The sequence below is a fragment of the Jeotgalibaca caeni genome, assembly GCF_028863945.1.
Classification (GTDB): Bacteria; Bacillota; Bacilli; order Lactobacillales; family Aerococcaceae; genus Jeotgalibaca; species Jeotgalibaca caeni.
The window spans coordinates 57,672-99,079 of the sequence record NZ_JARBEA010000001.1 but is presented as its reverse complement, the minus strand read 5'-3'; the positions used below and the strand labels follow the sequence as shown (position 1 = coordinate 99,079).

General features: G+C 42.1%; 29 protein-coding genes and 2 pseudogenes (1 of these 31 only partly in view). 26 read left to right on the top strand and 5 right to left on the bottom strand.

All coding sequences use genetic code 11. The annotated features are described in order from the left end of the window. Positions 1-175 precede the first annotated feature (175 nt). Entirely contained in the window at positions 176-766 is a 591-nt protein-coding gene (locus tag PVE40_RS00405; protein ID WP_274729905.1) for a superoxide dismutase family protein, read from the bottom strand. Positions 767-980: 214 nt separating this feature from the next. Here PVE40_RS00405 and allC point away from each other — a divergent pair, with 214 nt between their 5' ends. The 6 genes and pseudogenes from allC to allB form a co-directional block, all read left to right on the top strand. Further along, positions 981-2,207 carry an allantoate deiminase gene (gene allC / locus PVE40_RS00400; RefSeq protein ID WP_274729904.1) on the top strand — a complete coding sequence of 409 codons (1,227 nt, stop codon included), beginning with the start codon at positions 981-983 and terminating at the stop codon, positions 2,205-2,207. A gap of 29 nt (positions 2,208-2,236) precedes the next feature. Beyond that, positions 2,237-3,025 (top strand): (S)-ureidoglycine aminohydrolase, encoded by a 789-nt coding sequence (gene allE, locus PVE40_RS00395; protein WP_274729903.1) that lies wholly within the window; start codon positions 2,237-2,239, stop codon positions 3,023-3,025. Positions 3,026-3,040: 15 nt separating this feature from the next. Next, positions 3,041-4,108 (top strand): ureidoglycolate dehydrogenase, encoded by a 1,068-nt coding sequence (allD, locus tag PVE40_RS00390; RefSeq protein ID WP_274729902.1) that lies wholly within the window; start codon positions 3,041-3,043, stop codon positions 4,106-4,108. Between the two features lie 119 nt (positions 4,109-4,227). Beyond that, positions 4,228-5,433, top strand: a complete 1,206-nt coding sequence (locus PVE40_RS00385; protein ID WP_274729901.1) for a pyridoxal-phosphate-dependent aminotransferase family protein — start codon at positions 4,228-4,230, stop codon at positions 5,431-5,433. Positions 5,434-5,526: 93 nt separating this feature from the next. Further along, positions 5,527-6,981, top strand: a complete 1,455-nt coding sequence (gene allW, locus PVE40_RS00380; protein WP_274729900.1) for an allantoin permease — start codon at positions 5,527-5,529, stop codon at positions 6,979-6,981. A 3-nt stretch (positions 6,982-6,984) separates the two neighbouring features. After that, a pseudogene (gene allB / locus PVE40_RS00375) lies at positions 6,985-8,346 on the top strand (allantoinase AllB); the annotation flags it as partial. 110 nt (positions 8,347-8,456) lie between these two features. Here allB and PVE40_RS00370 read toward each other — a convergent pair. After that, on the bottom strand, positions 8,457-10,085 hold the full coding sequence (locus PVE40_RS00370) for a PucR family transcriptional regulator (RefSeq protein WP_274729899.1): 1,629 nt from the start codon (positions 10,083-10,085) through the stop codon (positions 8,457-8,459). 286 nt (positions 10,086-10,371) lie between these two features. On the opposite strand from PVE40_RS00370, the gene PVE40_RS00365 reads away from it, so the two are divergent. The 4 genes from PVE40_RS00365 (at position 10,372) to PVE40_RS00350 (ending at position 15,784) form a co-directional block, all read left to right on the top strand. Then, a complete protein-coding gene (locus PVE40_RS00365) occupies positions 10,372-11,631 on the top strand; it encodes an MFS transporter (protein WP_274729898.1) in 1,260 nt (419 codons plus the stop codon). Between the two features lie 110 nt (positions 11,632-11,741). Next, positions 11,742-12,959, top strand: a complete 1,218-nt coding sequence (locus PVE40_RS00360) for a dicarboxylate/amino acid:cation symporter (RefSeq protein WP_274729897.1) — start codon at positions 11,742-11,744, stop codon at positions 12,957-12,959. A gap of 210 nt (positions 12,960-13,169) precedes the next feature. Further along, the gene (locus PVE40_RS00355; protein ID WP_274729896.1) at positions 13,170-14,531 is read left to right on the top strand and encodes a citrate transporter; all 1,362 of its coding nucleotides are present in this window, start codon (positions 13,170-13,172) and stop codon (positions 14,529-14,531) included. A 23-nt stretch (positions 14,532-14,554) separates the two neighbouring features. Further along, complete coding sequence (locus PVE40_RS00350) at positions 14,555-15,784, top strand: amidohydrolase family protein (protein WP_274729895.1); 1,230 nt, start codon at positions 14,555-14,557, stop codon at positions 15,782-15,784. A 48-nt stretch (positions 15,785-15,832) separates the two neighbouring features. Here PVE40_RS00350 and PVE40_RS00345 read toward each other — a convergent pair whose 3' ends face one another. Both PVE40_RS00345 and PVE40_RS00340 read right to left on the bottom strand, forming a co-directional pair. Further along, complete coding sequence (locus PVE40_RS00345) at positions 15,833-16,681, bottom strand: alpha/beta hydrolase (RefSeq protein ID WP_274729894.1); 849 nt, start codon at positions 16,679-16,681, stop codon at positions 15,833-15,835. Continuing rightward, positions 16,671-18,335, bottom strand: a complete 1,665-nt coding sequence (locus tag PVE40_RS00340) for a PucR family transcriptional regulator (protein WP_274729893.1) — start codon at positions 18,333-18,335, stop codon at positions 16,671-16,673. The genes PVE40_RS00345 and PVE40_RS00340 overlap by 11 nt, the downstream gene beginning before the upstream one ends. A 160-nt stretch (positions 18,336-18,495) precedes the next feature. Here PVE40_RS00340 and PVE40_RS00335 point away from each other — a divergent pair, with 160 nt between their 5' ends. The 16 genes and pseudogenes from PVE40_RS00335 (at position 18,496) to yidD (ending at position 41,013) form a co-directional block, all read left to right on the top strand. Then, a complete protein-coding gene (locus PVE40_RS00335; RefSeq protein WP_274729892.1) occupies positions 18,496-21,501 on the top strand; it encodes a bifunctional FdrA/YlbE family protein in 3,006 nt (1,001 codons plus the stop codon). Then, complete coding sequence (locus PVE40_RS00330) at positions 21,502-22,359, top strand: oxamate carbamoyltransferase subunit AllH family protein (RefSeq protein WP_274729891.1); 858 nt, start codon at positions 21,502-21,504, stop codon at positions 22,357-22,359. Positions 22,360-22,362: 3 nt separating this feature from the next. After that, positions 22,363-23,304: a carbamate kinase gene (arcC, locus tag PVE40_RS00325; RefSeq protein ID WP_274729890.1), complete on the top strand. Its 942-nt coding sequence runs from the start codon at positions 22,363-22,365 to the stop codon at positions 23,302-23,304. 135 nt (positions 23,305-23,439) lie between these two features. After that, on the top strand, positions 23,440-24,663 hold the full coding sequence (locus PVE40_RS00320; RefSeq protein WP_274729889.1) for a dicarboxylate/amino acid:cation symporter: 1,224 nt from the start codon (positions 23,440-23,442) through the stop codon (positions 24,661-24,663). A 194-nt stretch (positions 24,664-24,857) separates the two neighbouring features. After that, positions 24,858-26,117, top strand: coding sequence for a sugar ABC transporter substrate-binding protein (locus tag PVE40_RS00315; protein WP_274729888.1), 1,260 nt, complete (start codon positions 24,858-24,860; stop codon positions 26,115-26,117). A gap of 122 nt (positions 26,118-26,239) precedes the next feature. Next, complete coding sequence (locus PVE40_RS00310) at positions 26,240-27,136, top strand: carbohydrate ABC transporter permease (RefSeq protein WP_274729887.1); 897 nt, start codon at positions 26,240-26,242, stop codon at positions 27,134-27,136. Between the two features lie 17 nt (positions 27,137-27,153). Further along, on the top strand, positions 27,154-27,975 hold the full coding sequence (locus tag PVE40_RS00305) for a carbohydrate ABC transporter permease (protein ID WP_274729886.1): 822 nt from the start codon (positions 27,154-27,156) through the stop codon (positions 27,973-27,975). Positions 27,976-28,002: 27 nt separating this feature from the next. Next, the gene (locus PVE40_RS00300) at positions 28,003-30,159 is read left to right on the top strand and encodes a glycoside hydrolase family 3 N-terminal domain-containing protein (RefSeq protein ID WP_274729885.1); all 2,157 of its coding nucleotides are present in this window, start codon (positions 28,003-28,005) and stop codon (positions 30,157-30,159) included. 18 nt (positions 30,160-30,177) lie between these two features. After that, positions 30,178-33,537: a GH36-type glycosyl hydrolase domain-containing protein gene (locus PVE40_RS00295; RefSeq protein ID WP_274729884.1), complete on the top strand. Its 3,360-nt coding sequence runs from the start codon at positions 30,178-30,180 to the stop codon at positions 33,535-33,537. A gap of 11 nt (positions 33,538-33,548) precedes the next feature. Beyond that, positions 33,549-34,505, top strand: coding sequence for a LacI family DNA-binding transcriptional regulator (locus PVE40_RS00290; protein ID WP_274729883.1), 957 nt, complete (start codon positions 33,549-33,551; stop codon positions 34,503-34,505). 113 nt (positions 34,506-34,618) lie between these two features. Beyond that, positions 34,619-36,379 (top strand): annotated as a pseudogene (locus PVE40_RS00285) (glycoside hydrolase family 3 protein). A gap of 340 nt (positions 36,380-36,719) precedes the next feature. Continuing rightward, entirely contained in the window at positions 36,720-37,214 is a 495-nt protein-coding gene (locus tag PVE40_RS00280) for an Lrp/AsnC family transcriptional regulator (RefSeq protein ID WP_274729882.1), read from the top strand. After that, entirely contained in the window at positions 37,211-38,377 is a 1,167-nt protein-coding gene (locus PVE40_RS00275; RefSeq protein WP_274729881.1) for an aminotransferase class I/II-fold pyridoxal phosphate-dependent enzyme, read from the top strand. The genes PVE40_RS00280 and PVE40_RS00275 overlap by 4 nt, the downstream gene beginning before the upstream one ends. A 132-nt stretch (positions 38,378-38,509) precedes the next feature. After that, positions 38,510-40,201, top strand: coding sequence for a Na/Pi cotransporter family protein (locus PVE40_RS00270; RefSeq protein ID WP_274729880.1), 1,692 nt, complete (start codon positions 38,510-38,512; stop codon positions 40,199-40,201). A 203-nt stretch (positions 40,202-40,404) separates the two neighbouring features. Then, a complete protein-coding gene (locus PVE40_RS12955) occupies positions 40,405-40,488 on the top strand; it encodes a putative holin-like toxin (protein WP_420828499.1) in 84 nt (27 codons plus the stop codon). A gap of 210 nt (positions 40,489-40,698) precedes the next feature. Further along, positions 40,699-41,013: a membrane protein insertion efficiency factor YidD gene (gene yidD / locus PVE40_RS00265; RefSeq protein WP_274729879.1), complete on the top strand. Its 315-nt coding sequence runs from the start codon at positions 40,699-40,701 to the stop codon at positions 41,011-41,013. Positions 41,014-41,185: 172 nt separating this feature from the next. Here the strand turns inward: yidD and PVE40_RS00260 are convergent, their stop codons facing one another. Further along, on the bottom strand, positions 41,186-41,408 hold the 3' portion of the coding sequence (locus tag PVE40_RS00260) for an ABC transporter permease (protein ID WP_274729878.1). It continues 1,040 nt past the right edge of the window; the window shows 223 of its 1,263 coding nt (coding positions 1,041-1,263); its start codon lies off the right edge, out of view — the gene reads right to left on this strand; it ends in the stop codon at positions 41,186-41,188.

Sequence of the window (41,408 nt, the reverse complement as noted above, 5' to 3'; positions counted from 1 at the left end):
CCTGACTGCGAGCCAATTTGAGCCGAAGGCACTCCATTACAAGGAGGAAAAGCGCCGACAAGAAGAAAAAGAAAAAGAAAAAGCGAGTTAGTCTTCGCTTTGACTTTCTTTTGGTCCACCAACACTATTTGACATAGAACCGTAATTTCTCATTAGGAAATTACTTGCTGTTTTTCTATTCGCTAGGTTCAAAAATAACACCAGCCGCAATACGGTCACCCGCATCACCGGATGGTTGGGATTCATAATCATCCGGGTTGGCGTGAATCACTAAAGAAGTTCCTGCTGGCTGAGCCAAGCTGTTTTCTACATCAGGGTTTAAGCTCACACCGGTCAAAATAAATTCTGCCTCGACCGTTCCATCTTCTTCTACTACTAAGTTCGGTATGTCGCCTAAGTGTGGGCCATTTTCGCTATTTTCACCATGTTCTGCATCGGTTGGATTGAAATGGTCTCCTGCTGATTCAAAGGAAGGCGGCTCAACGATCCCCTTTTCGTGAATATGGAAGCCATGTTCACCAGGAGGTAAGTCCGTTGCACTAATGGACAGAACAACTTGATCTTGTTCTTCTGTAAGCAGAGCTTCTCCAATTTTATCTCCATCTGCATTGATTAATTCTACTGTTACAGAGTCGGCTTCTTGAATGGTCGTCGTGTCGGTTGCAGCAGATTCAGAAGGAACATTTGGCGTCTGTGTGGTAGATCCGCAAGCGGTAAGTATCGAAAAGGAAGTCAATAAAAATAAAACCTTACTTTTTAACGTCATCCTAATCTCTCCTTTCTATGTGTTCAGTGTACTAAAAAGGGTGGGAGAACTCCAAAATAACGACTATCCTTTGAAAGGAAAAGAGCGCGACTATTCGAAGTGCACAAAAGAAAACAGGAATTTGTCAGATAGCGCAATAGCATATGGATTCAAAAACGCTTACAATTTGAAGTAGATAAAGAAACTCAATGTATATCATAGGAGGCACATAGAGATGGATTTAATGAAACAAGTTCAAGAAAATGTAGACCTATTATCACAAATTGGAAGCGATCCAACAGGCGGAATGACACGTCTCTTGTATTCTAAGTCATGGTTAGAGGCACAACAAGCAGTCAAAGCGAAGCTAGAAGAAATTGGCATGGAAACCCGCTTCGATGGGATCGGAAACTTATTCGGCCGTATCGAAGGGTCAGAACTGCCAGAAGAAACCATCTTGTCCGGTTCTCACATTGATACAGTAGTGAATGGCGGTACATTGGATGGTCAATTCGGCGTCATTGCTGCTTACTTAGCGGTTCAATACCTTGTGGAAAAGCACGGACAACCACGTCGCTCCTTAGAAGTTATTTCAATGGCGGAAGAGGAAGGCAGTCGTTTCCCTACTGTTTTCTGGGGCAGCAAGAACTTCGTAAATGAAGCCAAACCAGAAGATGTGAAAGACATTGCGGATTCGAAAGGCGTAAAATTTGTCGATGCCATGCGTGAGTGTGGGTTTGATTTCATTCCAGCTGAAGAACAAAAATTGCGTGACGACATCAAGGCATTTATCGAGATTCATATCGAACAAGGAAATGTATTGGAAAACGAAGGACTGCAAGTAGGTGTAGTGAATAGCATCGCTGGTCAGAGACGCTATACGATTACCTTGAGCGGTCAAGCAAACCATGCTGGAACCACGCCAATGGGTTATCGGAAAGATACCGTCTACTGCTTCAGTAAAATCTGTTCCGAAGCAATTGAACGAGCAAAAACCTTAGGCGACCCGCTCGTATTGACATTTGGGAAAGTGGAGCCGAAACCAAATACGGTTAACGTGGTTCCGGGAGAAACGCTATTCACCATCGATTGTCGTCATACAGATAATGAAACGTTGAAATCATTCACAACGGATTTGGAAGCATTCATGACAGACACGGCGAATGAGATGGGCATTGATATCAACATTGACTTGTGGATGGATGAAGAGCCTGTACCGATGGATGAAGAAATTGTTCAAACAATTGAAAAAGTAGTGAAAGAGCAAGGAATGAACTATCGTGTGATGCATAGTGGTGCTGGACATGATGCGCAAATCATTGCTCCTCACTATCCAACGGCAATGATCTTCACCCCAAGCATTAACGGAATCAGCCATAACCCTGCAGAAGAAACAAAACTAGAAGATTTGGTTGAAGGGGTAAAAGCACTGGCTGGTACCTTATACGAATTAGCATATTAATTATTTCAAAGAAAGAGTGGGATATCGAAATGGGATATAAAAATGGAAAAACAGGTTACAGGGATGGACTACTAGAATCACGTGCGGTCATTAAACGCGATAACTATGCCTTGCTTCCTCATGATGGTTTGGTGAAAAACGTTGTTCCGGGATTCGAGAATGTATCCTTGAGCATTCTGGGTTCACCGAAATTAGGCGCAACTTTTGTGGATTACATCATTACTTTCCATGAAGGCGGCCAAAACAAACGTGGTTTTGGTGAAGAAGGGGTTCAAACCTTCGTTTACGTGATTGAAGGAGCTCTAAACGTAAGTGATGGAGAAGAAACACATGAATTAACTTCTGGCGGATATGTATACTTGCCAGCTGGGGTAACCATGTACCTTGAAAATGCTCAAACAGAAGATACAGAAGTGTTCCTCTACAAGAAACGCTATGAGCCACTAGAAGGACACGAAGCACATAAAGTGGTCGGCAATATTAATGAACTGGAAGCTATTGAATACGAAGATATGCAAGATGTTCTATTATGGAATCTTCTTCCAACCGATGATTTAGGGTTTGATATGAATTTCCACATTTTATCCTTTGAAACAGGCGGGAGCCATGGTTATATCGAGACGCACGTGCAAGAACACGGTGCGTACATCATTTCCGGTCAAGGAATGTATAACCTGGACAACGAATGGATGCCGGTAGAAAAAGGGGACTACATCTTTATGGGAGCGTATTGTCCGCAAGCTGCTTATGCAGTAGGACGTGGCGAGCCGTTAAGTTATGTGTACTCCAAAGATTGCAACCGCGATCCGAAAATATAAAGTAGGTGATAGTAGATGACAGAAATCGTTACCGTGATGCCGGATGAATTGCATCGCTTAATTAAAAATAAACTAGAGTCAGCTGGACTTCGTTCCGAACAAGCTGAAGAAGTAGCGAAGCATTTAGTATATGCGGATGCATGTGGCATCCACTCGCATGGAGCAGTCCGAGTTGACTACTACGCAGAACGCATTGCAAAAGGCGGAATCACGATTGATCCGCAATTGAAATTTGAAAAAACAGGTCCTAGTTCAGCAATCTTCCATGGAGACAACGGGATGGGACATTACGTAAGTAAACTGGCGATTGAAGAAGCGATTCCTTTCGCAAAAGAAACAGGAGTAGCCGTAGTTGGTGTGTCTCGAATGGGTCACAGCGGTGTCCTTTCTTACTACGTGAAGAAGGCAGCAGAAAATGATTTGATTTGTATCGCAATGTGTCAATCAGATCCAATGGTCGTTCCTTTTGGTGGAGCAGAGAACTATTATGGTACGAATCCAATCGCTTTCTCTGCGCCGCGTAAGAATGGTCATCCATTTGTATTTGATATGGCGACCACGGTTCAAGCATGGGGGAAAATTCTTGATGCACGGTCTAAAAACCAAGAAATTCCAAATACATGGGCAGTAGATCAAGCGGGTGTTCCAACAACTGACCCTCATGATGTTGCAGGGCTCTTGCCAATTGCAGGTCCGAAGGGATATGGCTTGATGATGATGGTAGACATTCTTTCTGGAATGTTGATGGGACTTCCATTTGGGAAGCATGTTTCATCCATGTACGATAAAATGAATGAAGGCCGTGAACTCGGGCAATTATACATTTTAATTGATCCTTCACGCTTCACCAGCCTCGAGTTGTTCAAGGAAAATATGGAACAAACTTTCGAAGAATTGCATCAGATTAAGCCTGCTGAAGGGTTTGACCAAGTGTATGTGCCAGGGGAATTAGGCCAACAACGCTACGAGAAGTACAGTGTGGAAGGAATTCCAGTGGAACAAAACATTTATAACTATCTCGTGAGTGAGACGGTTCATTTTGATAAGTATGGCGGCCTCAATGCATTTGCTGAGAAAAGCTAGTTTGCTTGAAATAACCCCGATTGCTCTTTTTGGAGAGCAGTTGGGGTTATTCGTTCCTTATCCAGATGAAACAAGGTAAGATAGGGGCGAATAAAACGTTATGAAATGGGGCGAGTAGAATGTATCGAGAAATCAATATACCACAGCGGGTAATTATGACACCAGGACCTGTAGAAGTTTCTCCAGTCGTTCTTCGAGCGATGGCGACACCGATCCTCGGACAGTTTGACCCTGCTTTTTTACAGATTATGAATCAAGTAAGGGAAATGATAAAAGTTCCGTTTGGCACAAAAAACGAACATGCCTTTGCCATTGATGGGACATCACGTTCAGGTTTAGAAGCAGCACTGATTGCACTCATCGAGCCGGGGGACAAGGTGTTAATTCCCGTGTATGGTCGCTTCGCTTACTTACTAGGCGAAATTTGCGAACGGGCCCAAGCAGAAGTTACTTATCTGGAGAAAGACTGGGAAAGTGTCTTTGACCCAGAAGTGATAATAGAAGCAATTGAAATGCATCAACCAAAGATTGTGGCAATGGTGCATGGAGAAACGGCAAACGGACAAATGCAGCCACTAAGTGAGATTGGAAACTACTGTAGAGCAAACGACATCTTCTTCGTGGTAGACATGGTGGCGACCTATGGCGGAGTTCCCCTACACGTAGATGAGTGGGGCGTTGACATTGCAGTTGCCGGTACACAAAAGTGTTTGAGTGTTCCCTCTGGTCTTTCCTTGATTACCTATAATGAAAAAGTTCGGACGTTCATTGATTCACGCTACCAGCAAGAAAAAGGATTAGGTAACAATATCCGGAACGACCGACACATCAGCAGTAACTATTTAGACCTTAGTCAACTTCAAAGGTATTGGAATGAAGAGCGCATCAACCATCATACCGAAGCGACGAGTATGATTTATGCTCTGCACACTGGGTTGCGCATGCTGATTGAAGAAGGGATAGAGAATAGTTATCAACGACATGCTCAAAACGACGAAGCAATCCTCGCTGGAATTCAAGCAATGGGACTTTCTGTTTATGGAGAGCGTTCCAGTAAGATGCCAACGGTCACACCCGTCCTTATTCCAGAAGGGATAGACGGTGAAGAAGTAAGGAAAACCATGCTCCTTCATTTTGGAGTAGAGATTGCCTCTTCCTTCGGTGAGCTGGCAGGGAAAATTTGGCGGATTGGTAATATGGGCTACAGCAGTCGGAAGGAAAATGTTCTACATGTATTAGGGGCACTTGAGGGCGCTTTGCTGTATCATGGAGCGCAGATTCAACCAGGGAAAGCAGTGCCAGCAGCACTAGAAGTTTACCTGTAACGAGTGATTATATAAAGGAGGAGAATGGTTCCAAAATGTCTCCTCCTTCTCCTTTAACAAGAATGAGAGCCTTTTCAGTTAGGAGAGGAAGAAATGTCAACAAATGAAAGTACTGAGAAGACACTGGAGGAAATAAAGAAGCGCGGTTATAACGATGATGTTCTTCCAAAAACGAAAGAAAAAAGAGACATGAGTGCCGTAAACTATTTCACTTTATGGATGGGATCGGTTCATAATATTCCTAATTACGCTGCAGTAGGCGGATTCTTATTTTTAGGGTTGTCACCCTTCAATGTCATGCTTGCTTTAGTAATCAGTGCTGGTGCAGTTGCGGCGTTTATGGTTTTCAATGGGATGGCAGGATCCAAATATGGAATTCCTTTTTCCATGCATTTGCGTGCTACTTATGGGAATGCGGGGGCGAAACTGCCTGGCTTCCTACGCGGATGTGTAGCTGCGATTGCGTGGTTTGGTCTTCAAAACTACACGGGATCGCAAGCCATGCTGCTTCTGATCGGGAAAATTTGGCCAGAATTCTTGCAGATAGGCGGCGATTCTACCTTTTTCGGAATTCGTATACCGGGATTGATCGCCTTCACTATTTTCTGGGCCATCAATGTCTCGATTGGATTCGGCGGAGGGAAAGTCCTGAATAAGTTTACGGCTTTTCTGAATCCTTTAATTTATCTCGTATTTGGTGGGATGACCATCTGGGCGATTCGAGTCAGCGGTGGAATTGGAAGAATCCTAGCCTACGAGCCGACTGGAGGAGCAAGTCAAAGTCAGCCGTCTTTTCTAGTTTATCTTATGATCATCAACGCGGTGCTAGCTGTATGGGCAGCACCAGGAGCAAGCGTCTCGGATTTCACTCAAAATGCAAAAAGTACTCGCGCTCATGCAGTCGGACAAACTCTTAGTCTCTTGGTTGCTTATCTGATTTTTGCCGTATCGAGTGTGACCATCCTGATTGGCGGTTCTATTCATCTGGGTTATCAAGAGTGGAATATACTGGCCATCATTGAGCAGTGGGACAGCTTGCCTGCTATCGCGTTGGCGATGGTTGTGTTATTAATGACCACCATCTCGACAAACGCGACGGGAAATATTATTCCAGCTGCGTATCAATTGTCCGCTTTATTCCCGCGGCACATCAACTATAAAAAGGGTGTATTGCTTGCGTCAGTTATTAGTTTCCTGATTATGCCGTGGAAGCTGATGGAGAACGCAGATAGTATCTTTACATTCTTGAATATCATTGGGGCCATCTTGGGCCCAGTGGCGGGGGTTATGCTGGCACAATACTATTTTATTTTGAAGCAGAAAATAAACCTAGACCTTTTGTACATGGACTTGAAAGAGAAGAACAAAGACAATCCCTATTCAGGTATAAATGTGAATGCCTATATCGCTACAATCGTGGCTCTTGTTGTTTCACTGAGCGGACAATTCTTCACGTCGCTGGAATTAATATCTGATTTATCTTGGTTTGTCGGCGCTGGAATTTCTTTTGCACTCTATGTCTTGCTAGAAAATCGAAGAGGTGAATAGAATATGTATGATTTAATTATTAAAAATGGGACGGTAATTTTGGAAAACGGAGAAATCGAAACGGATGTAGCCGTTAAGGATGGAAAAATTGCTGCTATCGGAACCGGGATGGAACAAGCCAAAGAAGTAATTGATGCAAAAGGACTGATTGTAAGTCCCGGCATGATTGATGCTCATGTTCATATCACAGAGCCAGGCGGTGGTTACCGTGATGAGTGGGAAGGTTATGAAACGGGAACTCGCGCATGTGCGAAAGGTGGCGTAACGACGTTCATTGAGATGCCCTTAAACCAAGTGCCAGCTACTGTGGATGCAGAATCATTGCAGATAAAGTTGGAAGCCGGAAAAGGGAAAGTATGGGCAGATGTTGCTTCTTTTGGTGGACTTGTGCCGACTAATTTGGCTAGTGGAATTGAAGAATTAAGTGATGGCGGTGTAGTTGCTTATAAATGTTTCATGGCGACGTGCGGAGATCGTTCCATTGAAGGAGACTTCGAAAATGTGGACGATTACAGCCTATACGAAGGAATGAGACAGATTGCAAAGACTGGCAAGGTACTTGCAATTCATGCAGAAAATGCAGCAATCACAGACAAACTGGGGAAAATTGCGTACCAAAATGGAGAAACATCCATGGAAGCTTACGTAGCAACACGTCCCGTGTTCACAGAGTTAGAACCAATCCGGAAGGCCATTCTGTTTGCTAAAGAAACAGGATGCCGCATCCATATTTGTCACATTGCTTGTTGGGAAGGAGTCGTAGAAGTAGCGAAAGCCCGCGAAGAGGGCGTTGATGTAACGTGTGAAACGTGTACCCACTACCTATACTTCGATACAAGTGAACTGAACGAACTCGGTGCTGTAGCAAAATGTTCGCCTCCAATTCGCGAAAAAGAAAATCAAGAGCGGATGTGGGATCAGGTTCTGGCTGGAGAGATTAACTTTGTCACTTCAGACCATTCCCCGTGTACCCTAGATTTGAAAGACAAGGACAACGCCTTTGAAGCATGGGGCGGAATTGTCGGTGTGCAAAATAACGTAGATATTCTCTTCGATGAAGGTGTACAGAAGAGGGGAATGACGTTGGTACAATTCGCTAAGGTGATTGCGAGTAATCCTGCAGACCGCTTTGGGTTGCATCACAAAGGGCGGATTGCGATTGGAAAAGATGCAGACTTTGTCCTGATCAAACCAAACACAGCCTACACGTTGGCTGCGGAAGACTTGGAGTATCGAAATAAAATTAGTCCGTACATCGGCAGGACCATAAATGCTCAAATTGAGCGCACAATTCTCCGCGGTCAAACGATTTATACGAGCGAAGCCGGAGTAGTAGAGACGCCAAGCGGAACATTCTTGTTAAACAAGGGAAGTGCTTCGATTAAAACACGTCCCGTTCCAGAAGAAGATACTGAAATGAAGAAAGCACAAACAAATTAAAAATCAGGAATGAGTCCGCGACTCATTCCTGATTTCTACTCATTATTTTCTGACAGCTCTAGTGCGAGACGAATATTCAAACTCACATCAGATCCAGTAAGCTTAAGTCCAACAATTTCTTCGCACCGTTCAATTCTATATTTTACAGTGTTTCGATGGATGTATAACTCGTGAGCAGTCTTGGTTATTTCACATTGATTATCTAGATAGGTTTTAAGTGTTTTTCGTAATTCAATTAAGGAACTGTCATCTGGAAATGCTAACTCTTTTAATGTGGAAGTAACGAAGTAACTCACTTCGTTTTTGTCTAAGTTATTGAATAGCTGCAAAATACCTCTAGGACGATAATAATTAAACCGTTCTTTTTCTAACATCGACAATGAATTCTTATAGGCAAGTTTTGCTTGGGTATAGGAATCGCGTAGATGATGGAGCGTTTCGCTACTATGTCCAAAGGAAAAAGTAAGGAAAACGGGTATAAATTGTTCGACTCGTTCGGCTAGTGATTGGAGTTGCTCCTCAATATTAGGAATTTCTGATTGAAGGATTAATAAGGTTTCCTCGTTTTGTTTGATCCGTGCTAAGATCGCATTAGGAATTTGCTCTTCCAGTCTCTCTTTCAACCAATTGGTGACGATTTCATTTATTTCCATTTTGTATTTAATCTTTTGTTTAGCTTGATTCTTCACAGAAATATCAATGTAAATCATTTGATAGTGTTTGGAATCAATGATGCCAAATTTGTTGCTGATTTCTAAAAGATTCGAACGATTTTGTTGTACGGTTTGTTGGTCTAGCAGCAAGTTTAACAAAATATCACTTTGAATCGTAAGTTGAGATTCACTGATCTTCAAGTTTTTATAGAGGGTATAAGACAATACCAAGACGGCTTGCTCTAGGGCAAATGAGGAAATCGGATATGGAATATTTTCTGGACGGAACACAACCATGTAGTAAGGGATGTATTGATAAGAATGGATAGGGTAAATCGCTACTTGTAATTCTTTGTCATCCACATCTTTGATTAAGAAACTGTCCACTTCTAAAATGTTGCCTCTTCTTGACTGGATGATCTGATTAATGTAATACGGAGCAGGGAAACGGCTGCTTTGGAAGTATTTGGAAGAAGCAATTTCTTCGTGAAAAGGATTAAGCAGCAAGACTGGGGTATGGAACATTTTTTCTAGTTCCATGACAAAGAGCCCAATGTTCGCGTCATTAATGATTAAATTTGAAAAGGTTTTTTGAATATCTAGAGCATAGAAAATTTCTTCTTGTTTTTTATCCCATAGAAAATTCATCATGTGATGCAGGAGCGTACCTAGAGGAAACGTACTTGGAATGGAAATAATAGGGAATCCTTTTTGGTCGGCATATGCTAAAACGGCATCGTCCACCATTCCTAAAAATCGGTTCACTTTTATCGCCAGGCCTGCTACTTCTCCTTCAATTAAGGAATCAATGAAAGAAATCAATCCTTCTTGATCATCCTTAAAGGACATCGCGGTAGTCAGGATTAGTACATTCTTAGGTATGTAGTAGGATACGTCCGGTGTTTCGGTAATTTCGACACTTTCAACTTTGTGATCGAGTCTTCCATGCTTATTCAGTACTTTTAGACTTGAGAAGCGAGGAACTGCTAATAGTTCTTCTAATGTGCTCATAATTCTTATCTCCTCCCACTTCATCTTAATAGAATAACTTTCAAATTGCGATAAATTTATACCTTTTGTATAAAGAAAATATAAAATTTGTTCAAAACGAATGGTGTAACCGTTTTTATGAAAAGGTATTATGATAGTAAGAAACAGGAGACATATCGGTTTACCTGGAGTTGTTTCATATTTTGAAGAGAAAGGGATGGCGCGAAAGAAAAGGAATCCGGATACAAAGGTATATTGTGATAGATTAGCAATAATTTTCGAATGAAGATCGGAGGAATTATAGAAGATGGATAGAACAACGAATCAAACAGGTTCCATGGAATATTGGAAAAAAATAATTATCCTTTTATGTGCAGGTTGGATCACCATTTGGATTTATCGCTCGGCGTTATCCCCAGTTTATCCACAGATTAGAGAATCACTTGGTGGAGACGTTACAGATACAGCGCTAGGATCGATTTCAAGTTTTTACTTCTTAGGTTATGTTTCCATGCAAATTCCAGCAGGATTTTTAGTGGATAAAATTGGTAAGAAAAAAGTACTTATTCCAGGGTTTTTACTCTTCGCGCTAGCGGCATTTTTAATTTCTCAAGCAAATAGCTTAACGATGATTTACGTGGGTAGCGTCTTGGCGGGGCTTGGTTGTGGATCTTACTATGGGTCCGCTTACTCCTTGACTTCTCAAAACATCCCGAAATCAAAAAGAAGTTTCTCTACTGCCATCGTAAATAGTGGGTCAGCAATCGGTTCTGGTCTTGGAATGATTCTCTCCAGTTACTTAGTAGCACAACGAGGACTTCCTTGGCAAGTAATGATGTATATTGCCATCGTTATGATTTTGTTGATGGTTGTTGCCTTTACTTTCGTTATTAGAGGAGCTAAAGAAGATAATGCTCATATTGAAGCACAAGCTGCAGAAGAGCAAGCAAAAGAGAAGAAACCAAAAGAAAAAGTTTCCCTTAAAACCTTGCTAGCACCACGGATGTTGTTTGCTTATCTTCTATACTTTGCTGTTTGTTATGCATACTATATGACCGTTACTTGGCTGCCAAACTTCTTGGGAACAGAACGTGGATTTGAAGGATCAGCAATTGGATTCTCCTCTTCCTTAGTTGCCTTTGCATCTATTCCAGGAGCCTTGTTCTTCAGTAAGCTAGCTGACAAATACATGAACCACAAAGTTAAATTCATCATTGGCTTGAACTTGTTGGCAGCGGCAATGTTGTTGTTGACTGTACAAGCAACGAGCTCAACTTTCTTATTAGTTGCATTAATCATGTATGGATTCTTAGGTAAGCTAGCAGTAGAACCAATCATGATTGCTTGGCTAGGTGAGAACGCACCGCAAGTTGGAGTAGGAACGACATTGGGAGTGTTCAACTTCTTCGGAATGATGTCATCCGTTATCGCACCAGCTCTAACGGGTACTATTTCAGACCAAACAGGATCAAAAGTAATGGGCTTTTATATTGCCGTAGTCTTGTTAGTAGTAGGTACCATCTTGTTTATGTACTCTGCAAGAAGTTCGAAAAAAGCTACAGCATAATTTAATCGATTCATACAGGAAAATAGACCATTTATCTATTTTCCTGTATTTTTATATCACCTTGAAAGGGCTTTTATCTCGGTGAAGAGAATCAGGAGGTCAAGTAGCAGATGAAAAAGTTTTTGAGTAATATTACCAATCAAGTGCTGATTGCTACTGTATTAGGCGTTATTGCTGGGATTTTGTTACCGGATATGATGGGTAATGTAAAATTTATTGGAGATATTTTCCTCCGTCTGATTCAAATGTCGGTAGTTGTATTAGTAATGGGCGCAGTTATCGAAGCAGTAGGCAGCCTAGAACCAAAAGAACTAGGAAAAATGGGAGCGAAAGTCTTTGCTTGGTTTATGGGATCTACCATATTGGCAGCAGCATTAGGCATTATTTTAGGATTAGTCATCCAACCAGGTGAAGGGATTGATACATCTGCGTTTGATGTTGAGGTGATTGAGACGTCTTCTCAGACTGTTTTCGAAACCATTACGGCATTCTTCCCAACCAACGTTATTCAGGCAATGGCAGATGCCAACATGATTCAAGTCATTATTTTCGCCATTCTTTTTGGATTGGCTCTGGGGCTCATCAAAGATGAAGGGAAAAATAGCATACTGATTGACTTCATCACAGCCTTCAACAACACCATCTTGAAGATGATTACGATGATTATGAAGCTAGCTCCGATTGGGGTTTTCTGCTTAATTGCTCCAGTCATCGGCCAGGTGGGAATCGCGGTCCTCCTTACGCTAGCGAAGTTCTTAATGGCGTTTGGCATTGGGACATTTTTATTTTTAACGATTTGGATTTTTATTACGGCGGTTTATTGTAAGGTAAGCCCGGTGAAACTAGCACAGAATATGTGGCGGATGACAATTGTTGCCTTGACGACTACCTCTTCAGCAGTGACTTTGCCTGTTCAACTGGAAGACGGAAAGAACAAGCTGGGAATTAGTGACCGTATTTCGAAATTTGTCATCCCATTAGGAATGTCTTTGAACAGTAATGGGTTAGCGATGTTTCTTTCTTTGGCGATCGTAACCTTCGCTCAGTTTTATGGAATTCCGATGGGGCTTGGCAACTTAGTCAATGCGGTTATTCTCTCTACCTTAGCAACACTAGGTACGGTTGTCGTTCCAGGAGGCGGGTTAGTTGCGTTAGCGATGGTCATGCCGGCACTGGGATTACCTACAGAGAGTATTGCCATCTTAGCCGGAATCGACTGGTTCTCCGGTATGTTCCGCACCGTACTAAATGTCGATGCAGATACAACGGTAGCGCTCATCATCGCAAAAGACGAAGACGAGTTGGATTATGATGTTTTTCGTGCATAATAAAAATAATTTGTTGGGCGGATTGCACAAAGTGCAGTCCGCTCTTTGTCTACATTGGATAAAAATCTGTTGAAAATTTATCTTTTGCATTCATTGTATCCGCATACAAAAGAAACTAAAATGGGAACCAATAGGAGGAGAGGAGGCAAGTTGGTTTGTTGGACAGGTGTTAGTCAAGATTCATATCTGCATTCGAAAAGAGGGATTACGATGAAAAAAGTTATTTTTACTTTGTCCGTTTTGCTAGCTTCTGCACTATTTGTACCTCATCTCGTTTTTGCATCGTCTGCTCAAGATTTAACGACTATTCCAGCACCGGAAGGGTTGATGGGAATCATTAGTATTCTACCCATTATTATCATTCTCGTGTTGTTGTTTATGAAAGTGGATATGTTATTTGCTGGCTTAATTGGTGGAGTTTTATCGATGATTATTGGCGGAATCACATTAGGTCGAGCGAATGAACTGTTACTTTCTTCCATTCCAGCAATGCTGACCATCACGGTTCCAATCATTAACTCCGCAATTGCAACTGCCGTATTTAAATCGGGTGGGTACGCTTCTGCATTAGCCTTGGTACGGCGTGGGATTAAAGGTCGAGTAGAATATTTTGCTGCTTTTATTGTACTCTTGATGGCTGCAGCAACGTATATGTCCGGTATCGGTGGAGGAACGGCAATGGTATTGGCTCCTCTCGCTTTTGCAGCAGTCGGAGCTGTTCCGGAGTTGATTGCTGCTATGTGTTTGGCTGCAGCGGTATCCTTTACAACTTCTCCAGCTTCTTTAGAAACAAGTATTGTTTCTCAACTTTCAGGAGAGAATGTAGGCAATTACGTTACCACGATGCGTCCTTACTGGATTCTCTTTACAATCATCGCAATCTTAATCGGATTCTTTGGGACGAAAATGAGAGGGGCAGCCTTCTTAGGGGAAGAGTCAGAAGAAATCAAAGCAAAATCAAATCGAGAACTTTTGATTAATACCATCCCGGCTATCTTCTTGCTGTTCGCGGTTATTGTCGGTCCTTATATCAACAATGCAGTCGGCATGCCGATTCTTGGACCTTTAATGTATTTGGTTATTACCATTGGACTGATTGCACTCTGTACAGACTTCAACATCAAACAATCCTCCACAGCACTTGTTGACGGGTCGCAATACATCTTAACTCGTTTATTCCAAGTGGGAATCTTCATTACCTTTATCAATATCATTGGTGAAACAGGGGCATTTACAGTTATTGTCAATGTAGCCCAAGCAGCTCCAGCTGCCATTTTGGTTCCGGCTTTGATTGTCGCGGGCTATGCAATCGGCGTCCCTGCCGGTGCCTATGTAGCAACCATTCTGGCATTGATTCTTCCAATTGCGGTTTCCTTAAATTTACCGCTTCTAGCCGTCGGGTTAATTACGATGGGAGTTGGATTAGGAAGTCAGATGAGTTTCGTCAATATCACGATGCAAGCACAATCTTCTGGATTTGATATTCCGATTCTACAAGTAGTAAAAGGAAACTCCAGATATATTTTGGCATCACTCGTCGTATTAGTGATTATCGGTTTGGTTATGGTTTAAGACCATAGAGAGAGGAGAACACGATGGATATTTTATTGAAGAATGTAATTGTAGATGAGTCGAACGAGTTAGTAGATATTGCGATTGAAGCTGGTACGTTCAAAAAAATTGGTAAAAATGTACCAGAAGATGCAACTCGTGTCATTGATGGCGGGGGAAGGGTGGTTATTCCCGGACTAGTAGAGTCTCATATCCATCTTGATAAGGCTCTGATTGCCGATCGGTTACCAAATAAATCCGGTACCTTGCAAGAAGCACTCCGCGTTACGGCTGAATTGAAATCGACCTTTACGCGCGAGGACGTAAGAGAAAGAGCGGAACAAGCGCTGCAAATGATTATCAAACGAGGAACAACCCATATTCGAACACATGCGGAATTTGATCCAGTAGGTGGATTCCACGGTTTTGAAGTCATTATGGAGTTAAAGGAAAGATACAAGGACTTCGTTGATATGCAAGTCGTTGCGTTTCCGCAAGAAGGAATCTTGAAATCTCCTGGAACGGAAGAATTGATGTACAAGGCGATGGATATGGGGGCGGATGTAGTAGGGGGAATTCCTTACAACGATACAGATCCTAAAGAACATCTAGACATTGTTTTTGAAATCGCGAAGAAATACGATAAAGATATCGATCTGCACCAAGACTTCAAAGATGATTCAGAAGGCCAAACCATTGAAATGGTAGCGCAAAGAGCCATTGATGAAGGCTATGTAGGGCGCGTATCTGTAGGTCATTTGACTAGTTTAGGCGCGGTTCCAGATGAGCAACTCAAACCAATCATTGAATTGATGGCCAAAGCACAAATAAACGTAATGGCTCTGCCGATGACTGACTTGCACTTAGGCGGCCGGCATGACGAATATAATGTCCGCCGTGCAGTAACACCGATTCGTAAACTACGAGACGGAGGTGTGAATGTGATTGTTGCGACGAATAATATTCGCAATCCATTTACTCCTTATGGAAACGGAGACTTAATGCAAGTTGCAATGCTCGCCATTCCAGTTGGACATTTAGGTGGAGCAGATGATCTGCATACCGTCTTGCCAATGATTACCAAAAACCCAGCCAAGACTCTGAAGTTTGAGGACTATGGCATTCAAGAGGGTAATTCAGCGACACTTGTGTTACTGGATAGCCATCGCTACCAAGATGCAGTCATTGATATCCCGGACCGTTTGATGGTCGTGAAACGTGGAAAAGTGACCGTTGAACTGGATAAAAGTATTCAAGTTGACTGGCCAGAATAAAAACAATAAAAGGCGGAGCTGTGCTCCGCCCATTTTGGTATCTCATCTTCAAGTTTTGCTTAACCAATCGAGCATGCGTGAATAAATTTCCGTACCGATGCCACCAACCGTCGTCCGATCGAAGTCGTGTTCAGCGGAGTCAACCGTTTCTAGAACAGAGTTCGGAATCAGGTCGGCCATTTTTTTAGAAAGACGGTAGGGAACGTCAGGGTCGCCGGTGCTGGCTGCTAGAAAGGCAGGAGGCAGATTCTTCAAATCATGATTGGAGAGAGAATAATCAGCCGCTTTATCGCCCGCTCTCAGAATTTCTTTTGTCCAGTCGCCTGTTTGTCGGTAGTAGATATAAATGCTGAACCGCTTTTCTTTTATCCCATTCACAATCGGATCTGGACTCAGCATGCCTTTAACAACCTGAGGACTGATCTTTGGCAGCGTGAGATAGTGCCGGCTCGGTACTTGGAAAGTTGCTTCTTGTAGCGTGTGATAACCGTAGAAGAGCAACAAAGCCTGTGGTTTTTGCTCCAGACGGTGTGCTAGTTGAAGTGCCAGATAGGCTCCAGCCGAACGACCAAATAAAAGATAATCATTCGATTCAAGAGCAAGTTCATCTTGATAATGCTGATGGAACCACGTCACTCCTTCTGTTGCTTTTTGAAGGATGACATCCAGTGTGGCTTCTGGTGCCAAAGGGTATTCTAACGTAATAAAATCATATCCAGCTGCTACGATTTGTGATTGATATTCGTCAGGCAAGTCATCTGCTGTCCCATACACGAATCCACCGCCATGAAGATAGATAATCGTTTTATTCTGTCTTTTCCCTTCAGCGGGAGAATAAGTAAGATGAATCGGAGTCGTTCCGATTGTGCTGAAGCGATGTGTTTGGCTATTTTTCATGATGGGTTCCTCCAATCGGTTTGGTTGTTTGTTTCGAAAAAGCGGGTAATAAATGAAGTAGGCGTAATCCAATGCTCAACCGCAGCATTTCTTCTGGATCATCGAAGTGGATGTTGTAATTCTCGCGTAACCCTGTGATGCGGTAGCGAACTGTTTTAGGATGAACGAAGAGCCGTTGCGCGGTTTCTGAATAGTTTTGGTTCACATCAATGAACGTACGCAATGTTTCCAATAACTCTGGACTTTCATTCTTTAGAATCCAGAGATGATCAGGAATGAATCGGTTTAGATCATCGAGATTGTCTGTCTCCACAAAAATTTGATAGATTCCTATGTCTTTATAAGAAGCAATGGCAGGGGCATTTTGAGTAAGCTGTAGAATTTTCTGGGTATCGGTCGCTTGACGATATCCCTCCGCAAGGTCATGCACGCTGACTTCATTACTAAAGGTTGTATGATGAATAAAATGTTGATAAAGAACATTTTTCATCATTCGATCCAGTATCAGTTGTACTTTCTTCTTCGAATCACTGAGTGAAAAGTTATCGGTTGGCGCAATCAGGATTACCTTTTGTTGACGAGTCACGTATACACGTTCAGGAAACTCAGTCCTCGATAAGTTGATTAACGTATCAGTAAAACGGTTCAACAAGAGAGAGGAATCCTTTTGGTCTTCATCTGTTGTATGGAAATGAAAAAGGATGATGCGGTACCTTCTATTGGGATCAAGATTGACCCGATGAATGGTATCATCAATATCCTCTTGATGGTTCAATCGCCCATGCAATAAGTCAGATACCATTTCATTTTGCCGAGACCGATTGCTCTGGCGAATGGCGTACCGTTTCACCAGCTCAATTTGAAGAGCAGCTACCGTATTCTCAATCGCCATAAAATCTAAATCATCAACTTCTCCGCCTAACTTATGAATAATCAGCTCATACTCTTCGTAGCCTAAGTTCGGCACTGCAATCGACAATTGGGCAAATGATTCCTCTGGATGATAATGCAGGTAAGTAACGGCATTTTCTTGAAACTGTAGGTTGAGCTGTTGTCTTTTATCTAAATAAGTCTGCTTATGAACTTGAAACGGATGGAGTTGTGGATCTGTTCCTACCATGCGTTCTTTAATCTTCTCCTGCAAGGTGATTGGTTTATGAATTAAACTTTTTAGTGTTTCTAAGATTTTAGGAATATCAGGTTGCTCCATCATCAGTTGACTGAAACGTTTATGGATATCGTAATAATTTTGTAAGAGGTAAGCATTACGATTAATCATCGTTTCCAAAATTTCCGAGATGATTTTCTCATAAGGAGTTTTTTTGTCAATCTGAATGAGGGGGATTTGATATTTTTCACAGGAAGCTACGAATATAGGAGGGATGACTTGCACGAGTCGATCCACCTTAACCACAAAACCGCCAATTCCTAACCGTTTCGCATGTCGGAAGAACAAGTCGATTTTTTCTAGAGAAACATTCTCCATGGCAAAATAACTCGTGAGAATCAGCAGACCTTTTCGCCCCCACGATTCAATGTCGGCAGCTTCCATAACCATTACACCGTTCACTTCATTCTCTAATCCGCCTTCACCGGTTACTAAAGTGGCATCCTTAAAACTGCGATAGTTTAATACTTGTTTGACGGTTATCATGGGTTCTCCTCTTTTCTAAAAAATACTCGAACCTATCTTGCCTCAAAAAATTCAATTTGTCCACTTTGGACAAAAAAAGGGTTTATATTTGGAGGTAATTGCAATGTATGCGGAACCATTTCTTTACTATAATAGAAGTATCATTAAAGGGGGTACTAGAATGCTTTATACAGTAATCAAACAAAACAGTTACCAAGATTCGATTAACTTAATGTTACTAACGAATGAAGTCAGTACATTAGATGGGGTTAAACAAAGCCAAATCATGATGGGAACCGATGCGAATAAAGATATTTTCCGTACAGCTGGACTATACACGGACGAAGTGGGAGCTGCAACACCAAATGATATGGTCATTGTAGTTGAGACAGATGATGAGTCTGTCGTTGACCAAGTAGTGAAGAAGTCAGAACAATTCTTAAGTGATTTATCAGTTAAGAAAGATAGCGGACAAGTCAAAAATGTAAGAAATTGGAATGATGCCTTGGAGCAATTACCAGATGCGAATATGGCTCTATTCTCTATTCCTGGCATTTATGCAGCTGATGAAATTGAAAAGGCTTTAGACAAAGGGCTCCATGTCTTTTCATTTAGTGATAACGTTTCTTTGGAAGATGAAGTTCGTTTGAAGAAAAAAGCCCATGAAAAAGGCTTGCTCCTAATGGGACCAGACTGTGGTACTGGTATTGTTTCCAGTATTCCAATGGCATTTACGAACGTAGTAAATCCAGGGAATATCGGGATTGTTGGAGCTTCTGGTACAGGTATCCAAGAAGTTTCGACGATTATCGAACGATTAGGCGGAGGGATCGTTCACGCAATTGGAACAGGTGGACGTGACTTGCATGAAGATGTAGGCGGAATTACGATGAAGGATGCGATTATTGGTTTAGAACACCACGATCCAACCGATGTCATCGTAGTCATTTCGAAGCCACCTGCAAAAAAAGTGCGTGATGAAGTAATGGAATTACTTCAAGCTGTTACGAAACCAGTCGTAGCGATATTCCTTGGTGAGAAACCAGAACAACACGTAGGAAACGTATACCTTGCTCATACATTAGAAGAAACGGCATTGATTGCGGTTGATCTAGCGAATGGGAATGAAGTAAAAGAAAGCTACGCTACAGAAGTTGAAAATAAAGTAACGGCTACTCTGCCAGAAGGAAAAACAGTAAAAGGTTTGTATTCGGGTGGAACGTTAGCCAATGAAGCAGGCACACTGATTACAGAAGCTCTTCAATTAGGGAAAACAACCAAGGCAGAAGGTTATATTCTACGTACGAACGGATTCGAAGTGATGGACTTGGGAGACGATATGTATACGCAAGGGAAACCACATCCAATGATTGACCCTGAAGTTCGGATTAAGAAAATAAAAGAAGCGGTTGAAGATGAAACAACCGGCATCATCTTGTTAGACGTTGTGTTAGGCTACGGTGCTCATCCAGATATGGCCAATGCCCTAAAACCAGCAATCGAAGAAGCGTTGCAAACTGCCAAAGAATCAGGCCGCGACTTGCATATTATTGGGACGGTTGTTGGAACAAAATACGCTCCACAAGACTACGACAAGTCCGTACGTACATTGAAAGAAATGGGTGTCTTGGTTGAATCCAGCAATGCGCGTGCTGTACATCTAGCATTGCAATTAATGGGACATGATCTAGTCGATGCACCAAAACAAAAAGTTCCTTATGAAAATAGAAAAATGACGCTACCAGAAGTAAGTCCGAAAGTGGATCAACTATTAAATTCCATTCCACAAGTTGTCAACGTGGGAATTGAAAGTTTTACAGAGTCCATTGATACTTATGGCGGTAAGGCTATTCAATACGATTGGCGTCCATTAGCAGGCGGAAATCGTAAACTGATTAAGGTCTTGAACGGGTTGAACCGCCACGCTGAAGAAATTGACGCAGCGAATCAAAAAGTAATTGGCCGTTTAAGAGAATCTCAACCGTTCTTAACGGACATCGTGCCTGCTATTTCCGTTATTCCAGAACTAGACGGCAAGGTATTGCTTCATGCAGGTCCTCCAATTAAGTATGAGAACATGACAGGTCCGATGCAAGGATCTTGTATTGGAGCAAGTTTATTCGAAGGATGGGCAGACAACGAAGAAGAAGCACGCCGTCAACTTGAAGAGGGCGAAGTAACCTTCATCCCGTGTCACCACGTGAATGCAGTAGGACCAATGGGCGGAATTACCTCCGCAAACATGCCGGTTTTAGTAGTAGAGAACAAGCAAGACGGCACAACTGCATACTGTCAGATGAACGAAGGAATTGGGAAAGTTTTGCGTTTCGGTGCATACTCGAAAGAAGTCGTTGATCGCTTAACATGGATGAAAGATGTTTTAGGTCCTGTTTTAGGGAAAGCACTTCGTACAGTAGAAGGCGGGCTGAACTTGAACGTAATGATTGCTAGAGCCATTACGATGGGGGATGAGTTCCATCAACGGAACATCGCTGCGTCCCTCATCTTCCTGAAAGAAATGGCACCAATCATTGTTGAACTAGACATCGCTCAAGTAGAAAAAAGAGAAGTAATTGATTTCTTGGCGAAGACCGATCAATTCTTCTTGAATATCATGATGGCAACAGGGAAAGCGATGGTCGATTACGCTCGTAAGATTCAAGAAGGAACGGTTGTAACAACGATGAGCCGAAATGGTGAAAACTTTGGAGTTCGCATTGCCGGTATGGGAGACGAATGGTTTACTGCTCCAGTTAATACGCCAAATGGATTGTACTTTACTGGATATTCAGAAGAAGACGCAAACCCAGATATTGGTGATAGTGCCATCACCGAGACCATTGGGGTAGGTGGTATGGCGATGATTGCTGCTCCAGGCGTTACTCGCTTTGTTGGAGCTGGCGGATTCCAAGATGCCCTGAATGTTTCGAATGAAATGGCAGAAATTTCAATTGAACATAATCCAAACTGGACGATTCCAACATGGGATTTCCAAGGATCGGTTCTAGGGATTGATGTACGCAAGGTAGTTGAAACGGGAATCACTCCTTTGATTAACACTGGAATTGCGCATAAGGTTGCCGGACTAGGCCAAGTAGGAGCCGGGACTGTCCGTGCACCGCTCGCATGTTTCGAAAAAGCGTTAATCGCCTATGCGGAATCGCTGGGCGTTCGAGTGGAAGATTAAATGACAAAAGAAATCGAACATGGGATAAAAAGTAACTTTTTATCCCATGTTCTTTCTACAGAGGGGATGGGCTCCATCCACTCTGTATTTAAGAGCAGTTTTAATGTCAACTTCAATGGGGAGCTGATTCATTTTGGGCAAAAGGGAAGTGGCCTTTCTTCTTTCGGAATGAATATTTCGAATGAAGAAATGGCTGACCTTCTAACCAAAGTACGAATCGATGACCGGGTGAAGAATCGAAATGGAAAGGTAACAATCTATTCAAGAGGGGAAATTTGGAATCTTTCTCACTCCAATTTCGAAACCTATGACTGTTCTGTTCCGATAATAAATGGAATAAGCGCAGATTTTCTAACTGATTTATTACAGCACTTCGAGTCCTTACAAATAGAAAAAGAAACCCAGTTAATGGATAGCGAACAAAATCAAATCTTACTAACGAAATTCTTGGATGCTGAATGGAAGGATGAGACCTTCCAGCGAATGTTTATCACTCATTTTATCGGCAGGGGCATTGGGCTGACTCCGAGCGGTGATGACATGCTGATGGGAATCATGATGGCATACCAATCTTTTTGGCCAGAAGGAAGATGGGTGAACACCCTCGCTAAACAACTGGAAGTGAGCCGTACCACTGATGTAAGTACTGCCTATTATCGTACGCTGGCGGAAGGATATACGAGTTCCTATTTTGTAGAATTTATGCAGGACCTAAAAGGCCAAGACTTGAAAAAGTGGAGAGAACGAATCCGTCGTATTTCTCAGTATGGCCATACTTCGGGGTGGGATACCTTGTATGGCATTTATTTATTTTTCAAAAAGTTAGAGAAGTCGATGAATAGTGAAAGAGGAGAATGATGAATGTCTAAAAAAGTTGTAATTGCCTTGGGTGGAAATGCGATTTTGACCGATGTACCCACGGCAGATGCCCAGAAGGAATCTTTACGTGAAACGAGTCAGCACTTAGTGAACTTCGTAAAAGAAGGGCACCAGCTGATTATTACACATGGAAACGGCCCCCAAGTAGGGAACCTATTGTTGCAACAAAAAGCTGCAGATTCAGAGAAGAATCCAGCCTTACCAGTGGATAGCTGTGTCGCCATGACACAAGGAAGCATTGGCTTCTGGTTGCAGAATGCGATGCGTCAAGCTCTCAACGAGCAACATATCGAAAAACAAGTCGTTTCCTTGGTGACACAAGTAGTCGTAGACGGAAATGATCCAGCATTCAAGAAGCCAACAAAGCCGATTGGACCATTTTTATCAGAAGAAGAAGCAAAGGAAGAAATGGAAAAAGGCAATGGCGTCTTCATGGAAGATGCAGGAAGGGGCTGGCGGAAAGTTGTTCCATCACCTAAACCACAAAGCATTGTTGAGTATCCAGTAGTCGAATCATTGACGAATGCAGACGTCGTAACCATTTCAGCAGGTGGCGGGGGGATTCCGGTTGTTGCCTCTGAAGGGGGTTATCAAGGGGTCGAAGCGGTTATCGATAAAGACTTCGCTGCTGCTAAATTAGCAGAACTGGTGGATGCTGATTACCTTATCATCCTGACTGGAGTAAACAATGTATTTATTAACTGGAATAAACCAGACCAGAAGAAACTAGAGGAAGTGACAGTAGCAGAATTAAAGCAGTACATTGCCGAAGAACAATTTGCTCCAGGAAGCATGTTGCCGAAGGTTGAAGCGGCGATTAATTTTGTAGAAAATTCGAAGAACGGGAAGGCGATTATTACGTCTCTTGAGAATGCAGATAAGCTGTTTATCGGTACAGGCGAAGTAACGACCGTTGTAAAATAAGCAGATCCTCCTCTCTTAAGGGGAGGAGGATTGTTTCTTTTTATAGAATGATTTTTTGCTATTTTAATACCGTTACAATGTATGCGTTACCATTTTGTCTTATAAGGGTGGATAGCCGAAATGGAGGGGAAAATGATGAAACGGATGAATTTGTTAACCCAGATTGTGATTGCTACAATTCTAGGAGTTCTCGTAGGTATCTTTTTAGGTGAAAGTGTTGGTTTTCTAAGTATTATTGGCACCATCTTTCTTCGTTTAATCCAGATGTCTATTGTGCTATTGGTGATGGGACAAATTATTGAGGCAGTAGGGGAATTAAATCCGAGGACCTTGGGAAGTGTTGGCGTCAAGACGTTTGTTATTTTCTTTGTTTCCTCTGTTTCGGCTGCAGCTCTAGGCGTAGTCATGGGATTGTTATTCAGACCAGGAACCGGGATTGACAGCACCGCCATTTCTCCAGAGGGAGTAGATATTGCAGAAGGAGTAGGCGGATCAATTGGAGATACGATTCTAAGTTTCTTCCCGAGTAACGTGATGCAAGCTTTATCAGAAGGGAATATCGTCCATGTCATTGTTTTTTCGGTCTTGTTTGGTTTAGCGATGAGTTATGTCAGAACCGACAGTGGTGATAATACCGTTTTAGATTTTGTGAAGCGATTCAATGTGATTATTTTGAGATTGATTGGCATGATTATGGTAATCGCTCCAATCGGTATTTTCGCGTTGATTGCCTCAACAATTTCTAACATGGGTGTCCAAGTTGTGCTGCCATTACTGAAATACTTAGGGGTTTATGCATTAGCAACGTTGATTTACTTGGTACTATGGTTCGTAGGCTCAGCCGTTTACACGCGTGTCAGCGTGTTCCAATTGACCAAAAATATGACTCAGATGGCCATTATGGCTCTTGTAACAACTTCATCAGCAGTAACCTTACCAACAGCACTGAAAGATGCGAAAGAAAAGCTTGGTATTCATGACCGGATCGCCAAGTTGGTTTTACCTTTAGGAATGACATTAAATAGCAATGGTTCTGCGATGCATATGGCTATTACGATTGTAACCATTGCCCAAATTTATGGCGTTCAATATGGAACGGGCGACTATGTTTATATCGCGTTTTTGGCAGCACTTGCTTCGTTAGCGAATGCGGTTGTTCCAGGTGCGGGTCTTGTTTCCTTAGCGATTGTAGTACCGCAAATGAACTTGCCGATTGAGAGCATTGCATTATTTGCGGGAGTGGAGTGGTTCGTTGGAATGCTACGAACAGTATTGAATGTGTCGGCCGATGCTACGACGGCTTTCATCGTCGCAAAATCGGAAGATGCGGTTGATTTAGAAGTTTTCAATAGAAGGTAAACGAATAGCCGATTCATATGCCGAGTCAATCGCATGTGAGTCGGCTTTTAATAAAAAAATGTAAAACGCTTGCATTTTAGAAAGGTACCGTTTACAATGTAATAGAAACGTTTCGATAGTCTCTCTATTATTTTTTGATTCTTTTCGAAACGTTTCGACAAACGCTTTTACTACGTTATATTAGGAGGATTAGGATGAAGAAATTCAGAAAAGCACTAGTCGGTTCACTATCCCTTGCGACCATTGGATTGCTTGCAGCTTGCGGAAACAATGAGGAAACGGAAACAACTTCAAGTGGCGGAACAGAGTCATCTGGTGAGGTAACATTTTGGTTTATGGGTGATGGGAATGAGCAGATTCAGCCTATTTTAGATGATTTCACCGAAGAAACAGGAATTGCTGTAAACGTGCAGAGTATTCCTTGGTCAGCAGCGCATGATCGTCTGTTAACTTCTGTTGCCTCTGGAGAAGGTCCTGATGTGGTCCAAATGGGAACAACTTGGATGTCTGAATTTGTAGATGCTGGAGCCTTAATGGATATATCTGAATATGTTGAATCATCTGAAGACTTGAATCCAGAGAACTTTTATGAAGGAAACGTTGCTACAACAGAATTTGATGGTGCGTATTATGGAATTCCTTGGTATACCGAAACAAGAGCACTTTATTATCGGACAGATTTATTAGAAGAAGCAGGATTTTCAGAAGCACCTGCAGACTGGGATGAATTAAAAGAAGCGGCATTAGCATTGTCAAAACGCGGAGACAATATGTATGGATTTAACGTAGATAACTTCGACCAAACGTTTGCCTTCATGTTTGCACGTCAGAACGGTGCTGAATTATTAAACGAAAACAATGAACCGCAATTCACACAACCAGAATTTATTGAAACGATTGAATACTTGAATAGTATTGTCCAAGAAGGCGGATCGCCAGCTCAAGATTTAGGTTTAGACATTTCGCAAACATTCGGTGGTGAAGGAATCGTACCAATGTTCATTAGTGGACCTTGGATGATTTCAGTCATCAATGAAAATGCACCCGATATCGAAGGGAAATGGGCAACAGCCGTACTTCCTGAAGGGCCAGTAAATAACTTGTCCAACACAGGAGGAGCGAACCTCTCCATTTGGAATAATACAGAAAATGTAGATAATGCCGTATTGTTATTAGAGTTTCTTGCTAGACCAGAAAATCAATTAGCATTCTTGGAAACCTCGAGTTCCTTGCCAGCAAATATGGAAGCTTGGGAAGATGAGCAATTGCAAAATGAATTCATCACACCATTTGGCGAACAATTGGAAAACTCAGAGCATATGCCATTATTGCCTGAATGGGAAGAAATCGCTCAAACCTACATCAACCACTGGGAGCAAATTCGCTTAGGTGGAGCAGATGTGACAGAGCAGATGGAAATTTTCAATGAGGAAGCAGCTGGTATTTTAGACTAGTCAGACGGTTAAGAACTAACCGAAAAGCCCAGAAAAGCGTATGGATTCGTTTGATTCCTTTTTCTGGGCTTTTCCTATTTGATGACCTGTAAAGAATTGGTGCGATGAAAGGACTGAACATCATGAAATCAAGAAATAAAGTGGCACCATGGGTATTTATCTCGCCAGCGATGATTTTGCTCATTATTTTTTCAATTTTACCGATTTTTATTGCGTTATTTATTAGTTTTACGGATTTGAGTTTATCTGGTTTAGCGGACTATTCTCGAATTGAATTTGTGGGAATAGAGAATTATGTGGACGTAACTTCCGACCGTGTCTTTATGCAATCCATCGGAAATACGCTCTACTATGTCATAGTGGGTGTCCCATTGGTGGTCATTCTATCGCTGACGATCGCTCTTTTCATTCAAATCGGAAATAATAAGTTTTTTGGAACGATGCGGCTATTTTTCTACTCACCTTCGATCACAAATATCGTCGCGATAGCGATTGTATGGTCGTTTCTTTTTAACCCGAACGAAAGTATTGGACTGATCAACAAAGTACTCGCCCCGATTGGGATTGGACCCATTGGATGGTTGCAAGATCCGAACATTGCAAAAATATCACTGGTAATTTTAGCAGTTTGGCGCGCGATCGGAATTAACATGTTAATTTTCTCAGCGGCCTTGCAAAATATTCCCGCTAACCTTTATGAAGCAGCGGAATTGGATGGAGCAAGTCGTTGGCAACAAATCTGGCATGTAACGATTCCTCAATTGAAGTTCTCTACATTCTTTGTTGTAGTAACAACCGTTATCGGCTGGCTTCAATTCTTTGAAGAACCATTCGTTATGACGGATGGGGGTCCTTTGAATAGTACGATGAGTATTGCCTTGTTTATCTATAAAAATGGATTTCAATTCAATAACTTTGGTTATGCAGCCGCTGGATCAATGATTTTATTTGTCATCATTATTGTGGCGACCATTTTCCAACTGCGGATTCAGAGAAAAAGAGATGAAAATTCCGTTTGAGAAAGAGGGAGTAAAGAATGTTATCAGTAAATAGAAGTACAAAAATAATTTTTGGAATCATACTGGCAATTTGGGGACTGATTACGATTATTCCATTTGCTTGGATGATTCTATCCTCCTTTAAAACGAACCCGGAGATTGTGTCACTGACACCAACCATTTTTCCAGAAGAATGGACGCTGAATAATTTTCGTGAATTGTTCGAACGATTGAACTTTGATGTTTATCTAAAAAATACGTTAATTATTACGGTATTTGGCTTTTTCGGACTGTTGATTAATGCGATGGCTGGATTTGGTTTTGCTAAGTATGACTTTAAGGGGAAGAATTTTCTATTTTTACTCGTCTTAGCAACGATGATGATTCCTGGTCAAGTAACGATGATTCCAGTGTACTTGATTCTGAATCAGATGGGCTTGACCAACACGTACGCAGGAATTATTCTGCCAGGGCTTGCCGGTGCATTCGGAATTTTCTTGTTCCGTCAGTTCTTTTCCAATATTTCAGATGAAATGCTGAAAGCTGCTCGTCTGGATGGAGCGAGTGAATATTTTATTTTTTGGAGAGTGGCTCTCCCCTTGTCGAGGCCGATTCTGGCTGTTCAAGGAATCCTGACGTTCATCGGGGGCTGGAATTCGTTCCTATGGCCGTTAATCATTGCCAACGATCAAAAGTATTATACCTTGTCTGTTGGGTTACAACTCTTGCAAGGTCAACACGGAGCAAACTATGCCTTGCAAATGGCTGGTGCAGCCTTCATGGTTGTTCCGATTCTCCTTATCTTTCTTATTTTCCAAAAATATATTTTACAAGGATTCGATATTTCAGGCGGTAAATAATCCGTTAGTTTTGAGGGAGTGTTCAGGTTGGAACGAAAACAATTACAAGCATTATTTGATGAAATGACCTTAGAAGAAAAAGTTGGACAAACGATGCAGTTGACCGGGAATTTCTTTGATCAATCCGATTCGGCTATTACTGGACCTATGGAAGAATTGAATGTATCAAGAGAAGACTTATCAAGAATCGGCTCTATTTTAGGTGGGACGGGCGCGGCAGATATTCGTAGAATCCAAACCGAATACTTAAAAAAGAACCGTTTAGGAATTCCCTTGCTGTTTATGGCGGATGTCATTCATGGCTATCGCACCATTTATCCTATTCCATTAGGCTTAGCAAGTTCTTGGAACCCCGCATTGGTTGAACAAACAGCGGAAGTAGCAGCGAAGGAATCTGCGGCTGCAGGGGTGCATGTTACCTTTTCGCCGATGGTTGATTTGGTTCGTGATGCTAGATGGGGACGAGTAATGGAAACAACAGGAGAAGACCCATACCTGAATGAAGAATTGGCAAGAGCTCTTGTTCGTGGATACCAGGGAACCGATTTGCAAATGGATGATACACGGCTCGCAGCTTGTGTGAAGCATTTCGCTGGATACGGAGCACCAAACGCGGGATTGGATTACAATACGGTTGACCTTTCAGAGCAAGTGTTGCGTGAGCAGTATTTATCCGGCTACCAGGCAGCGATTGATGAAGGAGCGAAGATGGTGATGGCTTCCTTTAATACAATCAAAGGAATTCCAGCTACAGGAAATAAATGGTTATTGAAGGAAGTATTAAGAAAAGAAATGAAATTCGACGGCGTACTGATTTCTGACTGGGCAGCAATCAATGAATTAATTGCCCATGGATTAGCAAGCAATCAAAAAGAAGCAGCTATTCAAGCACTTCAAGCCGGAGTCGATATCGATATGATGAGTGGCGCCTACTTGCACTATTTAGAAGAAATTGTTGAAGAAGACGAGTCCATGAGAAAATTGCTGGATGAAGCGGTATGGCGCATCTTACAGTTGAAGAATGATTTAGGTTTATTTGAAAATCCATTCCGCGGGGCAGACGAAGAGAGGGAACAGGCTGAACTGTTCAGTCCTCAAAATCGTGATATTGCAAGGAAAGCAGTGGAAGAATCCATTGTACTTCTTAAAAACAATCAAGTTTTACCACTAGAAGAAAATCAAAAAGTAGTGCTAATTGGATCGAAGAAAAACTCCAGAGACTTATTGGGAAGCTGGTCATTGAATGGACAGGAAGCGGAAACTCAGTTGTTAGCAGAAGCTCTCCAAGCAGAATTAGCTCCAGGGCAGTTGAAGATTGTGGAAGAAAAAACAGTATTCAATGGTTTGTATAGTTATCAAGCTGCTGATTTATATCAAGCTGATGTAATTGTGGCAGCACTTGGAGAAGAATCCTTTATGAGTGGTGAGGCAGCGAGCAAGAGCCAAATTACTCTGCCGGCCGATCAACTCTTGCTGCTTCAAGAGCTGAAGAAATTAGGAAAACCGCTCGTTGCGGTCCTATTTAATGGAAGACCTTTAGATTTATCGGATGTTTCTTTGTTAGCGGATGGAATCGTAGAAGCATGGTTTCCTGGGACGGAAGGGGCACAAGTGGTAGCCCAAGTTTTGACTGGAAGAGTGAACCCAAGTGGGAAATTATCAATGTCGTTCCCACGTCATGTAGGTCAAGTACCGATTTACTATAACCACCACTCAACCGGAAGACCTTTTACCCGCGACAAACAAGATGAAAAATATCTTTCAAGATATCTGGATGTGGACAACAGTCCGTTGTATCCATTTGGCTTCGGATTAAGTTATAGCTCCTTCTCTTATTCACAACCTACTGTGAATCAAAGTACCTTTACGAAAGAAGACGAAGTAGTTGTTCGAGTAGCTGTGACGAATACAAGCGAACGGAAAGGAACAGAAGTTGTTCAATTGTATGTGCATGACAAGATCGCTCAAGTTGTTCGACCCATAAAAGAATTGAAACGATTCGCTCGGATTACATTAGAACCAAATGAAGTACAAGAAGTGACGTTCCGGTTGCAAGAAGATGATTTCACGTACCTTCATCCAGACGGAACCTGGTCAAGTGACGCAGGCGAGTTCGAGATAATGGTTGGATCAAACAGTGAAGAAACAGAAAGTGTGACCATCCAACTGACAAATAGTAATTAAAGTAAGGAGTTTTTAGATATGCGAGCGATTAATCAAACAACCATACCAAAAATAACGTTGCAAGTGGGGGAAGTAAAAGCCGAATTTTTGAAGACGGGTGACTTGTACCGATTAGGAACAGAATCAGTCATGGTGAACCAAATAGTAGGAAATCCGCTTGACGGAGCACTAAACAATTTGTATCTTCGAATTTTCCAGCAGGATGGCTCTATTTCCTTTACCCCCTTGCTGGGTGTACACTCATCAAGTACCTTCTATAAAGGTGAAGACTATGTAAAATGGACAGGGAATTTTGAAGGAGTGGACTATGCGGTAACATTCCAATTAGCTGAAAATGGGGTATGGTTTTGGGAAGTCAGCTTGGAAGGAAAGAAAGAGAAAGTTGATCTCATTTATGGACAAGACATTGGTTTAGCAGATGAGAGTGCGGTTCAAACGAATGAGGCGTACACCGCACAGTACGTGGACCATCAAGTGTTCAAGGATTCTGAAAAAGGATATGTAGTGTGTTCCCGACAAAATATGCCCCAATCGAAGGACCGTCATCCTTATCTTCAACAAGGTTCATTTTCTCCAATTGCCAATTTTGGGACAGATGGTTTTCAGTTTTTTGGGACTTCATACAAAGAAACGAATATCCCTGCCGGACTAAGGAAAGAAAATTTGCCATCTGAAAGGTTGCAGTACGAGTTTGCCTACACGACTCTACAAGTAACACCGTTTGAACTGGATGGAAAGGAAGAAATCGTCTTCTACGGAATCTTCCAAGAACATCATCCGCTAGCGGTTGAAGAGGTAGAATTCAGCGAATGGATTCATGCGGCTTTTGAACAGCGAAAAGACAAAGGTGAGTCAGAAGAAGTTCAACAATGGAAGAAAACCGCACGAGTAGGGGAACCATTACAAGTCGAGCACCTTTCACAAGAAGTCATGGAACAGTTGTATCCGGTTCGGCTCCAGGAAGAAAAGGACGAAGAGAAATGGATGTCTTTCTTCACTCCGGAGTATACGCATGTCGTTTCAAAGGAAAAGGAAAGAAGGATGGAGCGGGCACATGGCCATATCCTCTTTACAGGAGGACACTGGCGACCAGACGAATCCATCATGACGACTACCTCCTGGATGTACGGAGTTTTCAATGCACAAACACTGGTTGGCAATACCGATATGAACAAATGGCTATCGAATACGCGAAACCCTTTGAACATTCTGAAAGTCTCTGGACAACGAATCTACGTAAAAACGGATGACCAATATCATCTATTAGCAATGCCATCTGCCTTCGAAATGGGCATGAACGTTGCGAAGTGGTTCTACCAAACAAACGAAGAAACGTTTATCGTGACGGTATTTTCTTCCGTGAAGCGAAGCGAAATTCGCTTGCAACTAGAAACAAAAAGTGGAAAAGCCTATCCGTATCTGATCACCAATCAAGTCGTGATGAATCAAAAAGAGTATCAATTACCTGTCTATATGGAACAAGAAGGACAGAAATGGGAATTCTCTGCGGATAAGAAAGCCTTGAATGCAGAAATGTATCCGGACTTGACGTATGTTCTGGAAGTGAAAGGGACAACAGGAACGTTAAGAGAGGAAGATTTATTTGTAGAGGGTGCAACTGCTGGGTCAGCTTCCTTGGCGATTCTCGAATTGGAACAAACCAATGCATTTGAATTAACCATGCAAGGGTCTGTAGAAGGAGAGATACTGGAAGAAACGCATACAACGGCTGCGGAGGAAACAGAGAAGTTCCGTTCGTACTTCCTTGAGTTAACGAATGGTTTCGAGCTAAGAACAGACGCATCTCTTCCTATTGAATTGGAGAAGCTAAATGTTTTGAATGGGTGGTACACGCATAATATGTTGGTACATTATTTAGTTCCCCATGGTCTTGAGCAATATGGTGGTGCCGCTTGGGGTACGAGAGATGTCAGCCAAGGCCCGGCAGAATACTTCTTAGCGATGCAGCATTTTGATGTCGTAAAAGAGATCATTAAAACGATCTTCTCCCATCAGTTTATTGAAGATGGCAATTGGCCGCAATGGTTCATGTTTGACCGTTATCGTCATATTTTTGCTGATGAGAGTCATGGAGACATTACTGTATGGCCATTGAAGTTGGTTGCAGACTACTTAGAAGCTACAGGAGACCACCAGATTCTAGAGGAAGAAATTCCTTATATGAGTAAGGACTCCAGGCAATTCACTGAACAAAAAGACTCTTTATTGAATCATTTGCAGAAAGAAATTACATACATCAGAGAACATTTTCTGTGGGATACACACTTATCTGCGTATGGGGACGGTGATTGGGACGACACGCTCCAGCCTCATGACCAAGGACTGAAAGTAAATATGGCGAGCAGTTGGACGGTTGCATTGACGTACCAAGCCTTGACAACTTTTTGCCGTTCCTTAAAAGAGGTGAGTGAAGAATCTGCCCAAGAATTGCAAGTTTTGGCTGAGGAAATCAGAGCAGATTATAACAAATATATTTTATCGGATGAAGTGATTCCTGGCTTTGTGTATCTACCGGAAGCGGATCAAGTGGAATTCATCATCCATCCGACTGACACCCGGACAGGCATCCATTACCGACTGCTGCCGATGATTAGAGGAATCATCAGTGGAATCTTTACAGAAGAACAGGCGGACCGACACTACCGACTGATCAAGGAACATTTGGAGTGTCAAGACGGTGTCCGGCTAATGAATCAACCGGCAGCCTACCAAGGTGGGGTTAGCACCTACTTTAAGCGTGCCGAACAAGCGGCAAACTTTGGTAGAGAAATCGGCCTCTTATACGTACATGCCCATATCCGCTTCATTGAGGCGATGGCGAAGCTTGGGAAGACGGAGGATGTGTGGCGAGGTTTGGAAGTCATCAATCCAGTGAAGATTCAAGACGTTGTACCCAACGCCGAGATTCGTCAGAGCAATGCATACTTCAGTAGTTCGGATGGAAACTTCAAGAATCGTTATGAAGCAAAAGAAAACTTCCATCAGCTGCGGACAGGAGCAGTGAGCGTGAAAGGCGGTTGGCGTATCTATTCAAGTGGTCCAGGAATTTATCTGAACCAATTGATTACGAATGTTTTAGGGATTTCAACCTTGGAGGAAGACTTAGTTCTGGATCCTGTTTTACCAGCGTCTTACAGTGGCTTAAAACTAGACTTTACATATTTGAAGAAAACAGTTACATTTAAATATACGTTTGTAGAAGAAGGACAGCCGATGGTGAAAGTAAACGGGCAAACACTGAGTGGTACTCCGCTTGAGAATCCGTATCGAACGGGCGGAACCCGATTTGCTCGTTCGGAGATTGAGCCGCTTCTACAAGATGAAACCATCATTGAAGTATTTTATCAGGAAAGTTAGAGGGTGTATGTGTGGTAGGGATTAAAGACATTGCAAGGAAGGCTGGTGTATCCATCTCGACTGTCTCTTATGCGTTGAACGGCAGCAGCCGGGTCAGCGACCAGACGCGAGATTGCATTCTAGCAATTGCAAATGAAATGAATTATATTCCTAATCGAGCAGGTCAGAATTTGAGAGGGAAAAGTACCGAAATAATCGGTGTATATTTGACCAGTTATAAGGGAACTTTTTATGCTGATTTACTTGAAGCTATGCTCGAAAAGGCCAAGGAAAGAGGATATGACTTGATTACTTGTTCAGGGAATCGTTCTCGTCTTTTCTTGCCACAAGGAATGGTTGACGGCGCTCTAATTTTAGATTTCTTCTTTCCAGATGAAGAGATTTTGAATTACGCCGATAGAGGGAAACAAATGGTCATAATGGATCGGAAAATAAAACATCCGAATGTCCGGCAAGTATTATTGGATAACCGAGGAGGTTCCTTGCAGGCGATAGAATCGCTATGTCAGCAGCCAATCAGCAAAGTGTACCTCCTTACCGGTCCAGCTGCCAACTTTGACTCGGTTGAGCGTTATGCAGGGGCGGTAGAATTATTAGAAGAAAAAAAGATGCCTTATGAAACAATCGATGGAGACTTTCTCTACGACACAGGTTACGAAGCAGCCAAACAGATTCACGCGCAACTGGATGGAACTCCTGTAGGTGTCTTTGCTTTCAATGACGAAATGGCTTTGGGAATGATTCGCTATTTTCAACAAAAAGAGGTGGAAATCGGGAAAGATATATACCTCGTTGGTTTTGATAACATTGAGATTGGCGAATATGTGACTCCGTCCCTGTCTTCCATTAGTTACTCCGAACAAGAATGGGGGAGTAAGGCAGTGGAAACGTTAATTGAAATGATTGAAGGCAAGAAACCGAAGAATCGGCAAATTCCCACTACTCTGAAGAAGAGAAATTCCTTGTGAAATCGTTTGAATCTTAAAATTTCAAAGGAAAACCTTTCCAATTCATAATAAATTGAACTTTGGTAAATTGTATATTACAATAAGATTGTGTCAATATGGAGAAGAGATTTAAAATGAGAGTAGATTTAACAGCAAAGCCTTATAACCTCGATGCAAATGGCGTAAAGTGGGTTGAAGAAACCATCGCAAAAATGACAGATGAAGAAAAAATTGGTCAGTTATTTATCAACATGGGTTCTGAACGTACCGAAGAGTATTTAACAGGTGTTTTGAACAATTACCACATCGGTGGGGTTCGTTACAATCCTGGTAAAGCAGACGAAGTGTACGAACAAAACAAAATTCTTCAAGAGAACAGTAAGATTCCAATGCTAATCGCTGCGAACACAGAGATGGGCGGTAACGGTGCTTGTACAGATGGTACATATATCGGAAACGAAATCAAAGTCGCTGCTACAAATGATCCGAAGTATGCATATGAATTAGGTCGGGTTTCTGGTGTTGAAGCTGCTGCAATTGGTTGTAACTGGAGTTTTGCTCCAATCGTTGACTTATTACGCAACTGGCGTAACCCAATCATCTCTACTCGTACATGGAGTGCAGATGTGGACCAAACGATTGAACTGTCTTTAGAATACATGCGCGGTATCCAAGAAAGTGGAATCGCACCAGCTGCAAAACACTTCCCTGGAGACGGAATTGACGAGCGTGATCAACATTTATCAGCTGCTCCAAACCACTATAGTGTAGAAGAGTGGGATGAGTCTTTTGGTAAAGTATACGGAGCATTGTTCGATGCCGGTCTACCATCGATTATGGCTGGACACATCGAATTGCCTTCTTACGTACGCAAGTTCAATCCAGAAGCAACCCTTCAAGAAGCAAACATGCCAGCTACTTTGAGCAAAGAAATCCTAACTGATTTATTGCGCGAACAAATGGGCTTTAACGGTGTGGTTGTAACCGACGCGAGCCACATGGTTGCTTTGACTTCCGTTATGAAACGTAAAGACATGCTGCCAGCAGCAATCGCAGCGGGTTCTGACTTGTTCTTGTTCTTCAACGATCCAGACGAAGATTTCCAATGGATGATGGAAGGCTACAAGAACGGCGTCATCACTGAAGAGCGCTTGACTGAAGCGTTGACTCGTATCTTGGGTATGAAAGCTATGCTCGGTTTGCATACAAAAGAAAAAACTGAAATTCTTCCTGCAAAAGAAGAAGCAATGGCAAAAATTGGTTTGCCAGAAAACTTGAAGATTGCAGAAGAAGTTGCTGACAAGGCAATCACTTTGGTGAAAAACAACGAAAACATCTTCCCAATCTCTCCTGAAACCAAAAAACGTGTGCTATTAGTAGACGTAGCTGGAACAAAAGGTGGATTCGGAGCGATGATCGGTGAAAATACAAAACCATCCGCTAAATTCAAGGAATTGCTTGAAGCAGAAGGATTTGAAGTTTCTATCTGGGAATCTGCCGAAGAGCGCATCAACAAGATGCCAGCAGAAGAGCGTCAAGCAGCCCTTCGTAACGTGTATGCACAAAAACGTCCGATTGCTGAATTGACAGACAACTATGATTTAATCATCAACTTGGCTGTTGTGAATCCGAACACGGATCAACGAATCCAATGGCCAGCTTAAAAAGGTACGCCAGATATTCCATTCTACGTACATGAAGTGCCAACGATTTTCGTATCCTTACAAGCACCGTTCCACTTGGCTGACGTTCCGCAAGTACAAACGTACATCAACGCCTACGACAGCAAAGAGATTACGATGAAAGCATTGATTGAGAAAATGTTGGGTCGTTCCGAATTCACAGGCGTATCTCCAGTAGATGCATTCTGCGGATTCGAAGACACACGCTTCTAATCAGCACCTCCCCTATTTCGGTAGGGGAGTTTTTTTGCGGCTAAAAGTAGGGGGTTTTTGAAAAATGGACAAGTGGGCAGGAAATTATTAGCTCACTTGTCCATTAATCGTATTTTTTGGACAAGTGAGTGTGCGTAAAATCGCTGACTTGTCCGAATTTTGAAAAAGTGGACAAGTAGGGCTCCAAACAAAGCTTCACTTGTCCATTTTTGCTTTTTATCATCCCAACGCACTCTACTTTAAGCAAACTTAACGCTTGGTCCATTGCTTCCTTTCACAACGGGTGCTAAAATGAGAGATAATTTAGTTTTCAAATGCGTGTTAGAAAGGAAAACAAAAGATGAGCAGAGAAATCAGAGAAAAAATCTTAAAAATGATTGAAAAAAATAGTAAACGTACTCACGAAGAAATTGCCGTAATGTTGGGTCTGGAACTAGAAGTTGTAACAGAGACCATTGAGCAGTTGGAAGCAGAAAAAGTAATTTGCGGCTACCATACCTTGGTGAACTGGGATAAAGCAGAAGATGACGAGGTATCGGCTGTTATTGAATTGAAAGTGAATCCGCAGCGCGGCTCTGGGTTTGACAAAATTGCCGAGCGTGTATATCAATACCCAGAAGTGGATGCTGTTTATTTGATGTCAGGAGCGTATGACTTACTAGTTGAAATGCGCAAGGCTCCGATGAAAGAAATTGCCGCATTTGTTGCGAATCGTTTGTCTACGATTGATGAAGTACAGTCTACTGCCACTCACTTTATATTGAAACGGTATAAGGATCATGGAACCTTATTTGTTGAAGAAAATAAAGACCAACGTATGGTGGTTTCCCCATGAGAAATCCACTAAATCAAAAAGTCCAAGAGATTAAACCTTCCGGCATTCGGCGTTTTTTTGAAATCGCTAATGAAATTCCTGGTGTGATTTCATTAGGAGTGGGGGAGCCAGATTTTGCTACTCCGTGGATTGTAAGGGACGAGGCAATGTATACCTTACAAAAAGGGAACACCTTCTATACGGCTAATGCTGGGCTTATGGAATTGCGGCAAGAGATTAGTAATTATTTGTATCGTCGCTATGATCTGTCTTATGGTGCGAAAAATGAAATCCTTGTGACGGTTGGCGGCAGTGAGGCGATTGATCTTGCTTTGCGTGCGATGCTTGATCCAGGCGATGAAGTGATTATCCCTGAGCCTTGCTACGTATCGTATGTGCCTTGTGTAGCGTTGGCAGATGGTGTGCCGGTGACGATTAACTTACAAGAGAAGCATCAGTTCCGTCTACAAGCGGACGAATTGGAAGCAGCGATTACTCCGAAAACAAAAATTCTGATGCTGTCCTATCCAAACAACCCGACCGGCGCGATTATGGAGCAGGCGGACTTGGAAGCAATCGCTGAAGTTGTGAAAAAGCATGACTTATATGTCATTAGCGATGAGATTTACAGCGAACTTTCATATGGTGAGGATCATATTAGTATTGCTTCTCTACCGGGTATGAAAGAGCGAACCATTCTCATTAATGGTTTTTCGAAGAGTTTTGCTATGACCGGTTGGCGGTTAGGCTATGCGGCTGGTCCAAAGGTAATCATGCAACAGATGGTGAAAATCCACCAATTTGCGATTATGGCAGCTCCAACTGCGAGCCAATATGCAGGAATTGTCGCGATTCGTGATTGTGACCGCGAGGTAAGCGAGATGCGTGAGAGCTATAACCAACGTCGCCGTTATTTAATGAATGCGTTAAGTGAATTAGGATTGCCTTGCTTTGAACCATACGGTGCCTTTTATATTTTCCCCAATATATCTGAATTCGGTCTGACTTCAGAAGAATTTGCTACTCAATTAGTACAAGAGGAAAAGGTAGCAGTGGTTCCAGGGAGTGCATTTGGCGAATCAGGAGAGGGCTTTATCCGTATTTCCTACGCGTATTCGATTGAAGAATTAAAGGAAGCCTTTATTCGTGTTGGTCGTTTTATTGAACGTCTTCGTAGCAAATAAAGAAACTCTATGATGAAAAAGTTCTCATCTTTCATCATAGGGTCTTTTGTTTAGCTAAAGAAAACGCTAGAATGAAAAGTGACGGATAAAAACACAAGATACAGATGTCTTGAAAATTATGGGAGGTTCGTTGTGGATATTCAAAAAATGCTTTTCGAGTTTTTTGGTGGTTTGGGAATTTTCCTGTTCGGGTTAAAATTTATGGGAGATGGGTTGCAGAAGTCAGCTGGAGATAACTTACGTTCAATTTTAAACAAGTTTACTTCTACTCCATTCCGTGCCATTTTAGCCGGGATAGTTGTAACAGTCCTTATTCAGAGTAGCTCCGCTACCACGGTATTGGCAGTGGGATTAGTAAGTGCTGGGTTTATGACGTTAAAACAAGCAATTGGAGTCGTAATGGGTGCTAATGTCGGTACAACCATCACTGCATTTATTATTGGGATTGATATTGGGGCTTATGCCTTGCCAATCATGGCTCTTGGCTCGTTCATGTTATTTTTCTCTAAGAAACACTTCGTAAATAGTATTGGTGAAATTGTTTTTGGTTTTGGAGCTTTATTCTTTGGCTTGGAACTGATGGGAAATGGAATGTCTCCATTGGAAAATCTGCCTCAATTCCGTGAACTAATGCTCGATTTGTCATTTAGTCCAATTCTTGGTGTCACAGTTGGAACTCTATTAACATTGATTGTTCAAAGTTCTAGTGCAACGATTGGGATTGTCCAAGAATTATATTCACACGGATCTGTTACTTTAGAAGCCGCACTTCCTTTGTTATTCGGTAGTAACATCGGAACGACCATTACAGCAATTTTAGCAGCGATTGGAGCAAGTTTGGCAGCGAGACGTACTTCTGCTTCCCACGTATTCTTCAATCTAACCGGAACGATTTTAGTAATGTTACTTTTGAATCCCTTTACCGCAATGGTAAGAACTTTATCTGATTATTTCCAACTGAATCCAGCGATGCAGCTTGCCTTCGCTCATGGATTGTTTAATGTGGTTAATGTATTAATTCAAATGTGGTTTATTAATCAAATTGCTACTCTTGTTACAAAACTAATTCCAGGCGAAGAGACCACAATTGGCTACGATGCTTCTCGCTTAGATGTTTCCTTGGTACATACTTCACCGATTATGGCCTTGAACCAAGCAAAGGTAGAAATTGGTGAAATGGGAGAAGTAGTTTTAGAAGAATACCAATCTGTATTTGAATATTTCAAGAATCAAGATGTAAAAGAAATGGAAAAATCACTTCAGCTTGAAGAAGTAATTAATGATATCGACATGAAATTGACTCAATACTTGATGCTGATTAGTAGCGAGGAATTAGCCTTGTCCAGTTCTAATGAACATACCATCATGATGGACGTTACAAAGTATCTGGAACGAATCGGTGATCATGCAGAGAGTATTTTGAAAAACATTGAAGAAGGAAACCAGATTGCGAAGCGCCAACAAAAAGTGACTGGTAAGAATGCGGAGACACAAGAAATTTTCTACGATGAAGATTTGGTGCGGATGTTCCAGTTAGTTGGTAAAAATATTGAAGAAGCAGTTAAGTCCTTTACAACGAACAGCTATCAGTTAGCAGGCAGCGTTATGAAGCGCGAAAAGGAAATCAATTCTCTAGAAATGCATCTGCGGGCAAAGTATATTGAACGCTTGAACCAAGGACTTGGACAGCCATCTGATGGAATTATGTTTGTTGACATTGTTTCCAACTTGGAACGGATGAGTGACCATGCCGTTAAAATCGCCAAACATGCTTTGGGATTCCGCTATCCATTCTTAAATCCAAAACTATCTCAGGCAAACTAATTGTAGAATAAAAGTGAACCGCCTTCCTTTTTTGAAGAGAAGGCGGTTCTTCATTTTTATTTTTTAGAACATACGTTCTTGTTTTTAGTGAAAAATATCAAATGTGTGTTAAAATAAAAATACAGAAAAGAATGGGCGGTGACTGAGTACCGGGGAGGGAGTGGTGCAGATGTTACGAGTCTGGCTACTGGAAAGAGGAAACGATGTCTGTCTTTGAAGCCTTAACCTTAATGATTACCTTCGCTTCACTAGTTCTCGTCATTCGTGATGGAAAAAATAAAAAATGACCGCTTAGTGCCACTGGAATGTAGACTAAGCGGTCAGTAAACTGCCAGTCACCGCCTTAGAACGGTTCTGTACAGAAGGGGATATGTTGGGCATATCCTCTTTTGCTTATTTTAGCATGAAGAACACATTGGATTCAATCTAATCAGGTTCAAAAGGTTTTCTTATCCCCATGCTCGTCGTATAATAGGAGGGCAGAAAGGAAGACGCAGATGAAAAAAGTATTAATCAAAGGGGTAAAAGGTTATCAACGACATATTTCCCCTTTATTTCCGCCAAGTTGTCGCTATTACCCAACGTGTTCCCATTATATGGTCGAAGCGCTAGAAAAGCACGGTGCCGTAAAAGGATCCATCATGGGAACTGCCCGCATATTGCGTTGCCAACCGTTCATTCAAGGTGGTTATGACCCTGTACCCAAACATTTTACCCTGCGTCGCAATCAAGATGCCGACGAGCAGCTGCATGCGATGCGTGAAGCATTAGAAAAACGAGTTCAAAATGACTTAGAGAACAATCAGAATTAGCTCCCATGCGTTCTTTTTACGCGAACTCTGAAGATGAGAAGTCAGTTGTTTGCTGGTCTTCAGACTTTTCGTTCAAACTCTGAAGACCAGGGTTGTTTCTATCTTCATCTTCAGAATTATCAGGAAAATTAAAAAAAGGAGCTGGGAATTTTCCAGCTCCTTTTTAATATGTTTAGTTATTTTGGCTTGCGCGGCGTTCGTTTCTTACATTCCGCCAAGAAGTACGAATCATTTTGCCCATTGTTGCGTCGGAATAGATTAAGACGTTTGAACGATACAACATCAACGAAAGGAGCGTGATCAGTACAGTAAAGGCAAGCATGACAACCATTGAGATTCCAATTTCTGTGGTGCTCGCAGTTTCTGCAGCAATACGGAACGGCATGATAAATGGC

Bases quoted from the DNA above. Each gene is read 5' to 3' on its own strand.
- PVE40_RS00340 (WP_274729893.1), bottom strand. From the start codon at position 18,335: ATGATAACCGTCAAACAAGTATTAAACTATCGCAGTTTTAAGGATGCC.
- PVE40_RS00315 (WP_274729888.1), top strand. From the start codon at position 24,858: ATGAAGAAATTCAGAAAAGCACTAGTCGGTTCACTATCCCTTGCGACC.
- PVE40_RS00280 (WP_274729882.1), top strand. From the start codon at position 36,720: ATGAGCAGAGAAATCAGAGAAAAAATCTTAAAAATGATTGAAAAAAAT.
- PVE40_RS00385 (WP_274729901.1), top strand. From the start codon at position 4,228: ATGTATCGAGAAATCAATATACCACAGCGGGTAATTATGACACCAGGA.
- yidD (WP_274729879.1), top strand. From the start codon at position 40,699: ATGAAAAAAGTATTAATCAAAGGGGTAAAAGGTTATCAACGACATATT.
- PVE40_RS00305 (WP_274729886.1), top strand. From the start codon at position 27,154: ATGTTATCAGTAAATAGAAGTACAAAAATAATTTTTGGAATCATACTG.
- allC (WP_274729904.1), top strand. From the start codon at position 981: ATGGATTTAATGAAACAAGTTCAAGAAAATGTAGACCTATTATCACAA.
- PVE40_RS00330 (WP_274729891.1), top strand. From the start codon at position 21,502: ATGACAAAAGAAATCGAACATGGGATAAAAAGTAACTTTTTATCCCAT.
- PVE40_RS00275 (WP_274729881.1), top strand. From the start codon at position 37,211: ATGAGAAATCCACTAAATCAAAAAGTCCAAGAGATTAAACCTTCCGGC.
- PVE40_RS00295 (WP_274729884.1), top strand. From the start codon at position 30,178: ATGCGAGCGATTAATCAAACAACCATACCAAAAATAACGTTGCAAGTG.
- PVE40_RS00365 (WP_274729898.1), top strand. From the start codon at position 10,372: ATGGATAGAACAACGAATCAAACAGGTTCCATGGAATATTGGAAAAAA.
- PVE40_RS00355 (WP_274729896.1), top strand. From the start codon at position 13,170: ATGAAAAAAGTTATTTTTACTTTGTCCGTTTTGCTAGCTTCTGCACTA.
- PVE40_RS00320 (WP_274729889.1), top strand. From the start codon at position 23,440: ATGAAACGGATGAATTTGTTAACCCAGATTGTGATTGCTACAATTCTA.
- allE (WP_274729903.1), top strand. From the start codon at position 2,237: ATGGGATATAAAAATGGAAAAACAGGTTACAGGGATGGACTACTAGAA.
- PVE40_RS00350 (WP_274729895.1), top strand. From the start codon at position 14,555: ATGGATATTTTATTGAAGAATGTAATTGTAGATGAGTCGAACGAGTTA.
- PVE40_RS12955 (WP_420828499.1), top strand. From the start codon at position 40,405: ATGTCTGTCTTTGAAGCCTTAACCTTAATGATTACCTTCGCTTCACTA.
- PVE40_RS00335 (WP_274729892.1), top strand. From the start codon at position 18,496: ATGCTTTATACAGTAATCAAACAAAACAGTTACCAAGATTCGATTAAC.
- PVE40_RS00370 (WP_274729899.1), bottom strand. From the start codon at position 10,085: ATGAGCACATTAGAAGAACTATTAGCAGTTCCTCGCTTCTCAAGTCTA.
- allD (WP_274729902.1), top strand. From the start codon at position 3,041: ATGACAGAAATCGTTACCGTGATGCCGGATGAATTGCATCGCTTAATT.
- PVE40_RS00360 (WP_274729897.1), top strand. From the start codon at position 11,742: ATGAAAAAGTTTTTGAGTAATATTACCAATCAAGTGCTGATTGCTACT.
- PVE40_RS00310 (WP_274729887.1), top strand. From the start codon at position 26,240: ATGAAATCAAGAAATAAAGTGGCACCATGGGTATTTATCTCGCCAGCG.
- PVE40_RS00405 (WP_274729905.1), bottom strand. From the start codon at position 766: ATGACGTTAAAAAGTAAGGTTTTATTTTTATTGACTTCCTTTTCGATA.
- PVE40_RS00345 (WP_274729894.1), bottom strand. From the start codon at position 16,681: ATGAAAAATAGCCAAACACATCGCTTCAGCACAATCGGAACGACTCCG.
- arcC (WP_274729890.1), top strand. From the start codon at position 22,363: ATGTCTAAAAAAGTTGTAATTGCCTTGGGTGGAAATGCGATTTTGACC.
- allW (WP_274729900.1), top strand. From the start codon at position 5,527: ATGTCAACAAATGAAAGTACTGAGAAGACACTGGAGGAAATAAAGAAG.